The organism is Bradyrhizobium sp. 191, assembly GCF_023100985.1.
Lineage (GTDB): Bacteria > Pseudomonadota > Alphaproteobacteria > Rhizobiales > Xanthobacteraceae > Bradyrhizobium > Bradyrhizobium diversitatis.
The window spans coordinates 1,877,174-1,934,844 of record NZ_CP064692.1 but is presented as its reverse complement, the minus strand read 5'-3'; the positions used below and the strand labels follow the sequence as shown (position 1 = coordinate 1,934,844).

Below are 57,671 nucleotides of genomic sequence, written 5' to 3'. Positions count from 1 at the left end.
CCAGGTTGAGGAAGTTCGCATGGCTCAGCATCGCGCCCTTCGGCTTGCCTGTCGTGCCCGAGGTGTAGAGCTGGATCGCGATGTCCCTGGTGCCGATCGGCACCTTCGGGTCGTCGCCACTCTGCGCATCGCGCCAGGCCGCAAAATCCTGCCATTCCGGTGCGCCGCCTTCGGTGGTGATGACGGTGCGCACGCCGGGCAGCCGGTCCCTGATCTGGCGGACCTGTGTGATGAACTCCGGCCCGACGAACAGCACCGGCGCTTTGCAGTCTTCGACGATGAAGGCGACTTCGGGCCCCGCGAGCCGCCAGTTCACCGGCGCCATCACGACGCCGGCCTTCATTGCGCCCATCAGCAGCTCGAAATAGAGGTCGCTGTTCTTGCCGAGATAGGCGATGCGGTCGCCCTTCTTCACGCCCATCGCGATCAGGGCGTTGGCGACCTTGTTGGTCTTGATGTCGAACTCTGCAAAGCTGGTGCGGCGGCCCTCGAATTCATAGGCGATGGCGTTGCTGCGGCTCTTCGCGCGCTCGCGCACCATGTCGGCGAGATTCGCCAATGGCTGTGTGGACATGTTTCTCCCGTACGTCTTGTTCTTATGCCTGGGAGTGTGGCGACATCCGCGGGTGAAGACAATACGGGAGAGCCATGCTGCACGGGAGACCTCCGCTGTCGTCCCGGACAAGCGCGCCCTAAGCGCGCGCAGATCCGGGACCCATAACCACAGGGAGAGATTTTGCGAAGACTCGGAGTTACCTGTCTCGCACCACACTGCTCCCTGTGGTTATGGGTCCCTGCTTTCGCAGGGACGACAGGTGCGGGTGGGGGAGAAGTGTCAGCCCCTTACACGCCGCCGCTTTCGTGAAACACCATCACCCCCGCTTCGCCCGGTCCTTCTCGTTCTGCGCCATGATGCTCTCGCGCGCGGTCTTCCAGTCGTCGTCGCTCCAGTCGCGCAGCTGATAGAAATTGCCGCCCATGGCGAGGGCCTGCGCGCCGTCCATGGCGATGGTCTCGCCGTTGATCCAGTCGCAGCCGCCGGAGATCAGGAACACCGCGACGTTCTGCAGCTCCTCCATGGTGCCGACGCGGCCCATCGGGTTCATCGCCTCGGTGCGCGCGCCGGCCTCGTCACCGGGCTTGATGCGCTTGCTCATGCCCTCGGTCGGGATCTCGCCCGGGGCGATGGTGTTGAGGCGGATGCCGTGGCGGCCCCATTCGGTCGCCAGCGACATCGTCATGGCGTGGATCGCCGACTTGCTCATCGCCGACGGCACCACGTAAGGGGAGCCGTTGCGCACCCACGTCGTGGTGATCGAGACGACGTTGCCGGGCTGTTTCAAGGCGATCCAGCGCTTGCCGACCGCATGTGTCACGTAGAACGTGCCGTGCATGACGATGTTGGCGACGGCATCGAAGCCGCGCGGCGACAGCTCCTCGGTGCGCGAGATGAAGTTGCCGGCCGCATTGTTGATGAGGTCGGTGAGGGGACCATCGCGGAAGATGGTCTCGATCATCTCCTCGACCGCGAGCGCGTTGCGGATGTCGACGCCGTGGCTGGTGACGCGGCCGCCATACTCGGCCATCAGCTCGGTTGCGGTTTCGTCGCACACGATCTTGCGCCGGCCGCAGATGTGCACCTCGGCGCCGAGCTGGAGGAAGCGCGCCGCCATCGACTTGCCGAGACCGGTGCCGCCGCCGGTCACGAGAATGCGCCGGCCGGCCAGCAGATTTTCCTTGAACATGGCTGTTTCCCCCGTAGGGATTGTCAGTTAATTGGTCGATTGACTAAATCCGTCCGCCGGCGTCCTGTAAAGCGGTAACCGGTCAAGAACAGGGGAGAATTCGTCCATGGAAGAGCGCGTCTCGATCTCGATCTCGGAAGGCGTCGCCGACGTGCGGCTGGTGCGTGCGGACAAGATGAATGCGCTCGACCAGGCGATGTTCGAGGCCCTTGTCGCCGCAACCGAGCGGCTGTCCAGGGAGAAAGGCCTGCGCGCCGTCGTGCTCTCGGGCGAAGGCCGCGCCTTCTGCGCCGGCCTCGACATGGGGCGTTTTGCCGCCATGAAGGAGAAGGGCGGCAACGGAATTCCGGGTGGCGAAAATCGCGATCTCACCAAGCGCACGCACGGCCAGGCGAACTTTCCGCAAGCTGCGGTGTGGGGCTGGCGCCAGCTTCCGGTGCCTGTGATCGCCGCCGTGCACGGCGTCGCCTTCGGCGGCGGCTTCCAGCTCTCGCTCGGTGCCGACATGCGCTTTCTCTCAGCGGATGCGCGGATGTCGATCATGGAGATCAAATGGGGCCTCGTCCCTGACATGGCCGGCACGCCGATCCTGGCCAGCCTCGTGCGCGACGACATCCTGCGCGATCTCACCTACACCGGCCGCATCTTTTCCGCCCAGGAGGCGATGGCCTACGGCCTCGCCACGCGCATCTGCGACGACCCGCGTACTGCGGCGCTGGATGTCGCGCGCGAGATCGCAGGGAAGAGCCCCGATGCGATCCGCGCGGCAAAGCGCCTGCTCAACAATCTCGCGGTCGATCCCGGCCCGGCGCTGCTTGCCGAGTCCGTCGAGCAGCAGAAGCTGATCGGCAGCGCCAACCAAACCGAAGCGGTGCGCGCCAATCTGGAAAAGCGCGCGCCGAGATTCGCGGATTAGCAGCTCGCCGTCATTCCGGGGCGATACGAAGCATCGAGCCCGGAATCCATAACCACGATCGGGAGTATGGATTCCGGGCCTGCGCCTTTGGCGCATCCCGGAATGACGACGGTAGGTTTGGCCGCATTCTCGAACCCGACGAAAGATCGGAAAACAACAATGAGCGAAACGTCCCACTTCCTCGGCATCGTCTCCGGCGAGCGCCGTCGTGCCCATGCCGAGGTCGCAGACCGTAGCGACCGCATCGCCTCCGGCCTCGCCAAGCTCGGCGTCAAGCCAGGCGATTGCGTCTGCATGCTGATGCGTAACGACATCGCCTTCCTCGAAGCCGCCTATGCCACGATGCGCCTCGGTGCCTATGGCGTGCCGATCAACTGGCACTTCAAGCCGGAGGAGATCAACTATATCCTAGAGGACTCCCGCGCGTCGGTGCTGATCGGCCATGCCGACATGCTGCACGGCTTGCGCGATGCGATCCCTGAGGGAGTCACCGTGCTCAGCGTGCCGACGCCGCCAGAGATTCTGTCCAATTACAAGATCGATCCGGCTTATCTGACGACGTCTGACTTCGCGATCGACTTCGAAGCCTGGCTCGTGCAACACCCGCCCTATGACGGCCCGGTCGTGCCGCAGCCGATGAACATGATCTATACGTCAGGCACGACCGGCCATCCCAAGGGCGTCCGCCGCAACGCGCCGACGCCGGAGCAGCAGGCCGCCGGCGAGCGCATGCGCGCGATGATCTACGGGCTCAAGCCCGGCGCCCGCGCGCTGCTGCCGGGGCCGCTCTATCATTCCGCGCCGAACTCGTTCGGCATCCGTGCCGGCAAGCTCGGCGGGGTGCTGGTGCTGATGCCGCGCTTCGAGGCAGAGGAATTTCTGCAGGCGATCGAGCACTACAAGATCGACACCATCTTCATGGTGCCGACCATGTTCATCCGCCTGATGAAGCTGCCGGAGAAGGCGCGCAAGCAGTACGACGTCTCCTCGCTGCGCCACGTCATTCATGCCGCGGCGCCATGCCCGGCAGACGTCAAGCGCGCCATGATCGAATGGTGGGGACCGGTGATCTGCGAGTTCTATGGCTCGACCGAATCCAGCGCAGTGACCTTCGCGACCTCCGAGGATGCGCTGAAGAAGCCCGGCACCGTCGGCAGGATTTCGCCGGGCGCCGAGCTGCGCTTCATCGGCGAGGACGGCCGCGCGCTGGGCGTCGGCGAGATCGGCGAGATCTATTCCCGCATGGCCGAGATGGCCGATTTCACCTATCACAACAAGCCGGAGAAGCGCGCCGAGATCGACCGCGACGGCTTCATCACCTCTGGCGACGTCGGTTACATCGACGAGGACGGCTACGTCTTCATCTGCGACCGAAAGCGCGACATGGTGATCTCGGGCGGCGTCAACATCTACCCGGCCGAGATCGAGTCGGTACTGCATGCCGTGCCGGGCGTGCATGATTGCGCCGTGTTCGGCATCCCCGACGCTGAATTCGGTGAGGCGCTGATGGCGGTGGTCGAGCCGCAGGCCGGTGTCACGCTCGATGAAGCCGGACTCCGCGCCGCGCTGAAGGCGCATCTGGCCGACTACAAGGTGCCCAAGCACATCGAGATCCGCACCGGCCTGCCGCGCGAAGATTCCGGAAAAATCTTCAAGCGCCGCCTGCGCGATCCCTATTGGGAGCAGGCGGGCCGGAAGATCTGACGGTGCGTAGCCCGGGTGAGCGCAGCGATACCCGGGACGACCAGCAACCACTGTCCCGGATGTCGCTGCGCTCATCCGGGCTAAGAGACCGAGGGGCTTTCATGAGCGACACGACAGATGGGGACATCACAAGCGAAGTCCTCTACACGGTCGCCGACCATATCGCGACCATCATGCTGAACGCGCCGGAGCGCATGAACACGATCTCCGGGCCGATGCTGAACGATCTCGCCCGCCTGTTGACCGAGGCCAATGAGGACAGGAACGTCCGCGTCGTGATCCTCACCGGCAAGGGCAGGGCGTTCTGCGCCGGCCTCGACCTGCGCAAGGAGCGCGACGATAACGGCCTCAGCGCGGCGTCCTCCCCGACCACGATCAACCTCCGCAACACGCCGCCCACGGTCCTGCATGCGATGGACAAGCCCACCATCTGCGCGGTCAACGGCGGCGCGGCTGGTTACGGCATGGACACCGCGCTCGGCTGCGACATCCGCATCATGGTCGAGTCGGCAAAGCTCGCCGCAGCCTTCGTCAAGCGCGGCGTGGTGCCGGAGTCCGGCGGCACCTGGCTGTTGCCGCGCATGCTCGGCTGGGCCAAGGCGTCAGAGCTGATCTTCACGGGCCGTACGCTGAGTGCGCGCGAATGCCTGGAATGGGGCCTCGCCAACGAGGTCGTGCCGGACGCCGAACTGATGGGCCGCGCGATGGCCATCGCGCGCGAAATCGCCGCCAATGCGCCGCTGGCGGTGCAGGCCTCCAAGCGCATGATGCGGATGGGCCTCAACGAAAACTTCTCCGATCACGTCCACCACGTCTATCTGCAGCTCCTGCCGTTGTTCAGAACGGAGGACATGGCCGAGGGCATGAAGGCCTTCATGGAGAAGCGCGAGCCGAAATTCGAGGGACGGTAGCCGGTTGTCCGTAGCCCCAGAGCAATCGCGTGTGAGAGCGATTTCGCCTGCGGCCATCCTGCGAGACGCCCGCCGTCGGCGGGCCCTCAGGATGAGGACCTGGTGTGCGGCGCCACTTCCAGCGGGCGCCAATGCTGCTTAGCCTCATCCTGAGGAGACCGCGAAGCGGTCGTCTCGAAGGACGAGCGTGCGCTCAGCTCGCGCAAAATGCGATATTCGCGTCATCAGGGCTACGCTGTCTTAGCAGAGACAGATTTCGTGCCTATATGAGCGGCGTCACTGACTTCCGGATCATCCCATGGCTCCCGTTTCCATCCTGCTCAACCTGCTCTGGATCCTCTTCGGCGGCGCCTGGATGGCGTTCGGCTGGGTGATCGCCGCGGTCATCATGGCCATCACCATCATCGGCCTGCCCTGGGCGCGGGCGGCGTTCAACATCGCCGTCTACACGCTGCTGCCGTTCGGCTCGCGGGCGGTGCGCCGCGACGAGGTCACCGGCATGAGCGATATCGGCACCGGCCCGCTCGGGGTGATCGGCAACATCATCTGGTTCGTGCTCGCCGGCTGGTGGCTGGCGCTCGGCCATGTCCTGACCGCGCTGGTCCTCGCGATCACCATCATCGGCATCCCCTTCGCCTGGGCACACCTGAAGCTCGCGGGCATCGCGCTCTGGCCGATCGGCAAGGTGATCGTGCCGGCTTGAGGCGCGGACGCGTCAATGTCGGTCGCGGGGGCCGGTGCGCTCCGGCCGAGCAGACTTTGGAGCTTCGCGGCGATCGACGCTCCTGTGGGACTCTCGCATCATTAGGCTCGCGGCGAATTCTCTCGAAACTCGCGCGGCGTTATGCCCGCCATGCGGCGGAACGCACGGGCAAAGTGAGCCGGGTCGGTGTAACCCGTGGCAAAGGCAACATCGATTATCCTGGCGTCCGTCTTGCGCAGCAAGTCGGCACCTTTCTCGAACCTGACCTGATCGAGCAAGCGAGAGTAAGTCAGTCCTGCGCTTGCGAGGCCGCGCTGAAGGCTTCTCACGCTGGTCCCGGCGATCTCCGCCACCTCGGCGATGCCGGGGGGGCCCTTATCCAGGTACGATGGAAGCATCATCTTGAGCGATGTTATGGCATCGGTGCCGATGCGCTGAAACTCGCGCTCCGTTGGGCCTGATGCCGCGGGCTTCACCGGATTGGGCAAGCTCAGCATTGAAATGGGCACATCAATCCATGAAACCTTCTGACCCGACAGGAAGCGGGTGTGGGGCCACCGGGATTGGGTCTCGGGACCAGGCGTGTATCGAGCTTCAAAGGCGATGGTCGCCGGCGCCCAGTTCGGCCCTGCAAACTGGCGGATGGCGTACACCATCATCACGTTCTGCAGCCATTGCGTATGCTCGAGATGCAGAGTTCCGGCAGTTCCGGAGATGCTGTTGCAAACCCTCAAGAGGTCATCATGACGCTCGAGCCAATAGCGGACGAAGTTGTCTTCGATCTGGATAAGCTGACACCATTGCTCCAAGACGGAAAACAGGGTCGGCGCGTGGCGAACCGCAGCTTGAAGTTGGTCACTCATATGACCAAAGTGCATTCGTTGGACGGCCCGAAATCCAAGATCCGTAATCCCCTGCGATGATTGTGCAATCGTTGCGAACTGAAGTGCGGGAATGAGTGGGAAGTAGTCATTGGGCTTCTGTTCGGGATGTGCGGGCAGGCCGAACCTGCTCAGCATCCGTTCAGCCGGGGCCCCGACATCGTTCAAAACCTCAACGAAAGGGGCAAGCAAGGCGCAGCGCGCCACGACAATGGCCTTCATGGTCGTGCCCCGGGACGTCACGGCTTTCCGCTGTCCCGGCCTCCCAAGGTGATGCAACCGTGCGCCTTGCTCGTGATGCTACTTTAGACTGAGTTCAAGATCAACCTTGCCACGCTGCGCTGCGGCATCATGCCGGTGCTACCCTTCGCAACGGTCGGCGAGGTCGCATTTTGGCGCGCGATGGCCATACGTCATGGCGTCTTCTGCGTAAACATTGGCGAATATGTCGGAAGAGCGGAGGTTTTGCGCCGCATCATGAAGCGAGTCTCCACGCCGTCCCGATACGCTGTCCGAGCGGCCATCGCCGCGTCGCTGCGCCAGGACCGTGCGGTGCTCCCCCAAACGGCGCACCGGCTCGGCATCAGTACCCGCTCGCTGCAGCGCCGCCTTGCCGAGATGGGCACCACCTACGCTGAGCTCGTCGCGGAGGTTCGGCTCGACACCGCCTGCCATCTGCTCGCGGAATCGGACGAAAACATCGCCGACATCGCTGCGCGTTTGGGTTTCGCAGGTGCCAGCAGCTTCAGCCGCAACTTCGCGCGCTTGATGAAGATCCAACCCAACGTCTATCGGCGACAGCAGTCAAACCGGACGAATGGCGCGAAATGCGGTCCTTTTGCCCGAAAGCCGGCAGGTAAGCGCTTCTCGGGACCTCGAAATGACTAACTCGACCTCGGAATGATTGGCGCGAAATGGCAAGACGCGGCGACATCGAGAGATCATTCTGCACGCTGTGCGAGCGTGCCTCGATTGTCAGTGAACCGGGAAGCGCGTCATGCAGGCATTTGGAATACCTGCCGTTAACCATTGGGTTTTGGCAGGCAACAGCCGACGAAAAAGACGAGCGGCAAACAGGAGTGAACGTCACATGCGGATCGCTGGACTAGATCGGATTATCGCAATTCTCGCCCTGGCCATGACGTTTTGCAGCGCCAGTGCGTCGCTCGCCCAGAACGCGGCGGCACCGTCGTCCATGAAGACCATCGGCACGCCAGCAGCCTCAGCCAAACCCGAGATCGTGCCGTCGCTGTTCGTGCTCAACTCCCGCGGCGCCACGTTGCAAGGCGACACACTCACTTTGACCGGCGTATCGCCCAGCTCGATCATATTTGCCGACCGTCCAGTACGGTCCGCAGGCCACCAGGCGACCGCCGACGTGATCGCGGAGTGGGGATCGGGTGACGATAGTTTCACCAAAAATCCTCCGAACGCGACCGTTTCCGTGCTGGGCAAGGATGGTTCGGTCAAGGACGCCGTCGTGGTCCTCAAGAACCCGAAGCTCGAGGGCGACAAGCTCACCTTCCATGTCCAGACTCTGGAAGGCGATCTTGCCGGCGCCGACGGTGGCGCTGCCCTCTTCATCGACATCATCGGGCGGCCGTTCACGCCGATGTCGTTCGCCGGCGTTGCCCGGCGTAGCGCGTTCCGCGGCGCGATGTATGCAGGCGCCGCATATGGCGCGGCTGCGTACTATCACCCCTACGCGCGGCCGGCATGCGGCTATTACCCGTATCCGCCCTGCTATTGAGACGAGGGAAGCGGGTTTCCCCTTAGCTCGGTGAATTGAGCGACCAACGCATCGAAAGATTTCCAGTTCTTCATTTCAACGGAGTTCGTATCATGGATATCACCCGTCGCAACGTAACGATCGGCGGCATGAGCCTGCTCGCTAGTTCCTCGATAAGCACAATGGGCCACGCCGAGCTCGGCGAACTTCTCGGCATCGGCGAGGGACTCGAGGAGTTCGCACTTGCCACCGACGCCTATATCTTCGGCTATCCGCTCGTGACGATGGAGATGACGCGCCGTGTCATCACCAACGTTGCAACGCCGGTCGGCACGCGCGCGCCGATGGGCCAGATCATCAAGCTGCGCAAGTATCCAGATGCGTCCTTCCGCGACGTGACGGCACCAAATGCCGACACGCTTTACACCAGCGCGTTCTTCGACGTCGGCAAGGAACCGTGGGTGCTCAGCATCCCGGACATGAAGGGCCGTTACGCACTCTTCCCGATGCTGGACGGCTGGACGACGGTGTTCCAGGTGCCGGGCAAGCGGACGACCGGTACCGGCGCGCAGACCTACGCCATCACGGGCCCGGGATGGAAGGGCACGCTGCCGTCCGGCGTCAAGGAATACAAGTCGCCCACCAGCATCGTGTGGCTGCTCGGCCGCATCTATTGCACCGGCACGTCCGAGGACTACGCCGAGGTGCACAAGCTGCAGGACGAATGCAGGCTGGTCCCGCTGAGCTCCTATGGCAAGCCCTATACGCCGCCTGGAGGCAAGGTCGATGCTTCCATCGACATGAAGACTGCTGTTCGTGATCAGGTCAATCGCATGGATGCGACGGCCTATTTCACGTTGCTCTGCAAGCTCATGAAGGACAATCCGCCGGCGGCCGCCGACGCGCCGCAACTCGCCAAGTTCGCGAGGATCGGAATCGTGCCAGGGCAGGATTTCGACGCAAGCAAGCTCAAGGCCGACTTCGTCAAGCGCGTTCCGGAGATCGGATTCGATCGCATCATGCTTCAGTTCAAGATCAACAAGGACATGAAGGACGAGAACGGCTGGGGCTTCACCACCAAGACCGGCATCTACGGTACCGACTATCTGATGCGGGCGCTGGTTACCGCCATCGGGCTCGGCGCCAACCGGCCGCAGGACGCCGTATATCCGACATCGCTGAAAGACGCTGAGGGCCGCAAATACAACGGTGCCAACAAATACGTGCTGCGATTTGCCAAGGGGCAGCTGCCGCCGGCGCTCGGGTTCTGGTCGCTCACGATGTACGATTCGAACTATTTCTTCGTGAACAATCCACTCGACCGCTACTCGATCAGCGCGCGACAGAATTTGAAATCGAATCCTGACGGCTCCACCGATCTCTACATCCAGAAGGACTCGCCGGGGAAGGACAAGGAATCCAACTGGCTTCCCGCACCGTCAGGCGATTTTGTCCTGATGATGCGGCTGTATTGGCCGAACGAGAAGAACCCCTCGATCATCAATGGATCTTGGAAGATTCCGCCGGTCAAGCAGGTCACCTGAGCCGAAGGCATACGACGGCACAAACTCTCAAATACCTCGGCTGGTCCGGCCTGCGGCTATGACCTCATCCGCTCCGCCATCGACGCCAGCGCTTTGGCGCTGGCGTCCGCCGAATAAAAGAACAATGGTGACAAAGGAGAGCATCCCATGTTGACGAAACGCGATCTGCTTCGCTCCGCTGCAATGACCGCGCTCGCCGTCACAACGGCGAGGTCCACCCCGGCAATTGCGCAGAACAAAGCCGATTGGCCCAGGCTGTTAGAGGCCAAGGACATCGCCGAGGCAGGTTTCATCTACGGCCTGCCAATCGTGATGAACTATGCAATCATGTACGAATACGCGGTCGACCGCAATTCGGGGCAGTTCAAGGCACCGTTCAATCAGATCAAGAACGAGCCGAATGTCTACACCTACAAGGATACGGCGATCGTCACGCCCAATAGCGACACGCCCTATTCCTTCGTGTGGCTGGATTTGCGGGCGGAGCCGGTGGTGCTCTCGGTGCCGGCAATCGATCCGAAGCGCTACTACTCGGTCATGCTCTGCGACGGCAATACTTACAATTACGGGTATATCGGCACCCGAGCCACAGGGAGCGAGGCCGGCGACTACATGGTGGTCGGGCCCGACTGGAAGGGCGACACCCCGGCGGGCATCAAGCGAGTGTTTCGTTCGAGCACACAGTTATCCCTCGCGGGCTATCGCACCCAGCTTTTCGGCCCGGATGATCTCGACAACGTCAAGAAGGTGCAAGCTGGCTACAAGGTGCAGATGCTCTCGGCTTATCTGAAACAGACGCCGCCGCCGGCCGCGCCAGCCATCGACTTCCCCAAGATCGACAAGGAACTCGTGAAGACCAACTTCTTCGATTATCTCGACTTCGCGCTACAATTCGCGCCGGCACAGGATAATGAGAAGGAGATACGCTCCAAGCTGGCACGCATCGGGGTCGGGCCGGGCAAGACCCTCAACTTCAAGGACCTGCCACTGGAGCACAAGCTGGAGCTTGGCCTCGGCATGAAGGAGGGGCAGCGGAAGGTGGACGAGGCCGTCGCATCTGCCGGCAAAGCGATCAACGGCTGGCGCGTTAGCGGTCTTCCAGGCGATAGCGCCCACTACAATGGCGACTGGTTGAAGCGAGCCGTCGCCGCTCAGGCCGGCATTTACGGCAATGACCCGGCGGAAGCGACCTATCCGTTCACGCGTGTTGACAGCGACGGCCGGACGCTCGACGGCAGCAAGCACAATTACACACTGACCTTCCCCGCGGGACAACTGCCCCCGGTGAACTCCTTCTGGTCGGTGACGATGTATGACGGCAAGAGCCAACTCCTGGTCGAGAACCCGATCAGCCGCTACCTCATCAACTCGCCGATGTTGCCCGGCATGAAGAAGAATGAGGATGGCTCGCTCACCCTCTACATCCAGAAGGACAGCCCCGGCGCGGACAAGGAAGCAAATTGGCTGCCTGCGCCCAATGACACGATCTATCTTGTCATGCGCCTGTACTGGCCGAAGAGCGAAGCACCTTCGATCCTGCCGGCCGGCGAAGGGACCTGGCAGCCGCCTGGCATCAAGCGGGTTTGACAGTCGTCCGAATGCAGATCGGTTCGGCAAATGGTCCGGTCAGATCGTATGCCGCATACTTTTGGCGCGGACCGTGACCACCCGTTGCAGTTCAGCGACGGCCATTTTGGGTTCAGACACAATTGGTGTCGGGGGTAGAGAATGACGCCATCCAGGCAAGAATCTCGGGTTTGGTTCATCCGCTCGAGTCTCGGCGCGGCCATGGTGCTGCTCGGCTGCGTGCCCGAAGCGGCATATGCCGATGAGGGTGGGGTTTCGTACTGGCTTCCCGGCCGGTTCGGCAGCCTCGCGGCGGCCCCGGCGGTGCCGGGCTGGTCGATGGCGGCGGTGTATTATCACACGACCGTATCCGCATCCGGAGCCACAGCCGCGGCGAAGGAAATCCAGATCGGCAGGTTTCCCGCGACGGTGAACAGCAGCCTCAATCTGCATCTCAATGCGCAGGGCGACCTCGTTCTGCTCAACCCCACCTACACCTTCGCAACTCCGGTGCTCGGAGGACAATTGGCCATTGGCGTAACCGGCCTGTTCGGGCGGTCGAGCGCCGACCTGAGCGGGACGCTGACCACGGCACTTGGACCGCTGGTGATACGCGCAACGGCACCATCGCCGACTCCATCACATCGGTCGGCGACCTCTATCCGCAGGCGACATTGAAGTGGAACGCCGGGGTCCACAATTTCATGACCTATGTGACCGGGGACATTCCGGTCGGCGCCTATTCGCCAATCCGGCTTGCCAATCTCGGTATCGGCCATGCTGCTATCGACGGCGGCGGCGGCTACACCTACTTCAATCCGCAGACCGGCCACGAGTTTTCGGCTGTCGCGGGACTTACCTACAATTTCAAGAACAACGACACACAATATCAGAATGGCATCGACTTCCACTTCGACTGGGGCGCCTCCCAGTTTCTCTCCAAACAGCTTTTTGTCGGACTGGTGGGGTACGGCTATCAGCAGATCACCGACGACTTTGGACAACACCCGATCCTCGGTGGTTTCCGGTCGCGGGTCGTTGGGGTAGGTCCGCAGGTCGGATACCTGTTTCCGGTTGAAGACATGCAAGGTTATCTCAACCTGAAGGCATATGGCGAATTCGCGGCGGAGAACCGGCCGGCAGGATGGAATGCGTGGTTGACGTTCTCGATTTCGCCGATGGCTCCTGCCGGCACCGTGGCGCCGACCCGACGGATGGTGACGAAATAGGCCGTGGTGGCACACAATCCCTCGCGTTGCCCGGTCGGGCAAAGCACGCCACATGCAGGTCAAGGGGCCAGAACCGTCCTCAGATTTCGCAGCTGGTCAGATTCAATGCCTTGCGCAAGCCACCAAACGCCTTGAGCCGACAGGGCTCGGTATTGTCGGCGGCCTTTGAACGCTGGACATTGGCAGTTCGCTTGATAACGGCTGCCTTCGGTTTTGGCTTGGGACGTTCGGCGGTCGCGATCTTCTTCGGATGGTTCCGATGACGGGTGATCGCTTCCGGCTCGCGCGAACCGAGATGGATGTCTTCCGGCGGAGCAACGGGCGGTTCGACCAAAGCAGCCTGTGTCGGCATCTCGCTGCTCACAGCGACGACGTCAAGGCGATCGGCCTTCGCCAATGCGTCATGGGCAGCCGGGATGGCTGCGTTTTGCTCGGCAAGCGGCTGGACGATCGCGCGACGCGGTGGAGTTCTCAGCTCCATTGCCGAGAGCATTCCTACGCTCAACAGGATAAGGAGGCCCAACAACGCCATTCTCAGCATAATGCGCCTCTAACCAAGGTTAGTGCCGCTGAAAATTCTCCGCTGCAATAAGGCAACTTGTCGGCGGCTGCCGCCTCACGACGAATCATTTGCGCGACAGGGTTAACGTCGGTGATGCTCCTGCACGTGCCGAAAACGCCGCCGCTCACTAGCCTGTAGGATGGGTAGAGCGTAGCCGGCCGCAAGACCGCGAGACGATGTCCATTGGTGAGATTGCAGCAATCTCTCGTGCCCCGGACGCAGCGCAGCGCGCCGCGTCTTCGCGGCGTGATGCGCTGCAGAGCCGGGGCCCATGTTGCGGCAATGCGCTCTGTGGCTTCTGTTGGGGTGGACGGCCCCCGACGGCATCAGTGTGCCAGAATGAGGTCGGTCTAGAGTCCCGGCTCGGCGGAGCAACGCTTGCGGCGTTGCTGCTTGTCCGGGACACGTGATCATCACCCCAGCCCTGCCGCGCCGCCACCAAGTTCATCTTGCACTGCGGCGGAAAAATATCGCACACTCGCGCTTGCCGGGCATCCAAGCGAGCTCGAACCAAGGAGCGAGCCATGTCCCTCCAGACCGTACCATCCGACAGCACTGAACCCCGCGCCAACCGCCCTGATGACGTCCAGGCGCTCGAGGCCGACGCGCGCATGCGGGACGACATCCGCCTGCTCGGGCGCATCCTCGGCGACACCGTGCGCGACCAGGAGGGCGCCGAATTGTTCGACCTGGTCGAGCGCATCCGGCAGACCTCGATCCGGTTCCACCGCGACGAGGACCGGCTCGCCCGCCGCGAGCTCGAGCAGATCCTCGACAGCATGTCGACCTCCGAGACGGTGCGGATCGTCCGTGCCTTCAGCTATTTCTCGCACCTTGCCAACATCGCCGAGGACCAGAACAACATCCGCCAGATGCGCGCGCGTGCTGCCAAAAGCGGCGGCTCCGGCGTGCTGGCGGACACGCTGGCCCATGCCAAGGCGGCGGGCATTGGTCCCGATCAGCTCCGCAACTTCTTCAAGACCGCGCTGGTCAGCCCGGTGCTGACCGCGCATCCGACCGAAGTCCGCCGCAAGAGCACCATGGACCGCGAGATGGAGGTCGCCGGCCTGCTCGACCGCCGCGAGCGGGTCGCGTTGACCGCGGAGGAAGCGGCCGCCAGCGACGAGCAGCTTCGCCGCGAGGTGCTGACGCTGTGGCAGACCAATCTGTTGCGCCGGACCAAGCTGACCGTGCTCGACGAGGTCGCCAACGGCCTGTCCTTCTACGACTACACCTTCCTGCGCGAGGTGCCGCGGCTTGTAAACGCGCTCGAGGACCGGCTGGAGGAGGACGGCGCACAGGCTGCCGGCGAGCTCGCCTCGTTCCTGCGCATGGGCAGCTGGATCGGCGGCGATCGTGACGGCAACCCCTTCGTCACCGCCGACGTCATGCGCGGCACGCTGCGGCTGCAGTCGAGCCGGGTGATGCAGTTCTATCTGAACGAGCTGCACGTGCTCGGCGCCGAGCTGTCGATCGCGGCTCATCTTGCCGACGTCTCGGAGGAGCTGCGCAACCTGGCGGAGCGCTCGCCGGACACCTCGCCGCACCGAAGCGGCGAGCCTTATCGTCTCGCGGTGTCCGGCATCTATGCCCGGCTCGCCGCAACGGCCGAAATGCTGGAGGTCGAGATCACACGCCGGCCGGTCGGCAAAGCGGCGCCTTACGCCAGCGTCAAGGAGCTGCAGGCCGATCTCGACGTGCTGCACCGCTCGCTGATCTCCAACAACGCCCGCGTCATCGCCCGCGGCCGGCTGCGGCTGCTGCGCCGCGCAGTGGACTGCTTCGGCTTCCATCTCGCCCGGCTCGACATCCGCCAGAACTCGGCCGTGCACGAACGCACCATCGCCGAGCTGATGGACGCCGCCAATCCCGGCATGTCCTATCTCGCGCTCGGCGAGGATGCCCGCATCTCGCTGCTCACCAACGAATTGCGCTCGACGCGCGCGCTGGTCTCGCCCTTCGTCAAATACAGCGACGAGACCATGGGGGAGCTCAACGTCTTCCATGCCGCCGCGGAAGCGCATGCGAAGTTCGGCTCGGACGCCATCCCCCAATGCATCATCTCGATGTGCAAGGGCATGTCGGACATGCTGGAAGTGGCCGTGCTGCTCAAGGAGGTCGGCCTCGTCCATCCTTCCGGCCGCAGCGCCATCAACATCGTCCCGCTGTTCGAGACCATCGAGGATCTGCAGGCCTCATCCGGCATCATGGATCGCATGCTGTCGCTGCACGACTACCGCCGGCTGGTCGACAGCCGTGGCAGCGTGCAGGAGGTCATGCTCGGCTATTCCGACTCGAACAAGGACGGCGGCTTCGTCACCTCGGGCTGGGAGCTCTACAAGGCCGAGATCGGCCTCGTCGAGGTGTTCGAGCGCCACCACGTGCGGCTGCGCCTGTTCCACGGCCGTGGCGGTTCGGTCGGCCGCGGCGGTGGGCCGAGCTATGACGCCATCATCGCGCAGCCCGGCGGCGCCGTGAACGGCCAGATCCGCATCACCGAGCAGGGCGAGATCATCTCGTCGAAATATTCCAACGCCGAGGTCGGCCGCAACAATCTGGAGATCCTCGCCGCCGCGACGCTGGAGGCGAGTCTCCTGCATCCGCGCCAGAGCGCACCGCGCCGCGAATATCTGACCGCGATGGACGAGCTTTCCAATCTCGCCTTCAAGGCCTATCGCGGCCTGGTCTACGAGACCGACGGCTTCGTCGATTATTTCTGGGCTTCCACCGTCATCAACGAGATCGCGACGCTGAACATCGGCAGCCGTCCGGCCTCGCGCAAGAAGACCCGCGCGATCGAAGACCTTCGCGCCATCCCCTGGGTGTTCTCCTGGGCGCAATGCCGCCTGATGCTGCCGGGCTGGTACGGCTTCGGCAGCGCGGTCGAGCAATGGATCGCCGAGCATCCCGACAAGGGCATGCCGTTCCTGAAGGAGCTCTACCAGGAATGGCCGTTCTTCCGCATGCTGCTGTCGAACATGGACATGGTGCTGGCGAAAAGCTCGATCGCGATCGCCTCGCGCTACGCCGAGCTCGTGCCCGACGAAGCCTTGCGCGAGAAGATCTTCGGCCGTATCCGCCGCGAATGGCATTCCTGCATCGAGACGCTGCTCGACATCATGGGCCAGGACCGGCTGCTCCAGGGCAATCCGCTCCTGGAGCGCTCCGTACGCCACCGCTTCCCTTATCTCGACCCGCTCAACCACGTGCAGGTCGAACTCTTGAAAGAGCACCGCGCGCAGAACCCGGACGAGCAGGTGCTGCGCGGAATTCAGCTGACCATCAACGGCATTTCGGCGGGGTTGAGGAATACGGGGTAGGGGACGACGCTGTCGCCAAATCCTCAGCCGTCATGCCCGGGCTTGTCCCGGGCATCCACGTTCTTCGTGCCGCGCGTCAAGGCGTGGATGGCCGGGACAAGCCCGGCCATGACGCGTGGTGATGCAGTGCCCCTCAACAGAAATGCGCGCCCTGCGTTTCCACATAGACCGCATAGAGCGACTGGCTCGCGGTCATGAACAGGCGGTTGCGCTTCTTGCCGCCGAAGCAGACATTGGCGCAGGTCTCGGGCAGCAGGATCTGCCCGATCCGCGCGCCGTCGTTCGGTGCGAACACCTGCACGCCGTCATAGCCCGGGCCGACCCAGCCGGCGCCGACCCAGATATTGCCCTCGGTGTCGACGCGAAGGCCGTCCGGAAAGCCTGACTTGCCGTCGAGCTTCATGTCGATCAGCTTCTTCGGGTTCGACAGCTTTGGGCCGTCGACGTCATAGGACCACACCACGTTCTCCGCTTGCGGGTAATGTGTGATGCCGGTGTCGCAGACATAGAGCTTCCTGTAGTCGTGGCTGAAGGCGATGCCGTTCGGCTTGAACGGTTCGTCGGCGACCTTCGCGACTTGACCGGTCTGGGGGTCGAGACGATAGACCGCTTCCTTCTGGTGGGGCTGGAGCGAGCCCGTCTTGGCGAGCTTGCCTTCGTAGATGCTGATCGCGCCATAGCCGGGATCGGTGAACCAGATCGCCTTGTCGTTGGGATGGACCACCATGTCGTTGGGGCCGTTGAGCGGCTTGCCACCCGCCTGCTCGGCCAGGGTCGTGACCGAGCCGTCGTGCTCGTAGCGCACGAGGCGGGTGCGTTCGGCGCTGAGCTGGCGGCCCTCGGTGTCGAACGAGTTGCCGTTGGATTCGTTCGACGGCTTGTGGAACTGCTCGGAGATATGGCCGTCATCGTCGAGATAGCGAAGCTGGCGGTTGGCGGGGATGTCGCTCCAGACCAGATATTGCCCCTGCGCATTCCACGCCGGCCCTTCCGCCCAGAGGCAGCCGGTGTAGAGCCGCTTGATCGCGGTGTTGCCGACCTTGGCCTTGAAGCGTTTGGGATCGATCACGACGATGTCGGGGTCGGGATAGCGCTGCGGTTCGGCATTGGCGCCGAAGTCGCGGGCATTGGCCTGTGAGGCAAGGATGGTGGACGCCGCGAGAGCCGCGGTGCCTTTGAGGAGAGTGCGGCGTCCAAGGCCGCCGGTCGCAGTGGTGTAGTCGGTGTTGGTCAGTATTCTTGTCATGGTTTCCTCCCAAAGTTTGTTGGGAGGACACCATTCGCCCCCATTCGGGCGTAAAGCGGGGCGATCTCAGGCGGAGACAACCAGAGATCGCAGGGCAGGGATGCCGGAAATGCAGCTAGACCGGATCCCAGGTGAAGATGTCGGCGGAGCGGTCGAGCTTGTAGAACGAACCCTTGAGCGCCGGCATGCCATGTTCCGCGATCGATTGCGGCGTCCAGCCTTCGCTCCGCTGCACCGAGCGGATCGGCCGGTTCTGGCTGAACAGGAAGATCTCGTTCATGCGCACGCCGAAGATCTGGCCGGTGACGTCCTTGGCGGAATCGCCGAGCAGATAGCCGCAGAGCGGGGCGATCTTCTCCGGTCCCATCTGCTTGATCTTCTCGACGCGCGCTTTCTCGGCCTCGGTCTCGGTCGGGATGGTCCCGATCATGCGGGTCCAGGCGAACGGCGAGACGCAGTTGGAGCGCACGTTGAAGCGGCCCATGTCGAGCGCGATCGACTTCGACAGGCCGACGATGCCGAGCTTTGCGGCGGCGTAATTGGCCTGGCCGAAATTGCCGATCAGGCCCGATGTCGAGGTGAAGTGCACGAAGGAGCCCGACTCCTGCTCGCGGAAGACGCGGGCCGCGGCGTGGCTGACGTAGAATGAGCCCATCAGGTGCACCTTGATGACGGCCTCGAACGCTTCCACGCTCATCTTGTGGAAGATCATGTCGCGCAGGATGCCGGCATTGTTGACGACGCCGTCGAGCCGGCCGAAATGGTCGGTCGCGGTCTTCACGATCTTGCTGGCGGGGATCGCTTCCGCCACCGACTCGAAATTGGCAACCGCCGTGCCGCCGCGCTTCTTGATCTCCTCGACCACCTCCTCGGCCGGAGCAGCGTTCGCGCCGGCGCCGTCCGCGGCACTGCCGGGATCGTTGACGACGACCTTGGCGCCCTCTGCCGCGCACAGCAGCGCGATCTCGCGCCCGATGCCGCGGCCTGCGCCGGTGACGATGATGACCTTGTCCTGCAGTGATTTCGACATGTGGGTTCTCCTGTTGGTCCGTCATTCCGGGATGGTGCGACGCACCAGACCCGGAATCTCGAGATTCCGGGTTCGCGCCAAGAGGTGCGCCCCGGAATGACGGTTAGCTACCTCTCGTTCGTAAACACGATCGTGCCACTTGCGGCGAACATGCCGCCGACGCCGTGGCACACCGAAATCTTCGCGTTCGGCACCTGTGCCGGCGCGATGCCGCGCATCTGGCGGACGCTCTCCTGGAGCGCGTACATGCCGTACATGCCCGAATGCATGTAGGACAGGCCGCCGCCATTGGTGTTGAGCGGCAACTTGGCCCCAGGCCGCGTGTTGCCGTCCGCGATGAACCGGCCGGTTTCTTCGTACGGCATGAAGCCGAGATCGCCGAGGCCGAACAGGGGCAGATGCGCGAACGCATCGTAGATCATGAGATGATCGACGTCCTTGTGGGCGATGCCGGCCTCCTTGAACGCCAGCGGCCCTGCAGTCTTGAACGCGCGCGAGGAATTGAAGGTCTCCATCTGGCTGACCATCGGCGTCTCCACGCTCTCGCCGGTACCCCTGATGTAGACGGGCTTGCGCGGAAAGTCCCTGGCGCGGTCCGCCGAGGTCAGGATCAGCGCGCCGCCGCCGTCGGTGACGAGGCAGCACTGGAGCAGCCGGAACGGATAGGCGATCATGCGCGAGTTCAGCACGTCGGCGACCGTGATCGGGTCCTTCATCATCGCGCGCGGATTCTTGGCCGCCCATTCCCGCTGCACCACGGCCACCGAAGCGAGCTGCTCGTGGGTGATGCCATAGGTCTTCATGAAGCGCAGCACGGGGATCGGAAACATGCTGGGCGGACCGTAGACGCCATAGGGCGCCTCGAACTGGCCGTTGAGGCTGTCCGGCGGGGTTGAGCGCGGCAATTTGCCGATCATCGACTTGCCGCTCTCGGCGTGGGTGATCAGCACGGTCTTGCACAGGCCGGCCTCGATCGCCGCGGCGGCATGGCGGACGTGGAGCATGAACGAGCAGCCGCCGACCGAGGTGCCGTCCACCCAGGTCGGCTTGATGCCGAGATAGTGGCAGACCTGCTGCGGCGTCTCGACCGCGGTGGCAAAGCCGTCGATGTCGGACAGCTTCAGCCCGGCATCCGCAATGGCGTTGAGCGCGGCGTCCGCATGGAGCTGGAGCTGCGAGGCGTTGGGGATGATTCCGAGCTCGGTGGTCTCGGCCGCGCCGACGACGGCAACCTGGTTCTTGCGCATGGCTTATCCCTTCGCCGGCCGGAACACGGGGAGGGTGATCTTGTCGTCGAGCTCCTGGAACGCGACCTCGAGCTTCATGTCGAGCTCGAGCGCCTCCGGCGTCTGCGGGCAGTCGATGATGTTGCTCATCATTCGCGGGCCCTCGTCGAGCTCGACCACGGCGATGGCGTAAGGCGGCGTGAAGCCCGGCGCGGCGGGACGATGGTTGATCACGTAGCTGTAGAGAAAGCCCTTGCCGCTCGCCTTGAAGATGCTGACCTTGCGCGAGGCGCAGGAGGGGCAGAACGGGCGCGGCGGGAAGTAGACATGCGCGCAGGCGTCGCAGCGCTGCAGCCGCAGTTCGCCCGCTTTCGTGCCGTCCCAGAAATGCTGGGTCTCCGGCGTCGGTTTCGGTCGCGCGCGCTGCGGTTCGGCCATGTCAGGGGCTCCTCCCAAAAGACAGGCTTCGCGCCCGCCTGATCTTGATGCGACAATCGACTATGGTACGTCAACGGTCCAGCAATACGCATGCATGCCATCATGCGCACAATGCTTGTGTCGAACTGAGCCAGCGCTATAGATTGCGCGCGCCAATATTCCGTGAGACAGACATGCCCGATTTTCCGACACTGGCGAAGCTCGCCGAAGACCTCGAAAGCGGCCGCACCACCTCCCGCAAGCTGGTCGAAGCCTGCATGGCCAGGATCGCCGATCCCGCCGGAGAGGGCCAGCGCACCTTCCTCCATGTCGACAAGGACGCCGCACTCGCGGCGGCCGATGCGATGGACGCCTTGCGCAAGGCCAAGGCGGCGCCGTCGCGCTATGCCGGCATCCCGATCTCGATCAAGGATCTCTTCGACATCAAGGGCCAGGTGACGCGCGCCGGCTCGCGCGCGCTGGACGATTCGCCGCCGGCCGAGCAGGATGCCGCAACGGTGGCGCGGCTGCGCAGGGCGGGGTTCGTCGTGATCGGCCGAACCAACATGACCGAGTTCGCCTATTCCGGCATCGGCATCAATCCGCATTACGGCACCCCGAAGGGCGTCTGGAATCGGAGCGAGGGTCACGTGCCCGGCGGCTCCTCCTCGGGGGCGGCCGTTTCGGTGCTGGACGGCATGGCGCATGGTGCGCTCGGCACCGACACCGGCGGCTCCTGCCGGATTCCGGCCGCCTTCAACGGCATCGTCGGCTACAAGCCGACGCAGCGCCGCGTGCCGCTCGACGGCTCCGTGCCGCTCTCGTTCTCGCTCGACAGCATCGGCCCGCTGGCACGATCGGTCAGCTGCTGTGCCATACTCGATGCCGTGCTCGCGAACGAGCCGATCATCGCATTGAAGCCGCGGCCGATCCAGGGCATGCGGCTCGCGGTGCCCACCACGATCGCGCTCGACGACCTCGACGCAGAAGTGGCCAAGACCTTCGAGCGCGCGTTGAAGACGCTTGCGGATCACGGCGCTATCATCGAGCGTATCGAGATGGCGGAGTTCCACGATGTCGGCCCGATGAATGCCAAGGGCGGTTTTGCGGCCTCTGAAAGCTATGCCTGGCATCGTTATCTCATCACGTCCAAGGGCGACGTCTATGATCCCCGCGTGTCCGTGCGCATCATGCGCGGCGAGGCACAGAGCGCGGCCGACTATATCGATCTCCTCAACGAGCGCCGCTCGCTGATCGCCCGCGTCAATGCGCGCATTGCACCCTATGACGCGCTGGTGTTGCCGACCACCGCCAACACGCCGCCGAAGATCGCCGATCTCGCCGACGACAAGGCCTTCACCACCCAGAACCTGCGCGCGCTACGCAACTGCACCCTGATCAACATGATCGATGGCTGCGCGATCTCGATCCCTGCACATCGTGACGGCGACGTTCCCGTTGGCCTGATGCTGGCGGGGGCGGGCGGATGGGACCGTCGCATTTTCGAGCTTGCTGCCGGCATGGAGGCCGTCATTCGTGTTTGACCTGACTTTCACCGTCGATGCCCAGGACACCACCACGCCGCTGACACTGGCGATCGACCAGATGGTCATCGCCGGCTGGACCGGCCGCGATCCCGTCGCCCGCGACAAGCACATCGCCGAGCTGCAGGAGATGGGCATCGCTCCGCCGGCGTCGACCCCGATCTACTACCGCGCCTCGGCGCGGCGACTGACCCAGGAAGACCGCATCGAATGCACCGGCGGCGATTCCAGTGGCGAGGTCGAGTTCGTGCTGATCGGCTGGCAGGGCCGCATCTTCGTCGGCTGCGGCTCCGACCACACCGACCGCAAGGTCGAGGCCTACAACGTCACGGTGTCCAAGCAGATGTGCGACAAGCCCATCGCCTCCACTTTGTGGGAGCTCGAGGACATCATCGCCCATTGGGACAGGATGATCCTGCGCTCCTACGCCACCATCAAGGGCGAGCGCGTGCTGTACCAGGAAGGCACGCTCGACGCGATGCTGCCGGTCACCGAGCTCATCGCGCGCGGCTTTGACGGCGGCAAGTTCCCCGACGGCTGCGCCATGTTCGGCGGCACCTTCGCCGCCAAGGGCGGCATCCGCCCCGCCGACCGGTTCGACTTCGAGCTGGAGGATCCCGTGCTGAAGCGCACGATCAGGCATGGATACGATGTGCTGACGCTGCCGGTGCGGGGCTAGGTCTACCCCGCCGTCATTGCGAGCGAAGCGAAGCAATCCAGAATCCCTCCGCGGATCCAGTCTGGATTGCTTCGTCGCAAGGGCTCCTCGCAATGACGGGGGAGACGGTCATCGGAAATCGGGTGGCCGTAGCGCTCGCGCTTTGCCACACCCAAATCCGTCATTCCGGGGCGCGCCCACTTGGGCGCGAGCCCGGAATCCATCGTGCGGCATTGTCGGTGGATGAATGGATTCCGGGCTCGCGACTTCGTCGCGCCCCGGAATGACGAACTTGGACAGGATATCGCTATGGCCATTGCCAAACGGGTTGCCGCACCAGACTCTGAGGCCGACCTCCCCGCGCACGTCGACTCCCTCGACTGGTCGCAAATCACCGCCGAGCTCGACTCCCAGGGCGGCGCCGTCCTGAAGAACCTGCTCACGCCCGATCAATGCCCCGACATCGCCGCGCTCTATCCCGATGACGCGCACTTCCGCAGTCGCATCGTCATGGGCCGCCACGGCTTTGGCCGCGGCGAGTACAAGTACTTCTCCTATCCGCTGCCGGACCTGATCGCACAGCTCCGCCCGGCGCTTTATGCGCACCTGCAACCCGTCGCCAATCGCTGGAACGAGGCGATGGGGATCGACATCCGCTATCCCGAAAGCCATGCGGCCTTTCTGAAGCGCTGCTATGAGGCTGGACAGGCGCGGCCGACACCGCTGCTGCTGCAATATGAGGCCGGCGACTACAATTGCCTGCACCAGGACCTCTATGGCGAGTACGTGTTCCCGCTCCAGGTCGCGATCCTGCTCTCCGAGCCGGGCCGCGATTTCACCGGCGGCGAGTTCGTGCTGACCGAGCAGCGCCCGCGCATGCAATCCCGCGCCGAGGTCGTGCCGCTCGCGCAGGGCGATGCGGTCGCCTTCGCTGTGCATCACCGCCCGGTGCAGGGGACACGCGGCACCTACCGCGTTAATCTGCGCCATGGCGTCAGCCGGATCAGGTCCGGCCGGCGCCACACCCTGGGCGTGATCTTTCATGATGCCAAATGAGCGCTGCGATTGACGGGTGATCTGTTCGACAGTGTTGCCGAAGCACAGCCGTCGCGCGAGGAGATCGCCGACGGCGCCGTGCTGCTGCGCGGCTTCGTCAAGCCGATCGAGAGCGAGCTGATCGAGGCGGTGCGCGCCATCGTGGCACAATCTCCGTTCCGGCGGATGACCACGCCCGGCGGGCATCTGATGTCGGTGGCGATGACCAATTGCGGCGAGCGCGGCTGGATCACCGATCACACCGGCTATCGCTACGATCCGATCGATCCGCGCACCGGCGCGCCGTGGCCGGCGATGCCGCCTGTGTTCCGCGATCTCGCCCGCCGCGCTGCGGAGCAGGACGGTTTCGCCGGCTTCGCGCCCGATGCTTGCCTCGTCAACCGCTACGAGCCCGGCACCCGATTGTCGCTGCACCAGGACAAGGACGAACTGGACTATTCGGCGCCGATCGTCTCGGTCTCGCTCGGCCTGCCCGCGACCTTCCTGTTCGGCGGCATGGCGCGCGGCGACAAGCCGCGCCGCTTCCGGCTTGTCCATGGCGATGTCGTGGTCTGGGGCGGGCCGAGCAGGCTCGCCTATCACGGCGTGGCGCCGCTCGCCGATGGCGAGCATTCGCTGCTCGGACGGCGGCGCATCAACCTGACCTTTCGCAAGGTGCTCTGAGGCATTCCCAAGAGGCATCGCCGTCGTCTAAGCTGCTGCGAGGGGGCGGCGACATGACTACTGCACAGGTCTCGACTGGCGCGAGCACGAGCGCATCGCGCACGGGGCTCTATCTGGCCGTTCTGCAACTCGTGTTCACGCTGGGCTGGACGACCTATGTCGTCTACCTGCCGAAGCTCGCAGCGGATGTCGGCCTTGCGCCGGCGGCCGTGATCCTCATCCTGATGCTGGACCAGGCGATCTTCACCATCGCCGATACCGCGATGGGGATCGCGGCAGACAAGCTCGGACCCGTCGTCGGGCGGCTCGGCCTGTTCGTCGGCGTGCTGGCGGCGATCTCCTGCGCCGCCTTCGTTGCGCTGCCTTTCGTGGCCGGCATCGGCGCGGGCGCGCAGGTATGGTTGATCGCGCTGATCGTGGTCTGGTCGATCACGTCATCGGCCCTGCGCGCGCCGCCGCTGACCTTGCTCGGCAAGTACCGCGCCATGCCGCAGGTGCCGTTCCTCGCGGCGGTGGCCATGTTGGGCTATGGCGTCGCCGGCGCCGTCTCGCCCTATCTCGGCGTAGTGCTGCGCGAGCACGATGCGCGGCTGCCATTCGTGATATCGAGCGCGGTCCTGCTGCTGACGGCGCTGGGGCTGTCACGGATCGAGTACGACGTGGCGCGCGACACCGTGCGGCTGGCGCCGGCCGAGGCGGCCAAGCCGCTGGGCCTCGTCCCGATCGCCTTCATCGTCGCGATGGTGGCGCTGGCGCTCGGCTATCAGCTGCACTTTTCCATGAACAGCGCGCCGTTCTATCTGCGATTCGCCAAGCCGGATGATCTGCAATGGCTGATGCCGGTGTTCTGGATCGGTTTCAACATTGCGATGTTTCCGGCGAGCCTGGTCGTCAAGCACCGGGGCGGCCTGATCGTGCTGGGTGCCGCCGGCCTGTTCGGTGCGGTGGCCATTGCCGCCGCCGAATTTGCCGGCAGCCTCAATACGCTGATCGTCGCCCAGTTCCTCGCCGGAGCCGCGTGGGGCTGCATGCTGATGAGCGCAGTCTCGGCCGCGCTTGCGATCGGCTCGACCGGCGCGGAGGGAAAGGTCACGGGCCTCGTGTTCTCGGCGCTCGCGCTCGGCACCTTCGCGCGCATGGCGGCGGTCGCGGGCGGCCTGCAGAAGATGCCGGAATACGCGCCGCTGCTGCATTGGGCGCCGGTCGCCTGCTGGTCGGTCGCAGGCGCGGGCCTGCTGGTGATTGCGGCCGCGCGGCTCCAGGGCGGTGTTCAGCTCAAGGCTTCGGCGGGTGGATGAAGGCCCAGGGGCTCACTTCCGAATCCCTGGTCACCTCGACCGAGATCAGATACGGCCCGCCATGGGCCAATGCCTTCTCCAGCACGGCCCTGAACTGATCCGGCGCGGTGACGCGCGCGGCCGCCACGCCAAAGGACTCCGCGAGCTTGACGAAATCCGGATTGACGAGGTCCGATGCCACCACGCGGCCGTCGAAGCGTTCGCGCTGGTCGCGGCGGACGTTGCCATAGGCGTTGTTGTTGAACACCAGCGTCACCACGCCGATGTTGAACTGCACGGCGGTCGAAAGCTCCTGCACGCCGAACATGAAACCGCCGTCGCCGGTGATGGCGACCACCGGCTTGTCGGGGTTGGCGACCTTCGCCCCAAGCGCGGTCGGAAAGCCCGAGCCGAGCGTGCCCTGGTAGCCCGAGGTGATGAAGGTGCGTGGCTGGTAGACCGGGAAGCCGTACCAGGAAGCGAAGCCGACCTGCGACAATTCATCTGTGACGATCGCGTTCGCCGGCAGCACCTCGCGCAGGATGTCGAGATAGGCCATCTGCGGCTGGATGCGCTGGATCTCGGTCTGCGCGGTCGCGGTCGCCTCGCGGATCGCCTCCCGCCGGCCACGGGTGCGCGCATAGCCGGCTTTCTTCACGGCCGCGACGAGATCGGCCGTACCGGCCCTGGCGTCGGCGACGATGGCCGCATCGGAGGTGATCCGGTGCATCTCGACCGGGTCGATATCGATCCGAATGGATTTCAGCCCACTCGGTTGATAAGGCCAGCGAAAGCCCGAGGCCGGCAGCTCAGCGCGGGTGCCGATTGCAATCATCAGATCGGTTGTCGGCCAAAGCTTGTAGGCGGCGGCCATGGTCAGGCCGAGTTCGTGCGCGTTGGAGACGATGCCGCGGCCGCTGCGGAAGGCGACCACGGGCGCATCGATCATCCCGGCGAGTTCGAGGATCTCCTCGCCCGCCTCGATCGCGCCGCTGCCGACGAAGATCATCGGCGCCTTGCTGGTCTTGATGAGCGCGGCTGCCTGCCTGACCAGGTCGGGATCGGGCCGCGGCGCGGGCAGCGGCTCCAGCACTTGAGCAGCCGCCGTATCCGCGCGCTGGGTGAAGACGTCCCAGGGCATTTCCACCGAGGCGGGGCCGCGCCGCCCCGACATCATCTCCTGGAACGCGCGCGCCACGACCGTCGGTGCGTTGCCGGGATATTCGATCCGGTCGGCCCATTTCACATAGGTGCGCAAGGTCGCGAGCTGATCCGGCATCTCGTGCAGATGACCGCGGCCCTTGCCGAGGAACTGCGTCGGCACCTGGCCGGTGACGCACAGCACCGGCTCGTTGCAGCCGAACGCCGTGAGCAGTGCCGCGCTGGCATTGAGCACGCCGGGGCCGGGCACGACGCTGAACACGCCGGGCCTGCCGCTGGACCGCGCATAGCCGAATGCCATGTAGCCGCAGGCCTGCTCGTGCCGCGCGCCGATCACCTTGAGCTGGGCCTGGTGGAAGGCGTCGAACAGGCCGTAGACCTGCGCGCCGGGCAGGCCGAATACTGTGTCGACGCCATGGGCGACCAGGCCGCTTACGATCGCTTCGCCGCCGGTGAGGGTGGTCATCTGGTTATTCCACTTCGATGATTGTTCAGGCTTCGTCGACGACGCCGTTGCGCAAGTGGCCGATACCCTCGGCCTCGACCTCGACAACGTCGCCGGGCTTCAGGTACCTTGGCGGATCGAACCGTGCGCCCGCGCCGGTCGGCGTGCCCGTGACGATGATATCGCCGGGCACGAGGGTTGCGAAGGTCGAGATATAGTTCACGAGATAGCGGAACGGAAACATCAACCGGCTGGTGCGATCGTCCTGCCTGAGTTCGCCGTTGACATGCGTGGTGAGACGAATGTCCGCAATCTGCGATTCCGATGTGTAGGGCACGAGCCACGGGCCGAGGCTGCCGCTGGAGTCGAAGTTCTTGCCCTGGGTGACGTTGAACTTGGCGTGGCGCAGCCAGTCGCGCACCGAGCCCTCGTTACAGAGCGTCAGCGCGGCGATGTGATCGAGCGCGGCGCTCTCCGGAATGTGCCGGCCTTGCTTGCCGATCACCAGCACGATCTCGCCCTCATAGTCGAGCTGCGCGGACGCGCGCGGCCGCACCAGCGGCGTGTCGTGCCCGACGAAGGAGCGCGGCGAGCGCATGAACATGCTCGGATATTTCGGCGCGTCCTGGCCGTCTCTGTACTCGGCGTTGCGGTCGGGATAGTTGACGCCGATGCAGATGATTTTCTCCGGCGCGGGCACCGGCGGCAGCCAGCTGATCTCGCTGAGCGCGTGATCGGGTGCGCGGCCGGCAGCCTCTTCGGCGAGGTTCAAGAGCTTGCCTGCTGCGATCACCTCGCGCAGCGTCGGATGTTCTTTTGCGTAGCGCGCGGAGAGATCAACGATGCCGCCGTCAAGGACGGCGCCGTAGCGGGTGTCACCTTTGACGGAATAGGTGGCGAGGCGAGGGAGTTTCATAGGCAATCTATCTCTCTTGTCGTCCCGGCGAACGCCGGGACCCATACCGCGTGATCTATCGATAGCGCGCGATGGCAATCCCGAACGACCAAACTTCGCCAAACTCCTCCCTGTGGTTATGGGTCCCTGCTTTCGCAGGGACGACGGGGAGAGAGGCTGAGCCTGTCACCGGCATCAGTCCGCCACCAGCACGTCGGCCACGAATTTCGGCTCGCGCACGGCCTGGCCCGAAAACGGCGAGCCCTGCTCGAACCAGGAGCGCGGCGCGGGTGCGCCCCACAGCGTCTGGCGGCGCGGATCGCGCAGCGACCAGCGCAGCGGCTCGTGGTCGTGATCCCCCGTGAAGTAGTCGCTGGTGTAGAGCTCGAGGCGGTGTCCGTCGGGATCGCGCACATAGAGGAAGAACGCGTTCGAGATGCCGTGGCGTCCCGGTCCGCGCTCGATGTTCTTCACGAAACCTTGCGAAGCCATGACATCGCAGAGATGGATGATGTTCATCGCCGTCGGCGTCCAATAGGCGAAATGGTGCAGGCGCGGACCCTTGCCGTTGGTAATGGCGAAATCATGGACGTTGCCCTTGCGATGCATCCAGGCCGCGGCGATGCGCCCGTTCGGGCCGTCCTCCTCGGCATATTCAGTGAGGCGGAAGCCGAGCCGGGCGTAGAATTCCATCGTGTCCTGCACTTCGGCAGCGAAGACGTTGAAATGATCGAGCCGCTGCGGATGGCACCCCCTGTAGAGGTCGTAGCGGCGCAGCATATGAGGCCGCCGGTCCATCGAGGCGTAGAGCTCGATCTGGAAGCCGAAGGGATCGGTGAACTGCAATGTGCGGGCCTGGAACGGCTGATCGACGAAGGCGTAGGCCAGGCCGTTCTCCGAGAGAAACGCGGCGGCCTTGTCGAGATCCCCGTCGTTGCCGACCTTGAAGCCGAGCCGCGCGCAGGCCGGCGCTGCCGCCTTGCGCAGCACCAGCGAGTGATGCTGGTGCTCCTCGGCCGCGCGCAGGTAAACGACATCGTCGTCGGCATCCTCGGCATGTAGGCCGACGATGGTCTCGTAGAACTCCCGGCTCAGCTTCAGGTCGGTGACGTCGAGCACGACGTGGCTGGAGCGGATGATGTTGAACGGCGGCTCGAAGACGTGTTGCGGTACGGGCATTGGCGTTTCCCCTCGTTAGGCCCCGTCATCCGGGGCGGTCCGCAGGACCGAACTATGGTGCGCAATTGCGCACTTGAGAATCTCGAGGTTCCGGGTCCGATGCTTCGCATCGTCCCGGAACGACGGCGGTTCTACGTTCCCAATCTCTGAATCTTGTGCGTGCCCCGCGCCAGCGAGACGTGCTTGGTTTCCATGTAGAAGTCGAACGAGTAATCGCCGCCGTCGCGGCCGATGCCCGAGGCCTTCATGCCGCCGAACGGCGTCGGCAGATGGCGGACGTTCTCCGAGTTCAGCCAGATCATGCCGGCCTCCAGCGCATCGGCCACGCGCAGCGCCCGGCCCATGTCGTTGGTCCAGACATAGCCGGTGAGGCCATAGCGGATGTCGTTGGCGATCTCGATCGCGTCCGTCTCGCCCTTGAACGGCAGCACGGTGAGGAACGGCCCGAACACCTCCTCCTGCGCCACGCGCATCTTGCCGTGCGCGCCGGTCACCAGCGTCGGCTCGACGTAATGTCCGCCGCCGGGGCCGTCATAGGCCTTGCCGCCGACAGCGATCGTCGCGCCGTCCTGGCGCGCGACGTCGAAATAGGAGCAGACTTTTGCGAGGTGCCGCTCGTGGATCAGCGGCCCGATCTCGGTGGCGGGATCAAGGGGATGGCCGACCTTCAACGCCTTCACGCGCGCCGTCAGCTTCTCGACGAACTTTTCCGCGATGCTCTGCTGGATCAGCAGGCGGCTCGACGACGTGCAGCGCTCGCCGTTGAGCGAGTAGATCATGAACACGACGGCATCGAGCGCGCGGTCGAGATCGGCATCGTCGAACACGATGACGGGGTTCTTGCCGCCGAGCTCGAAATGCACGCGCTTCAGGGTAGGCGCACCCTGCATCATGATGGCCGAGCCCGTCGCGCTCTCGCCGACGAAGCCGATCGCCTTGATGGCGGGATGCTCGGTCAACGCCTTGCCGGCCTCTTCACCGAAGCCGTGCACGGTGTTGAGCACGCCGTCGGGCACGCCGGCTTCCTTCACGAGCTTCGCCAGGATGGAAGCCGTCACCGGCGACCATTCGGCCGGCTTGTGCACGACGGTGCAGCCCGCAGCGAGGGCAGGGGCGATCTTCCAGGTCGAGAGCATGAACGGCGTGTTCCACGGCGTGATCACGCCGACGGGGCCGATCGGCACGCGGGTGGAGACGTTCCAGTGCTCGTCGCTCGGCGTGTTGAGGCCGTCGCGCGCCTCCGCGCATTTGTCGGCGAAGAAGCGGAAATTCTCGGCGGCGCGGACCGCGGCCTTGGCCATGAAACGATAGGCCTGGCCGGTGTCGATGCATTCGAGCACCGCGATGTCCTCGGCATTGTCTTCGATCGCATCGGCCACCCGATGCAGCAGCTTGCGCCGCATCGCCGGTCCCATGTCGCGCCAGGACTTGAACGCAAGCGCAGCCGCGGTTGCCGCAGCGTCGATGTCCTCCGCATTGCCGCGGGCAACGCTTGCGAGCACGGCGCCATCGACCGGCGATTTCGTCTCGAACGTTTCGCCCGAGATCGAGGCGACGACCTTGCCGTCGATCATGTGGCCGATGCCGTTGGCCCGCAACGTCTTCAAGAGCGGTGCGACGCGGTCGCGATTGGCCTGGAACACATCGGCTTTCGGCGTGGGCTTATCCATGGGCGGCCTCCGCTTTCAGGGCGTCGTGGATGTTGTTGCGCTTCCAGCTGGTGTCCTTGTCGTTGATCTGCATGTCGAACGACAGGGCGAACCTGCTGGCGGCAAAGACGGGATCGAGATGTCTTGAGAGCGCCTGGAAGATTTGCTCGCCGGCCTTCTGGCGCGTTTCGAGATCGCGGCCCTCGCCAATGCGCAGCACCATGTCGAGAAAGCCGTAATCCTGGCGGGCGTCCGCGATCGCATAATGCTCGCACCTGACGGCGCGAACGCGGATGCCGCCGAGCGGGAAGATGCCGGTCTCGCTGGCTGCCTTGCGCACGACCTCACACACCGTGCCGATGTCGAGACGGCCGTCGAGATTGGCCGAATATTCGATCGTGAAGTGCGGCATCGCCGTTTCACTCCCTGTCTTGTTGTTCGCCTTAAGCGAAGTAGCAACTCACCGAGCCGTAGGCGCCATAATCGGCCTGAATTGTGTCGCCCTTGCGGGTCTCGATCGGACGGATAAAGGATCCCGCGAGCACGACCTGGCCGGTCTCCAGCGCAAGGCCGAGCGGCGCGATCTTGTTGGCGAGCCAGGCCACGGCCGTGGCGGGATGATTGAGCACGCCGGCGGCAAGGCCCGTCTCTTCCAGCTGGCCGTTCTTGAAGCACAGCGCACCGATCCAGCGCAGATCCGCGTCAAGCGGACGGATCGGCCGTCCTCCGAGCACGATGCCGGCATTCGCCGCATTGTCGGCGATGGTGTCGAAAATCTTCCGCGTCGCTTTCGTGGTCGGATCGACGCGTTCGATCCGCGTGTCCAGGATCTCCAGCGCCGGCACGACGAAATCGGTGGCGTTGAGGACATCGAACATCGTGCAATCGGGCCCAGAGAGCCGTTTGCTCATGACGAAGGCCAGCTCGGCCTCGACGCGCGTCGCGATGAAGCGCTCGGTCGGAACGATCCCGCCATCGGCGAAGAACATGTCGTCGAGCAGCACGCCGGAATCGGGCTCGTCGATATTGAGCGCGCTCTGCATCGCCTTCGAGGTGAGGCCGATCTTGTGGCCCTTGACGATGCGCCCTTCGGCGATCTTGACCTCGACCCAGGCCTTCTGAATCGCGTAGGCATCGGCGATGGTGATCTCGGGAAAATCCAGCGACAGCTGCCGGATCTGCGTGCGGGTCTTCTCCGCCTGGTGCAGACGCCTCGCGCAAGCTCGGATATCGTCGTCGGAAAGCGCCATCTCTAGTCTGACAAATCGCGGTGCCCGGAGATACTTAACATGTTAAATGAATGCGTCAAACACAATTCGGGCTTGCTGCACTGCAAACATTCTGCGGATTGAAGGGATGTCATGACGAAGAAATCCGCCGATCCCGCCAACGGAGGCGCGCCTGCCGCAGGACCTGCCGCAAGACAGGTGCCGATGCGCGACTTCTCGCGCTCGCTGCCGATGTCGCTGCTGCGGGCCCGCGAGGCGGTGATGCGGCAGTTTCGTCCCTCACTGCGCGAGCACGGCTTGACCGAGCAGCAATGGCGCATCCTGCGGGCGCTCGCTTCCATCGAGGCGGTCGAGGTCACGGAACTCGCGCGCACGGCGTTCCTGCTGGGGCCGAGTCTGTCGCGCATCCTGCGCGATCTCGAAGCGCGCAATCTGATCGAGCGCAAGACCGCCAAGGCGGATCAACGCCGCAGCGTGGTCTCGATCTCGAAGGACGGCGTGAAGCTGATGGCCTCGGTTGCGCCGACGTCGGAAGCGATCTACGCGGAGATCACGCGCCGCTTTGGCGCACGCAAGCTTGCCGAATTGCAGGAGATGCTCGGCGAGCTCGAACGGAGTCTCGCCGGGCTCGGCGCCAGCGAGGAAGCAAGTCCCGAGGAGTGAGAGCAGATATGCGCTCCCATGCGGCAGCGGCCATGGACATGGTCGCGTTTTTTCGCTCAAGTGCCGCCCAAGCTGATCGCTGCAAAGTCGGCGCCGGGGAGACAGACAGGCCGTCATGGTCACCATTCAGGTCCAGAAGCTGATCGACTTCGTCACCGAAGTCTTCGCGCATGCGCAGTCCTCGCCGGAGGAGGCCAAGCGTATCGCCACCTATCTGACCACCGCGAACCTGACCGGCCATGACAGCCACGGCGTGATCCGCGTTCCCGTCTATATCCGCTGGCAGAAGACCGGATCGGTCGTCCCAAATCAGAACGCGGAGGTCGTGCTCGACACGCCTTCGCTTGCGGTGATCGACGGCAAGTTCGGCTACGGCCAGACCGTGACGCCGCAGGCGGTCCAGATCGGCATCGAGAAGTGCAGGAAGGCCGGGCTCGCCGCGGTCGCGCTGCGCAACGCCGGCCATATCGGCCGTGTCGGCGACTGGGCCGAGATGGCCGCGGCCGAAGGTCTCGTCTCCGTGCATTTCGTCAATGCCGCAGGCTCGCTGCTGGTCGCCCCGTTCGGCGGCGTCGAGAAGCGGCTGTCGACTGCGCCGTATTGCGTCGGCATCCCGCGTGAGGGCCAGGACCCGATCGTGCTGGATTTTGCGACTTCGGTCGTCGCCGAGGGCAAGGTGCTGGTCGCGAGCCGCGGCGGCAAGAAGCTGCCGAAGGGCGCACTGGTCGATTCCGACGGCACCTTGAGCGAGGATCCGGCCGTGCTCTACGGACCCTACACGCCGGACGGGCCGCGCGATCACACCAAGGGAACGGGCGCAATCCGTGCCTTCGGCGAGCACAAGGGATCGGGCCTCGCCTTCATGTGCGAGCTCCTGGGCGGCGCGCTCACCGGAACCGGCGCCACCTCGGGCGGGCGGCGCTTTGCCAACGGCATGCTGGCGTTCTATGTCGATCCGAAAGTCGTCGACACCTCCAGCCTTTTCGACGCCGAAGTGTCGCGCTATGTCGATTTCATCCGCGCCACCAAGCCGATGGCCGGGGTCGATCAGGTGCTGATTCCGGGCGATCCGGAGCGAAAGACCCGCGCTGAGCGGACCCGGAACGGCATCCCCTTGCCGGATGACACCTGGGCGGCAATAGTGAACACCGCCCGCGAGGTCGGCGTCAGCGAAGTCAGCATCCAGAGGGCGACGGCTTAGACGTGTTTCGTCATTGCGAGGCGCGCCAGTGACGGAGCAATCCAGAGTGTCATGGCGGAGAAATTCTGGACTGCTTCGCGGCGCCCCCGTCATCGGGCCGCGTTTCGCGCGGGCCCGGTGGCCTGCAACGACAGTGAGTGAGATCAACCAAAGAAGGAAGGCAACGTGGCGAATAAAGTCAAAGAGATCTGGAAGTCGGGCAAGGCGGTCGTCAACGCGTGGCTTGCCATACCCTCCGGCTTCTCGGCCGAGATGATCGCGCAATGCGGCTTCGACAGCGTCACCGTCGACATGCAGCATGGCGTCCAGGATTATCTGTCGATGGTGCAGTGCTTCCAGGCCATGGACAAGCATCCGATCACGCCGATGGTCCGCGTGCCCTGGAACGAGCCCGGCATCATCGGCAAGGTGCTCGATGGCGGCGCCTATGGCGTGATCTGCCCGATGGTCAACACGCCGCAGGAAGCCCGGAACCTCGTCTCCTACTCCAAATATCCGCCGAAGGGCGTCCGCTCCAACGGCCCAATCCGCGCCGGCATGTACGGCACCGCCGGCTCCTACCAGAAGACGGCCAACGACGAGATCGTGCTGCTGCCGATGATGGAGACCAGGACCGCAGTCGAGAACATGGAAGCGATCCTCGACGTCGAGGGCATCGACGGCGTCTATATCGGCCCGTCCGATCTCGGCTTCTCCTACGGCCTCGAGCCCAAGCTCGACCGCAGCGAGCCCGAGATTCTCGCGATCTATGAGAAGATCATCAAGGAGTGCGGCAAGCGCGGTCTGAACCCGGGCATCCACTGCAGCGGTGCGGAGGGCGCGGCGCGCGCCATCAACATGGGCTTCAAGCTGGTGACGCTCTCCAACGAGGTCGGCTTGATGACGACCTACGCCAAGATGCAGGTGAACGCCACGCGCAAGGATTCAGGCGGCAAGGCCTGAGGTCTCTCGCGAATGGCGAATGGGGAGTAGCGAATAGGGCTACTCCCTTTTTCCATTCGCTACCCACCATTCGCTACTCGCCTCCGAAGGAGACTCCCATGACCATCAGCCCCGTCATCCGCCTGCATCCCGATGATGGCGTGGTCATCGCCCGCGCGAGCCTGCCGCCGGGCACCGTGGTGGCTGACGGCGTGACCACGGTCGATCGCATTCCCTCCGGCCACAAGGTCGCAATCAAGCCGATCGCGGTAGGAGAGCCGATCAAGCGCTACGGCCAGATCATCGGCTTTGCCACGGTGCCGATCGCACCGGGCCAGCACGTGCACACCCAGAACTGCGGCATGGGCGATTTCGCCAAGGACTATGCCTATTGCGCCGACGTCAAGCCGACGCCGAATTTCGACCTGCCGGCGACCTTCGAAGGCATCCGTCGTCCGGACGGCCGCGTCGCCACGCGCAACTATATCGGCATCCTCACCTCGGTGAATTGCAGCGCGCATGTGGCGAGCCTCGTCGCCGACGTCTTCAAGAAGAATCCCTTCACCGGCGACAATCCGCTGGCCGATTTCCCCAACGTCGACGGCGTGGTCGCACTGACTCACAAGACCGGCTGCGGCATGACGCAGAACGAGCCGCTGGCGTTGCTCCGCCGTACCCTTGGCGGCTATGCGCGGCACGTCAATTTCTCCCATGTCATCGTGCTCGGCCTCGGCTGCGAGGTGAACCAGATCGGCGGCCTGATGGAAGAGCAGAAGCTCGCCGGTCGCCTCCGCGCGATGGACATCCAGGAGGTCGGCGGCACCCGCAAGACGGTGGAGGCGGGCATCGCCTTCGTGCGCGAGGCGCTGGCTGACGCCGACAAGGTCAGGCGGGAAACGGTGCCGGCCAGCGAGCTCACCGTGGCCCTGCAATGCGGCGGCTCGGACGGCTATTCCGGCGTATCCGCCAATCCCGCGCTCGGCGCGGCCAGCGACCTCGTCGTGCGCCATGGCGGCACCGTGATCCTGTCGGAGACGCCGGAGACCTACGGCGCCGAGCACCTGCTCACGCGCCGCGCCGTCAGCCGCGAGGTCGGCGAGAAGCTGGTCGATCTCATGCGCTGGTGGGACGAGTACACGACGCGCGAAGGCGCCGAGATGAACGCCAATCCCAGTCCCGGCAACAAGGCCGGCGGTCTCACTACCATCCTGGAAAAGTCGCTCGGCGCGATGGCCAAGGCCGGCACCACCAACCTCGTCGAGGTTCTGCGCTATGCCGAGCCCGTCACCAAGAAGGGGTTCGTGTTCATGGACACGCCCGGCTACGACCCCGTGGCCGCGACTGGGCAGGTCGCCGGCGGCGCCAATCTGGTCTGCTTCACCACGGGCCGCGGCAGCGTGTTCGGCTGCAAGCCGGCACCCTCGATCAAGCTCGCCACCAACACGCCGATGTACAAGCGCATGGAAGAGGACATGGATGTCAATTGCGGCACGATCCTCGAAGGCGAGGAGAGCGTCGCGCAGTGCGGCCAGCGCATCTTCGATCTGATCCTGAAGACGGCTTCGGGAAAGCCCACCAAGAGCGAGAGTTTCGATTTCGGCGGCGCCGAGTTCGCGCCCTGGGTGCTCGGCGCGACGATGTAGTCGCACCGGGACCGCGGTGTAATCGCAACGCAGTCGCAATTGAGATAATTGATGACAGCGACGCGTGTAGTTGCAACCGGTGCAACGATCCCTCGCTAAGTATTGGTACGGAGGCGCCGATATCGCCTGCCGGTTCCCGAACTTACATCTGGTTAACACTGTTGCCGTAGACAGGAGGTGATGCGGCTCCACATCGTGGTGGGGCCGGCCGGCTTTGTTCGAGGATCAGACATGCAAGCGATACGTCCCACTGGGGTGGAAAATCTCCTCGGTGAGGAGGAGCTGATCGTATCGAAGACCGACCTCAAAGGCCGCATCACCTACGCCAACGACGTCTTCATCCGGATGGCGAAGTACTCGTGGAAGGAGCTGATGGGCGCCCCCCACAGCCCTATCCGCCATCCCGACATGCCGCGCGCCGTCTTCAAGCTGCTGTGGGACACGCTCCAGTCAAAGCAGGAGATCTTCGCCTACGTCGTCAACCTGGCGAAGGACGGCAGTCATTACTGGGTGTTCGCCCACGTCACGCCGACATTCGACGAGCGCGGCAATATCGTCGGCTATCACTCCAACCGCCGCAAGCCCGACCCTGCGCAGATCGAGCGCATCAAGCCGATCTACAAGACGCTGTGCGCGGAAGAGGCGCGGCATGCCAACGCCAAGGACGGCATGCATGCGAGCTTCGAGGCGATGGTCGGGCTGCTCAAGCAACAGGGTGTCGGTTACGATGAATTTGTGCTCTCTCTCTAAGGCGCAGGGAGCGACCGCGCTCGCGTGTGTTCTTGCCGTCGTTGCGTTCGTTCTCTCGCTTCTCGGTGCAACCGGAATCAGCAGTGCTGCCTTGCTCGGCGCGACGGTCGCGTTACTCGGCTACGCCGTCTGGTGCCAGCATCGCACGGCGGTGGCTGTCGATGAGGTGGCCGATGTGTGCCGCAAGGCGGCGCATGGCGATCTCGAAGCGCGCATCATGAGTGAGCGGCAGGCCGGGCGGATCGGCGCGATCCAGAAATCCGTCAACGACATGCTCGACATCACCGACGCCTTCGTCCGCGAGGCCTCGGCGTCGATGGACTATGCCAGCCGCGGCAAGTATTTCCGCAAGATTCTCGCGCGGGGTCTGCCCGGCTCGTTCCGTCGCTCGGCGGTCGTCATCAACGCCGGCACCGACGGCCTCGGCCGCCGCGTCGTCGAGATCGCGGAGCTCGCCAAGCAGTTCGGCACCCACCTCGATGAGGTCGCAGGCGGCCTGATGAGCGCCGCGGCCGATCTCGAATCCGACGCCGGCCAGATGGCCGCGGCGGCCGAGACGACGAACCGTCAGACCTCCGGCGTGCGCAGCGCGTCCGATCAAGCCTCCAGCAACGTCGCGACGGTGGCGAGCGCGGCAGAAGAACTGGCGTCATCGATCGCCGAGATCGGCCGCCAGGTGGCCGGCTCGACCGCGAGCACGGGACGGGCGGTGAACGAGGCCAATCGCGCCGGCAGCGAGATCCGCTCGCTCGCCGATGCGGCGCTGCGGATCGGCGACGTCGTCAGGCTGATCAGCGAGATCGCCGAGCAGACCAACCTCCTGGCGCTCAACGCCACCATCGAGGCGGCGCGGGCAGGGGAGGCCGGCCGCGGCTTCGCGGTGGTGGCCTCCGAGGTCAAGAGCCTCGCCAACCAGACCGCGAAGGCGACCGAGGAGATCAGCGCCAAGGTCGGCGAGATGCAGCAGTCGACGACCAACTCGGTCGCGGCGGTCGAGGCGATCGCGCAGACCATCGCCGAGATCGACGGGATCACCGCCGCGATCGCAACCTCCATCGAGCAGCAGGGTCTCGCCACCCGCGAGATCGCCCGCAATGTCCAGGAGGCCTCGGCCAGCACCACGCAGGTGTCCTCCAACGTCACCGGCATCAGCGAAGCCGCCGCCGACACCGGCCGTGTGGCAAGCCGCGTCAACAGCGCCTCCGAACGCGTCCACGGCGAGGTCGAGACGCTCCGGCGCGAGGTGACGCAGTTCCTGCAGCGGCTGACGTCGGCCGCGTAGGGCTGCGCGACCCACCGCCGTCGTCCCGGACAAGCGCGCCCCAAGGCGCGCGCCGATCCGGGATCCATAACCACAGGCAGTGGTTGGGTGCGAGCTGATAATTACCAGCCTTCGTCAAACGACTTCCTGTGGTTATGGGTCCCGGATCAGCGCTCCGCTCCGGGCAACGCTGCGCGTTGGCCGGAGCTCTGCTTGTCCGGGACGACGTGTGTAGGAAGAGCGCGGCGTAGCCACAATCTCCGTCGTCGCCCGGCAAAACCGGAACGACGGGGATACTTCCTAGGCACCCCGTGCCCGTTGTTAGTGCTTGATCGCACCCCCCTCAGGTGTTCTGCTCAAAAAAGCTGCTGGAGCATCGCATCCCGTGTCGATCTACGTCGCATTACACCACGTCACGCACTACAAATACGACCGCCCGATCGACCTTGGCCCGCAGACCATCCGCCTGCGGCCGGCGCCGCATACGCGCACGCCGATCCTGAGCTATTCGCTCAAGGTCACGCCCTCCAATCATTTCGTGAACTGGCAGCAGGATCCGCAAGGCAACTGGCTCGCGCGCTACGTCTTCCCGGAAAAGACCACCGAGCTGAAATTCGAGGTCGACTTCACGGCGCAGATGACCGTGGTCAACCCGTTCGACTTCTTCGTCGAGCCCTATGCCGACAGTTTTCCGTTCGAGTACCCGAAGGATCTCAAGACGGAGCTGGCGCCGTATCTCGAGACCGTCAAGCCCGATCGTCTGTTCGCGCAATATCTCGACTCGATCCCGACTGAGGCCCCGAACACCGTCAACTTCCTGGTCGATCTCAATCGCGAGCTCCAGAAGAAGATCCGCTACATCATCCGGATGGAGCCGGGGGTGCAGACGCCGGAGGAGACGCTTGCTTCCTGCGCGGGCTCATGCCGCGATTCCGCCTGGCTCCTGATCCAGACGTTTCGTCATCTCGGCCTCGCCGCGCGTTTCGTGTCCGGCTATCTCATCCAGATCCGTCCCGACATCGATCCGATCGAGGGACCGCCCGAAGTCGAGAACGACTTTACCGATCTGCACGCCTGGGCCGAGGTCTATCTGCCGGGCGCGGGCTGGATCGGATTCGATGCGACCTCCGGCATGCTCGCGGGTGAGGGGCACATTCCGGTCGCCGCCACGCCGCATTATCGCTCCGCGGCGCCGATCTCGGGCGGTGCGGGCTTTGCCGAGGTCGAATTCGCGTTCGATATGAGCGTGCGGCGCATCCGCGAGGCGCCGCGCATCACGAAGCCCTTCTCCGATGAGGCCTGGGCGCGGCTCAACGATCTCGGCGAGCAGGTCGACGGCGATCTCGCCGCGCAGGATGTTCGGCTCACGATGGGCGGCGAGCCGACTTTCGTCTCGGTCGACGATCTCGAGGCGGCGGAATGGAACACAGACGCCGTCGGCCCGACCAAGCGCGCGCTCGGTGACGATCTGATCCGCCGCTTGCGCACGCGCTTCGCGCCGGGCGGCCTTTTGCATTACGGCCAGGGCAAATGGTATCCGGGCGAGAGTCTGCCGCGTTGGGCCTTCGGCCTTTACTGGCGCAAGGACGGCGTGCCGATCTGGAAGAATGCCGACCTCATTGCCAAGATCGAAAATCCGCGCCGCGCCGAGGTGAAGGACGCCGAGGCCTTCATGGAAGGCACGGCGGCCCGGCTCGGCCTCGATGCCGGCTACATCATGCCGGCTTACGAGGACACCGCGTACTGGCTCCAGAAGGAGGCCGAGCTTCCCGTCAACGTCGATCCCTCCGATTCCAAATTGTCGGATCCGGAAGCCCGCGCGCGGATGGCGCGCGTGTTCAACGAGGGCCTCAACACACCGCGCGGCTTCGTGCTGCCGGTGCAGCGCTGGAATGCGCCGCCGCGCTGGCGCAGCGAGCGATGGCAACTCCGGCGCAATCATCTGTTCCTGATGCCAGGCGATTCGCCTCTCGGTTTGCGCCTGCCGATCGGCTCGCTCGGTTACGTCCCGCCCGACCAATATCCCTACATCGTCGAGCAGGACCCGATGGAGGTCAGGGACAAGCTCCCGGTGTTCACGCTCGCCGCGCGTCCGGAATCCCCGCCGCGGGCGGCGCCCGAGCAGCTCAACACCTCCGTCCCGGTGCGCACCGCGATGTCGGTCGAACTCCGCGACGGCGTGCTTTGCGCCTTCATGCCGCCGGTCGAGCGCATCGAGGACTATCTCGAACTGGTCGCTGCGCTCGAAGCTACCGCGGAGGAGATGCAGCTGCAGGTCCATGTCGAGGGCTATCCGCCGCCGTTCGATCCGCGCATCGAGGTCATCAAGGTGACGCCCGACCCTGGCGTCATCGAGATCAACGTCCAGCCGGCGAAGAGCTGGCGCGACGCGGTGGAGATCACCTCCGGACTGTACGAGGACGCGGCGAAGGTGCGGCTCGGCGCCAACCGCTTCCTGGTCGATGGCCGTCACACCGGCACCGGCGGCGGCAATCACGTCGTGGTCGGCGGTTCGAGCCCGCAGGACTCCCCGTTCCTTCGCCGCCCCGATCTCCTGAAGAGCCTCGTGCTGTACTGGCAGCGGCATCCGTCGCTGTCCTATTTCTTCTCCGGCCTCTTCATCGGCCCGACCAGCCAGGCGCCGCGCATCGACGAGGCCCGGCACGACAGCATCTATGAGCTCGATATCGCGCTCTCGCACGTGCCGCCGCCGGGCACCCAGGCGCCGCTGTGGCTGGTCGACCGCCTGTTCCGGCATCTGCTGGTCGACATCACCGGCAACACCCACCGTGCCGAGATCTGCATCGACAAGCTCTATTCGCCGGAGGGGCCGACCGGGCGGCTCGGCCTCGTCGAATTCCGCGCGCTCGAAATGCCGCCCGATCCGCGCATGTCGCTGGCGCAACAGCTCCTGATCCGGGCGCTGATCGCAAGATTCTGGCGCGAGCCGCAGGCCGGCAAGTTCGTGCGCTGGGGCACCGCGCTGCACGACCGCTTCATGCTGCCGCACTTCATCTGGGACGATTTTCTGGACGTGCTCACCGAGCTGAAGCAGTTCGGCTACCCGTTCGAGCCGGAATGGTATCTGGCCCAGCTCGAATTCCGCTTCCCCGCCTTCGGCCGCGTCCATCATGGCGGCGTGACGCTGGAGCTGCGCCAGGCGCTGGAGCCCTGGCACGTGTTGGGTGAGGAGGGCTCGGCCGGCGGCACCGTGCGCTATGTCGACTCATCGGTCGAGCGGCTTCAGGTCAAGGCGGAGGGCTTCGTCGAGGGCCGCCACATCGTCACCTGCAACGGCCGCCGCCTGCCGATGACCCCCACGGGCCGGTCGACTGAAGCCGTGGCCGGCGTCCGCTTCAAGGCCTGGCAGCCGGCCTCCGGCCTGCACCCGACCATCCCCGTTCACGCGCCCCTGACGTTTGATCTGATCGATACCTGGAATGGCCGCTCGCTCGGCGGCTGCGTCTATCACGTCGCCCATCCCGGCGGGCGCAGCTACGACACCAAGCCGGTCAACACCTACGAGGCCGAGGCGCGCCGGCTGGCGCGCTTCCAGGATCACGGCCACACCCCGGGTCCGATGCAACCGCCGCCCGAGGAACGCACAAATGAGTTTCCGTTGACCCTCGACTTGCGGACCCCGCTCCTGCAATGAGTATGATTTGGGGGCAGGGAGACGCGCATGGGCGAGGGCGCAGCCGAACAGGATGACAAGGCGGAGAAGGCGCAGGGCCAGCGTGAAGGCCAGCGCCGCCTCGCGCAATGGGTCCGCGACTATAGCCGGCTGCCCGGCATCCCCGACGAGTTCTTAGGGCCAGACGGCGCCCCGCGCGCGGTCTGGAGCCGCTTCTTCGACGCCTTCGGCGCGCTGGCGCCCGACGAGATCGAGCGGCGCTTCGGCATGGCCGACCGCCATCTCCGCGAGGCCGGCGTCACCTACCGCGCGCCCGGCGACAGCGCCGACCGCCCGTGGTCGATCAGCCATCTGCCGCTTCTGATCGACGAGGCCGACTGGCGGCAGCTTTGCGCCGGCATCACCCAGCGCGCCGAGCTGCTGGAACGCGTGCTGCGCGACATCTATGGCGAGGGCCGGCTCGTGGCCGAAGGCGCGCTGCCGGCGGCCGCGATCGCCGGCAGCCCCGAATATCTCCGTCCCGTCTGCGGCGTGCCGCCCCCCGGCGGGCGCTATCTCTCGCTCTATGCCGCCGATGTCGGCCGCGGGCCCGACGGCCGCTGGTGGGTGCTCGGCGACCGCACCCAGGCGCCGTCGGGCGCGGGCTATGCGCTGGAGAATCGCCTGGTGCTGTCGCGCGCCTTCTCCGACCTCTACAAGTCGATGAACGTGCCGCGCGTGGCGCCGTTCTTCGAGGCGTTCCGCGACTCACTGCGCGCGCGCGCCGACCGCGACGAGCCTAGGATCGGCGTGCTCACCCCCGGCAGCTTCAGCGAGACCTATTTCGAGCATGCGACGCTGGCGCGCTATCTCGGCTTCCTGCTGGTCGAGGGCGACGACCTCGCGGTCAGCGACAACCGCGTCCACATCCGCACCGTGGCCGGCCTGAAGCGGCTCGACGTGCTGTTGCGCCGGGTCGATTCCAACTCGCTCGATCCGCTCGAGCTCGATGCCTCCTCGCGGCTCGGGGTCCCCGGCCTGATCGACGTGCTGCGCAAGGACGGCGTCGTCGTCGCCAACATGCCGGGCTCGGGCGTCCTGGAGGCGCGGGCGCTGCTCGGCTTCCTGCCGGCGCTCAGCCGCCGCCTGCTCGGGGAAGACCTGAAGATGCCGCACATCGCGACCTGGTGGTGCGGCCAGCGCGCGGCGCGCGACGAGGTGCTGGCGCGGCTCGACGAGGTCGCGATCGAAGGCGCCTACCGGCGCGGTGTGCCCGATTTCGACTCGAGCGGTCCGGTGCTCGCGAGCGAGCTGGACGCCGCCGACCGCCGGCGCCTGGTCGACGCCATTACTGCGCGCGGCATGGACTATGTCGGCCAGGAAGTGGTGCGGCTCTCGACCATGCCGGTGTGGGAGCAGGGCCAGCTCACGCCGCGTCCCTTCGTGCTGCGCGTGTTCGCGGCCGCCACGCCCGACGGTTGGGCCATCATGCCCGGCGGATTCTGCCGGATCGCCGAGCAGCCGGACGCGCGCGCTGTGTCGATGGGCGACGGCGCGCGCGCCGCCGACGTCTGGGTGGTCTCCGACAAGCAGGTCCCGACCGCGACGCTGTTGCCTGCGACCGACAAGGTGCGCATCCGCCGCATCGCCGGCGTGTTGCCGAGCCGTGCCGCCGACAATCTGTTCTGGCTCGGCCGCTACCTCGAGCGCGCCGAGGCGACGCTGCGGCTGGTGCGCGCCTTGGGCTCGCCGAGCGGGCCCAACAAGGGGACTGCGGCCTCGCTGCAATCGGCCGAACGCATCCAGCGCCTGCTGGTGGCCTGGGGCGCGATCTCGCAGACGTCGCGGGCGGCGCCCGGGCGCATCACGGCCGAAGCGTTGCAGAGCGCGGAGCGTTTCGGCTCGGCACTGTCGCTGGTGCGCGCGGCACAGCGCACCGCGACCTCCTTGCGCGAGCGGCTGTCGCCCGATGCCTGGCAGGTGATCACCGAGATGGCCGAGCGCCTCGCCATCGAGGTCGAGGACGACGACAGCGTGCTGAGCGCCGCGGAGCTGACCTTGCAGGAGCTTGCGAGCTTCGCGGGCCTCGCGCAGGAGAACATGAACCGCGCCGCCGGCTGGCGCTTCCTCGACATCGGCCGCCGCATCGAGCGCGCCATCAACACCACGCGCTTCACGCGCCAGTTCGCCTATGACGAGGCCGGCGACGAGGATCTCGACATCCTGCTGACGCTGGTCGATTGCCAGATCACCTACCGCTCGCGTTACCTGCTGGCGCCGATCCTGGCGCCGGTGCGCGACCTCGCGGTGCTCGACGGCTACAATCCGCGGTCGGTGGCGTTCCAGGTGACGACGCTGAACGAGCACATTGCCGCGCTGCCGAGCTTGAAGGAACACGGCCTGATCGAGAAGCCGCAGCGGCTCGCGGTGGCGATGCAGGCGATGCTCGCGACCGCGGAGGCCGAGAAGCTCGAGGTCAAGACCCTGTTCGCGCTGGAGCAGGATCTGCTCAGCCTCGGCGAGGCGATCGGGCAGCACTACTTCCCGCACGGTCCCAATGCCAGCCGGCCGGAAAAGCTGACGGGGCTGGCGTGATCTACGACATCCGTCACGTCACCACCTACGAATACGAGAATCCCGTCAGCTTCGCCCGCTGCACGCTGCGGCTGCAGCCCAGAAGCGGCGGCGGCCAGGAGCTGATTTCGCACAATGTCGAGATTCATCCGCGCCCGGCCGAGCGCAATGTGCGGCGCGATTTCTTCGGCACGCTCACCGAGAGCGTGGTGATCGAAGCCGCGCACCGCAATCTGCGCATCGACTCGCGCTCGCGCGTGTCGGTGTCGCGCCGGCCGCCGCCACGTGATGCGTCGAGCCCGTCCTGGGAGAGCATTCGCGACCTTGCCTTCGAGGCGACGAGCCTCGGGCCGGCTTCGCCCGTCGGCTATGTCTTTGCCAGCCCCCTGGTGCCGGTGCTGCGCCCGGTCAGCGCCTATGCCGGGATAAGCTTTGCGCCCGGCGCGGGCATCCTCGAAGGCGCGGTCGATCTGATGCATCGCATCCGCAACCAGTTCCGCTACGACCCCAAGGCCACGGTGATCTCGACGCCGCTCGACGAGGTCTTCGACAAGCGTCACGGCGTCTGCCAGGACTTTGCCCATGTGATGATTGCAGGGCTGCGCGGGCTCGGCCTGCCGGCGGCCTATGTCAGCGGTTATCTACGCACCATGCCGCCGCCGGGCCAGCCGCGGCTGCAAGGCGCCGACGCCACCCATGCCTGGGTCTCGCTCTGGTGCGGGGCGGAGCTTGGCTGGATCGATCTCGATCCGACCAACGATGTCCTGATCGGCAACGACCATATCGTGCTCGGCGTGGGACGCGACTTTTCCGACGTCTCGCCGGTCGACGGCATCATCGTCGGCTCGCCCAAGCAGAAGCTCAGTGTTGCCGTCGACGTGCTGCAGGTGGAGTAGGGCGGGTACTCATCAGCGTCGCATTACCGACGCAAAGCGGAGGGCTGCCATCTGGAATTTGATCGGCAGTTTGTGACCCCAAAGCGGACGTTAGTCGAACCGTGCGGCCGACGTGCCAAGGGCTTTTGGATGAATCGGACTTGGTCGCGGAAGCCGGTTTCGCTGTCTTCGCCGTGTTGGATGGGGCACTGGATCAAGATCGTGTGGAGGAAGGGTGTTAGGGCACTGTTGACCGCTCGCGCCGCCTCCGCGGCGTCATCGACTCTCAGGCGCTGGTGTACTACGGGGGCAGCCGGCCGGTCAGTTTTCCGTGACACCGGCCCGCAACCTTCAGAATACGAAAGCTCGTGGCAAGGAAGCCGGTTCTGGTTTATCAGAAGGCCCCGCATGGCGGCAGCGGCGGAATAGTCAGAGCCAGCGGCGAACCTCGGCTTTGTAGCGGCGGTAGTCGTCGCCGAACTTCGCTTCGAGATAGCGCTCCTCGCGGGCGATCACTTGCGTCTGGATCGCGATCAGCACCAACGGGAGCAAGGCAAAGGCGATCGGCCCGTCAAAGCCGATCGCAAGGCCGGCATAGATAAGCGTCATGCCGAGATACATGGGATTGCGGGTCCATCGATAAGGACCGGTCGTTGCGATGAGGGTCGTTGGCTGCGACGGCGGAACGTTGGTGCCCAGCCGCCGGAACAGCCCCGCCGCCGCAAGCATCATCGCCGCGCCGGCAACGAACAGCAGCGCGCCCGTCGCGACCAGCAACCGCCAGTCGATGCCGAAAGAGCGCAGGGTGACGAACCGCTCCGCCGCCAGCCCCAACAGCAGCGCTCCCAGATAGACGAAGGGCGGAGGGAAGCGCACACCCGCGCTGTCCGGTTCGACGGCCATGCTCATCCCTCCAATCTGTGCTGTAAAACCAGCCGGAGTCAGGCAGTGCAAAAGCCGGGGACGGCGACCTTCTGGAACAGGTGCGGCCTGGCTACCACGGATGAAGGATATGCTGGAAGTTTCCCGACGAATTGGGGATGGGCGAAGGCGGCGCGGACGGTCTCGGTGGATTCCCATACCACATAGTTCAGATAAGTCGGGCTTTCGCCGAGCGCTCGGTGCAGTTGCATGGAAATGAAGCCCGGTTGCTTCGTTATGATCTCGGCAGCCGCCTTGAAAGCGTCCAGAAATCCCGCTTCGTCGGCGGGATCGATCGTGAAGAGGTTGATGAGCACGACAGGCGCGGCCGCGATACTGAGTTGGCGGTCAAACGGAAATTTCTGGTCTAGGGGCTTGAATGGTTTGATGGCGGCCATGGTGGCGCTCCTGTCTATTGTGAAATTGAAACTGGCGTGATCGATGCTGCTTGCTCTCAAACCACCATCGACTGCTGGGCGAAGATACCCGCCATCGCGCCCTGCGATGATGCCTGGGTGACCGAGGGCAAGAAGGGCGTGGCGAGGTCGCCGGCGGCGTAGATGCCCGGCATGCTGGTTTGGCGGCGCTCGTCGACCTTGAGGACGATGCCGACGGGCGTAGGCACGGTGGCAAGGCCCAGTGATTCATGCAGGCTTGCGGACGGCTTGGTGCGCGGATTGGCGAACAGGATGTCGACCGCGACATTGCGGCCGGTATCGAGATTGACGGTGGCGATATGGCCCTTGTGATGGGAGATCTCGACGATCCGGCCATTGACGACAGGTATGTTGCGGCGCGCCAGATCGGCCTGGATATCGGGCGGAATGTCGTGACCATCGGCGAAGAGCGTCAACTTGTCGGTCCAATCGTGGAACAGCCGGGCCTGATTGTGCGACTGCGGGCTGGACCAGACGAGGCCCCAATGCTGGCCGGCGACTTCAAAGCCGTCGCAATAGGGGCAGGGCACGATGGACGTGCCCCAGCTTTCGGCGTAGCCCGGAACATCAGGCATCTGGTCGGCGACGCCATAGCTCAGGATCAAGCGACGCGCCCGAGAGCTTTCGCCCTCGGAAGTGAGGACGGTGAAATCGTCGATGGCGCCCGAGACGCTTTCGGCCCGGGCACCGACCAGCTTGATCGTGGGATAACGCGCCAGTTGCTGCCGCGCCTCGGCCAGGATGTCCAGCGGCGGCTTGTGATCGTGGCCAAGCAGGCCATGCGAATGGCTGGCGAAGAGGTTGCGTGGCAGGCCAGTATCGAGAACGGTGACCTTGCGGCGGGCACGGCCGAGCTGCAGGGCGGCGGCGAGGCCGGCAAAGCTGCCGCCGATGATGATGACGTCATTCATTGTGGTGAACTCCGTGTTGCGGATGGAAGAGGATGGGCCGGACTGGGCGGTGGCCGGGGCGCGGGCGATGCCGATGGCGGAAAGCGCCGCGGCCAGCTTCAGCAGGGTTCGTCGCTGCATGGATCTCTCGTATTTCAGGCCGTCGATCGTCCGACAAATGCGCTTGCGCATTTCGGATACTAAATGGTATCGTAATATGAGAGATACGATACTGTCAAGGACTGGAATTGTCGTGACCAAAAACAGCCAGGGCCGGCGCGGCCGGCCAGCCAACGAGGCGCTTGGCCAAACGATCGTCGACACCGCGGGCGAACTTTTTGCGGAACTGGGTTTTCAAGCGACGACATTGGACAAGGTCGCCCAGCGAGCGAAGATATCCAAGCTCAGCATCTATCGGCACTTCGAGAACAAGGAGGCGCTGTTTGGCGCGGCGTTTGCGGCCCGCTGCCATCAGTTAATACCACAGGCCCTTTTTGAAGGCGTCGACGGTTCGGCCGAAGATCAGCTCATGGCGGTGGGATCATCACTGCTTCGCACGCTGTTGCGCCCGGACGTCCGCAATGTCGAAGCCATGGTCTTGGCCGACATGACGAGTCAAAAGTCGTTGAGCAAGCTCCATTACGAAGCCGGCCCCGCCCATATCATCGCCCAAATCGAGGCCCTGTTGCGTCAGTTGCACGCGAAGGCGGTTCTGAACGTGCCCGATCCTCTCCGGTCCGCCCGCTTGTTTGCCGCGCTTTTCAAAGGCTCCGATCTCCTGATGATCGCACGCTTCGATCAGGCGAGAGCAGAGGACGACAACGAAATCGAATCCTATTGCCGGTCGGCCGTCGCCATGTTCATCGCCGCGCACGGTGGCAACGAGCACGCGGGCGGATAGCCTAGCGGTGAAATACCCATGGTATTCGATGCGCCAGATAGCGGCTTGGATCGGTAAGCCAAGTCTGGTTGGAATTGGCCCATCTCCGACCTAGTGTGAGGGACGCCAACGCGCCGCTTTAGAGGTGGAGCGGACTCTCCAAGAAGTGCAGCGTCTGTCAGCATACGCCCTGGAAACGGTCGGCGCTCGCCCGTCACCGGACCATGGTCGCGCGATCCCAGGCCTTGTAGTCGGGCGAACCTTGGGTGCGGATCGGACCGTCGTAACCGTATTCCACCATGTGCACGGTCACGTAATCCTCGCCGAAAAACGCGACGCCGTAGGATTGCGGCAGGTCGGACGCGCTCAGCAGCGCTGTCTCGGAGAACAGCGGAAAGCTCGCATGGTTGGTGCCGCGCAGCGATGAGACCGGGACGCCGGCAATCGAGCCGGCAAGAGGCAAGTGACAATGGCCGAAGAAGACGTGGCGGATCTTCGCCCGATGGCGGCTGACGACATGGCGGAATGGAGCTTCGTCGAGCAGGCGGATCTGGTCGAACGGGACGAGATGCACCGGCATGGGATTATGGTGCATGAAGAGCAGGAATGGCCCGTCATGCTCGGCCAGCCGTGCCTCGAGCCAGCCAAGACGATCCTCGCAATAGCGGCCGGCGTGCGTTTCCGGATGGGCGGTGTCGAGAAACAGGCAGCGGCCGGCGGCGGTATCCTGGATGCCCTGGACGAAGGCGTTGTCGTCGGCGAGGTCGGGGAACACGCTCAGGAACGCGGCGCGCCGGTCGTGGTTGCCGATGCACAGCCGGATCGGCAGCGGATATTCGTCGATGCGCTGCTTGAGCCATTGATAATCGGCGAGATCGCCCCAATCCGAGAGATCGCCGGTGATCACCATCAACTCGGCGTCGTGATGATCGTTCAGCGCATGCGCGAGCGGCCGCTCGAAATTGGCGCGCGGATCGCGGCCGCCGATGGTCGCGCCGGGCGCCGTCAGGTGAATGTCGCTCAAATGCAGCAGTTTCATCGCCATCTCCAGTCATTGGTGCGGCACGGGGCGCCGATGGCGTCCCGCGCCGGCGGTTGTCAGGACCCTCAGCGCGCCGCGCCGGTCGTCTTCGGCAGCAGCTTCTGCACGTCCGCGGTCATGTCGGCGAGGACGGCCTCGGGCTCCCTGGCGCGGGCGCCGGAGATGATCGAGTTGAGATGATCCTTGATCACGTCAGTGATCTTCAGGCCGTTGTCGCCGGGGAAGGCGTACCATTTGGTGAGCAGCGCGAGCTGGCTGACCGCGGTGAAGTTGTTGGGGTTCTTGACGTAGAAGTCCTTCAGATAGACCTCGTTGGCGACCTTGTTCGGCGGCATGTAGCCGGTGGTCTCCGCCATGATCGCGGCGCCCTTGGGGCCGGTCCAGAACTTCACCGCTTCCCAGGCGGCGTCGCGCTTGGCCTTGTCCTTGGCGAGGATCAGTACGACATTGCCGCCGGCCGGCAGCCTGCCGTTCGGAGAGGCGACGTCCGGGAACGGGATCGTCTTCAGCGCGAACTTGCCGCCGGTCATCTGCGTGACCTTGTTGAGGTCAGAGGTCGAGGTGATGTGGAAGCCGGTCTTGCCGGCCGCGAACGCCGCGCGCATCGACGGCTGGTCGAGGTTGGGCATGCCGCCCTCGTTGACGAGCCGCGCAATCGTGTTGATGGCGAACTTGCCTTCCGCCCCGTCGAACGCGACCTTGGTCTCGTCGGCATTGAGCATGGTGCCGCCGCGCGCGAACACCGGCGCCTGCCACAGCCAGTTGCCGGTGATGTCCCAGGCATAGGTGACGCCGTTGGTGTCGTTGCCGAGCGCCTTGACCTTCCTGGCGAGCGCGATCAGCTCGTCCCAGGTCTTCGGCAAATTGTTCACGTCGCCGCCGGCCTGCTTCACCAGGTCGAGATTGACGTAGACGATCGGCAGGGAGATCGCGAAGGGCAGGGCGTAGACCTTGCCGCCGGCGGTGCCGATGTCGTACATCGCCTGGTGGAAGCCCTGCTTGTCGAAATCCTTCTCGGCCGCGATGTAGCCGCCGAGCTCGGCCGGGATGTTCTTGTCGACCAGGACGCGGATGCGGTTCAGGCCCTGGAAGGACACGTCGGGCATCTGGTTGGTGACGGCTTCGCGCAGCACCTTCTGGGTGGCGTCTTCGTAGGACTCGTAAGGCGCGCGCATGGTGACCTTGATCTCCGGGTGCACCTTGGCGAACTCCTCGGCGATGCGCTTGTGCGTCTCGGTGAACAGCTCCGGATAGGGATACTGCATCACGATCTCGGTCTTTGTCTGCGCGAGCGCAGATCCGGCCACGAGCGACAGAGCCGCCGCGGCGATGATGGACTTCAGCATGGATAGACTCCTGTTTGAGGTGACGCGGTTACTTGATGCCGGTGAGGGTGATGCCCTCGATGAAACGGCGCTGGGCAAAGAGAAAGGCGATGACGAGCGGCGCGATGATCACCATCGCCGCGGCCATCAGCGGGCCGTAGCTGGTGCCGGCCTCGTTGTTGCGGAAATGCGCGACCGCAAGCGGCGGCGTGCGCAGATGCTCGCTGTTGAGCACGATCAGCGGCCAGAAATAGTCGTTCCAATGCGCGACCACGGAGAAGATGCCGAAGGCGGTGACGGCCGGGATCGCGGCCGGCAGCATCACCCGCCAGACGATGCCGAACTCGGAGATGCCGTCCATGCGTGCGGCGTCGACGAGATCGTCCGGCACCGTCTTGAAGAACTGGCGCATCAGGAAGATGCCGAACACCGAGATCGTGAAGGGCAGGACCAGCGCGGCATAGCTGTCGAGCAGGCCGGCCTTGTGCAGCATCAGGAAGACGGGGATCGCGGTCGCCTGCGGCGGGATCAGGATCCCGAACAGGACCAACGCGAACAGCGCCTCGCGGCCGCGGAAGCGAAGCTTTGCCAGCGCGTAGGCCGCCGGCAGCGCCACCATGACCTGCAGCACGAAGATCGAGACCGTGACGATGACGCCGTTGAGCAGGAAGCGCAGCAGATTGGCCTTGGCGAAGGCCTCGCGCAGGTTCTCCACCAGCGCGAACTCGTGCGGGATCAGGTGCAGCTCGCTGGAAAAGATCTCGGTCTGCGGCTTGGATGCGGTCGAGATCATCCAGATGAAGGGTGCCAGCATGAGCGCGGCGCCCGCGATCAGCAGCACGTGGCGGAGGATCGCCCGGAACGGGATGGGATGCGCGTAGCTCATGTGTAGTGCACGCCGCGATCGGCGAGCCTCGATTTGATCAGGGTGAGCAGGAGAACGAAGACCAGGAAAACGACGGTGATCGCCGCGGCATAGCCCGAACGGAAGAACTCGAAGCCTTCCGTGTACATGGTGTGGATCAGGACCTCGGTGGATTTCGACGGGCCGCCCTTGGTCAAGACGTGCACGGTGTCGAACACCTGGAACGAGCGGATGCCGGAGATCACGACGACGAAGGTCGTGACCGGCCCCAGCATCGGCCAGGTCACGAGACGGAAGCGGGCCCAGCCGCTCGAGGCGCCGTCGATCTCGGCCGCCTCGTAAAGTTGCTTCGGGATCGAGACGAGGCCGGCGAGGAACAGCACCATGTTGAAGCCGACCGCCTGCCAGATGCCGATGGCGCACAGGGCATAGAGGGCGGTGCTGCGGTCCTGCAGCCAGGCGAAGGCCGGCAGGCCGGCGCCGCGCAGCAGCCCGTTCACCAGGCCGAATTGCGGATGCAGCATGAATTCCCACACCACCGCCATCGCGATCAGGGTCGCCATGACGGGCAGGAAATAGATCGTCCGGTAGAGGCTGCGCAGGCTGGTGCCGCTCTGAATCAGGAGCGCGATGGCAAGGCCTGCGATCACGGCGCCGGGCACCACGATCACGACGTAAGCCAGCGTGTTGCGCAGCGCGGTCCAGAACACCTTGTCGGCGAACAGGTCCTGGTAATTGGAAAGGCCGATCCAGGAGAAATGCGGCGCGCCGAGCTGATAATCGGTGAAGGAGAGGGCGATCACGCCGGCGAGCGGACCAAGCAGCATCGTCAGCATCAGCACTGCTGCCGGCGTCACCAGGGCGTAAGCGGAGTATGTCCGCCGGCTGCCATGGGCCTGCACCGTGCGCTTCGTCGCGCCTGCCGGAGCGATGGCCGCGCCAATGGTCATGGAGCCGTCAGACATGGGCGGGCTCACGGACGCGCTCGGGCTGCTCCAGTCTGATCTCGATCCGTTTCCCGGCCGGATCGAAAATCCGCACCGCGTCGGGCGCGAAACCGAAGGTGATTGAGCTGGCCATCGCAGGCAATTGCCTGACGTCCGCGAGCCGTGCGATCAGGCGCAATCCGGCGCCTTCGATCGCAAGGTGCACGAAAGCTTCCGCACCGAGATTCTCCAGATGGACCACGGTTCCGGAGAACGGCCCCGCGCCGAGGTCGATCCGCTCCGGGCGGACGCCGACGCGGCATTCGCCGGCCGCCGCTTGGCACGAAAGCTTCAGGGCAGTCCCGAGCACGTCGACGCCGCCGTCCTTGCGGATCCGGCCGGGGAGGACGTTGATCTTGGGGCTGCCGATGAATTCGGCGACACGGATGTCGCCGGGGTTGTTGTAGATCTCCGCAGGCGTCCCGGCCTGAATCAATTCACCGCCCATCATGACGGCGATCCGGCTCGACATCGTCATCGCCTCGGCCTGGTCGTGCGTGACGTAGACGAACGTCGCCTTGAGACGGCGATGCAGCTCGGCGAGTTCTGCGCGCATATGGACACGCAGCTTTGCGTCGAGATTGGAGAGCGGCTCATCGAACAGGAAAGCCAGCGGCTCGCGCACCATGGCGCGTCCGACCGCGACGCGCTGCCGCTGACCGCCGGACAACTGCCCGGGCTTGCGCCGCAGCAATGGAGATATGTCGAGCTGCTCGGCGATCCCTTCGACGTCGGCCCGGATGTGCCGTTCCTTGGCGCGCCGGCCCGGCAGCAGCTTGCCGAGCAGCGGCAGCCGTTCGATCGCCGAGAGGCGCCGCATCCTGAGCGGCACTGCAATGTTGTCGAAGGTACTCAGATGCGGATAGAGCGCGTAGGATTGGAAGACCATCGCGAGGTTGCGTGCGCTCGGGCGAATGGCGTCCACGGGGCGGCCGTCGATGTGGACTTGGCCGGAATTCTGCGGCTCGAGGCCGGCAATGATGCGGAGCAGGGTCGACTTGCCGCAGCCGGAAGGCCCGACCAGCGAGATGAACTCGCCGTCCTCAACTCGGAAATCAATGCCCTTCAGGACGTCCGTGCCGTCGAAGGACTTGCGGATTGCGGAAAGCTCGATCTGCGCCATGCGCGCTGGTCCCCTGCTGGCCTTGTTGCGGCGCATGAGGAGTAGGGAGCGCATCTGACATTCACATAACGGTCAATGGCCGTCCTTATGGTCATCCCAGGTTTTGCCTTTGCCGGGTTCGGAGATCGATTTGGGGTTGTTGTCGTGGCGTTGACGTCCTCGCGCGTGCGGGCGGTCAATGCGGTGTTCGAGACCGGCAGCTTTGCCGCCGCAGCAAGGCGGCTTGGGGTGTCCCAGCCGTCAGTTGCGCAGCTCGTGCGCGATCTGGAGGCCGAGTTCGCGGTTGCGCTGTTCGACCGGCACGGCCAGACTCTGATCGCGACGCCGCTGTGCCGCCGGCTCTACGCAGCGACGAGCCGCATGCAGGCGATCGAGGCGGACGCACTGGCCATCCTGCAGCAGCGCGATGAGCTCACGGGAGGTGAGCTTCGCATCGGGCTTGGCAACGCCATGCCGGGCATGGCGCTGATCGCGGCGTTCCGCAATCTGTATCCGAAGATCCAGATCAACATCGAGATCGGCAGCTGGTCGGCGATCATGGCCGCCGTGGTCGATCAGCGCGTCGACGTTGCCGTCTTGCCGGAGGTGCCGCAGGACAACCGCTTCCGGCGCGAGCCCTGCGTGCAGCAGCGCGTCGTGGCGATCTGTCATCCCGTTCACGAGCTCAGTCGTGAATCGCGCGTGTCCATCGCCGGCCTCGTGCAATATCCGCTGGTCTTTCGGACCCGGGATTCCGCGACCCAGCGCGCCGTCGACAGGGCTCTTCGCGCCGTCAACCTGCGCGCCACTCCCGCGATCATCGTCAACACACGCGAGGGGATGCTGGAGGCGGTTGCCAATCGGCTTGGTGTCGGTTTTGTCTGGGAGCACGGCTCGAGCCGCATCGACCGGATCGCGAAGGTGGCGATCGCGGAAATCGAGACAGAGTCGCCCGAATACATCTTCTCGCTGGCCGGCAAGCGCGGCAAGCTGGTCGAGCTGTTCTATCTGGCCAGAAGTCTTTCGCGCTCGGCCGAAGGTGCCGCCATGCTGGCCGCGTCCTGATGCGGCAGTCGGGCCCGGAGTCGACCCCGGCCCTCCGGCACCTTTGGTTGCGGTATACTGTGGCGTCAACCGTGATGTTGCGCGGCGGGACGGCAAGATATTTACGTATTTTTGCTTCGGAGTTTGGTGACCCGGCCGAAGATGGGCTATGCTCCCCGCTGCGTCGAGGAGAAGAATGACGTCGGGAGAGAGCATGGGACACCAGCGGCGGACGAGGCTGCATCCATGATGACGTTACCGAGACTGGCTGCCGAAACCCTGGAGAAGATGCTGGGTCGGTTCATGCGTCGCCGGTACGACGAACCTTCCGCCCGGGTGCTGGAGGGATCGACGCGCACCGCGATGGAGTGTATCGGCAACAGCGACGCGCTCTACCACAACATCGAGCATACCATGCTCGTGACTTTGGCCGCTCAGGCGATCCTCTCGGGACGCAATCTCCATGCGCATCTTGCGGCGGAGGACTACCTCCACATCCTGATCGCCTGCCTGGCGCACGACATCGGCTATGTCCGCGGCCTGTTCCCGGAGGATGACGAAGACGGTTTCATCATCGACGAGGCCGGGACCAAGGTGTCGCTGCCGCGCGGTGCATCGGATGCCAGTCTGATGATGTATCACGTCGATCGCTCGAAACTGTTCGTGCTGCGGCGGCTGCCTCCGATCCGCGGTCTCGACCCGGAGCGCATTGCGCGCGCCATCGAAGGGACGCGCTTTCCCGCCCGTGAAGGCCAGGAATATGACCACGAAGCCTCGATCCTGCGTGCGGCCGACTTCATCGGCCAGCTCGGCGATCCCAACTATCTGCGCAAGGCCAACGCGCTGTATTACGAGTTCGAGGAGGTCGGCATCAACCGTCAGCTCGGCTACGATTCGCCCGCCGACATCGTGAATCGCTACCCGCAATTCTATTGGAACAGCGTCGCACCGCACATCCAGACCGAAATCGGCTATCTCAACAAGACCGAGATCGGCCGGCAATGGATCGCCAACCTCTACAGCAACGTGTTCCGCGCCGAACGCGACATCTCGCTGTCCGGTCCGCAGAGATAGGCCGGGCTACGATCGCGGTCACTCCGCGAGACATGCATGCAACAGAAAAACATCGCCACTGACGTCCTCGACATCGCCTACCGCGAATACGGCGCGCCGGAGGGCTGGCCCTGCATCATGGGTCATGGCTTTCCCTACGATGTGAACGCCTACGCCGAGACCGCGCCGATCATTGCACGAGCCGGCGCACGGGTGCTGGTGCCCTGGCTGCGCGGCTATGGCCCGACGCGGTTTCGATTCCCGGAGACGCTGCGGTCCGGCGAGCAGGCGGCGCTTGGCGCCGATCTCCTCGCCTTCATGGATGCGCTCGGCATCGAGCGCGCGGTCGTCGGCGGCTATGATTGGGGCGGGCGTGCGGCTTGCGTGGTCTCGGCGCTCCATCCGGAACGCGTGATCGGGCTCGTCTCCGGCAATTCCTACAACATCCAGAACATCGCCCGCGCCATGGAGCCGGCCTCGCCGCCGGAGGAGGCGGCACTCTGGTATCAATATCTCTTCCACAACGAACGCGGCCGCCGCGCGCTGGAGCGCAACCGCCGCGGCTTTGCCCGTCAGCTCTGGGCGATGTGGTCGCCGAAATGGGCGTTCGACGACGCGACGTTCGAAACAAGCGCTGTGTCCTTCGACAATCCTGATTTCGTCGATGTCGTGATCCACTCCTACCGCCACCGCTACGCGCTGGTGGCGGGCGACCCCGCCTATGCCGCGATCGAGGCGAAGCTCGCCGCCCAGCCGCCGATCCGCGTTCCGACGATTGCGATCGACGGCGACAGCGACGGCGTCAATCCCGGCACGGCCCACCACGCGCGCAAGTTCGAGGGGGTTTTCGAGCGGCGCGTCTTCACCGATGCCGGCCACAACCTGCCGCAGGAGCGGCCCGCCGAATGGGCCCAGGCCGTGCTCGACATTCGCAACGCAGCCGAGCGCGCCTGATCATTGCAGCACAGACGCATTCGCCGCATTCGATCTTGATTTGCGTCAATGTTGCTGCCCATGAGGGGTGTTCTGCTGGCTGTCGTCCCGGTCCGGTTCGTGCTATCTTGAATTGTGCCTCCGGGCTTTGCACAGGAGTGGCGGCCATGACGAGTGCTTCGGATACATCTCATCAAGCGAGCCTCG

At 64.8% G+C, this 57,671-nt stretch carries 50 protein-coding genes and 1 pseudogene (2 of these 51 running past the window's edge); 29 read left to right on the top strand and 22 right to left on the bottom strand.

Features of this window, described 5'->3' with window-relative positions; all coding sequences use genetic code 11:
• Both IVB23_RS08880 and IVB23_RS08875 read right to left on the bottom strand, forming a co-directional pair.
• On the bottom strand, positions 1–574 hold the 5' end (the start) of the coding sequence (locus tag IVB23_RS08880) for a fatty acid--CoA ligase (RefSeq protein WP_247803253.1). It extends 1,004 nt beyond the left edge of the window; 574 of the gene's 1,578 nt are visible here — the first part of the coding sequence; the start codon lies at positions 572–574; its stop codon lies off the left edge, out of view.
• Between the two features lie 298 nt (positions 575–872).
• Complete coding sequence (locus IVB23_RS08875) at positions 873–1,745, bottom strand: SDR family oxidoreductase (protein WP_247803252.1); 873 nt, start codon at positions 1,743–1,745, stop codon at positions 873–875.
• A 106-nt stretch (positions 1,746–1,851) separates the two neighbouring features.
• Here IVB23_RS08875 and IVB23_RS08870 point away from each other — a divergent pair, with 106 nt between their 5' ends.
• From IVB23_RS08870 to IVB23_RS08855, 4 genes are all read left to right on the top strand, one after another.
• Positions 1,852–2,661, top strand: a complete 810-nt coding sequence (locus IVB23_RS08870; RefSeq protein WP_247803251.1) for a crotonase/enoyl-CoA hydratase family protein — start codon at positions 1,852–1,854, stop codon at positions 2,659–2,661.
• A gap of 159 nt (positions 2,662–2,820) precedes the next feature.
• On the top strand, positions 2,821–4,365 hold the full coding sequence (locus IVB23_RS08865) for an acyl-CoA synthetase (protein ID WP_247803250.1): 1,545 nt from the start codon (positions 2,821–2,823) through the stop codon (positions 4,363–4,365).
• 101 nt (positions 4,366–4,466) lie between these two features.
• Positions 4,467–5,276 (top strand): enoyl-CoA hydratase-related protein, encoded by an 810-nt coding sequence (locus IVB23_RS08860; protein ID WP_247803249.1) that lies wholly within the window; start codon positions 4,467–4,469, stop codon positions 5,274–5,276.
• 298 nt (positions 5,277–5,574) lie between these two features.
• Entirely contained in the window at positions 5,575–5,979 is a 405-nt protein-coding gene (locus IVB23_RS08855; RefSeq protein ID WP_197967115.1) for a YccF domain-containing protein, read from the top strand.
• A gap of 101 nt (positions 5,980–6,080) precedes the next feature.
• Here the strand turns inward: IVB23_RS08855 and IVB23_RS08850 are convergent, their stop codons facing one another.
• Positions 6,081–7,082, bottom strand: coding sequence for a helix-turn-helix transcriptional regulator (locus tag IVB23_RS08850; RefSeq protein WP_197967116.1), 1,002 nt, complete (start codon positions 7,080–7,082; stop codon positions 6,081–6,083).
• 129 nt (positions 7,083–7,211) lie between these two features.
• Here IVB23_RS08850 and IVB23_RS08845 point away from each other — a divergent pair, with 129 nt between their 5' ends.
• The 5 genes and pseudogenes from IVB23_RS08845 (at position 7,212) to IVB23_RS08825 (ending at position 12,928) form a co-directional block, all read left to right on the top strand.
• Entirely contained in the window at positions 7,212–7,748 is a 537-nt protein-coding gene (locus tag IVB23_RS08845) for a helix-turn-helix transcriptional regulator (RefSeq protein WP_247803248.1), read from the top strand.
• Between the two features lie 250 nt (positions 7,749–7,998).
• Positions 7,999–8,610, top strand: coding sequence for a hypothetical protein (locus tag IVB23_RS08840; RefSeq protein WP_197488673.1), 612 nt, complete (start codon positions 7,999–8,001; stop codon positions 8,608–8,610).
• Between the two features lie 92 nt (positions 8,611–8,702).
• Entirely contained in the window at positions 8,703–10,133 is a 1,431-nt protein-coding gene (locus IVB23_RS08835) for a DUF1254 domain-containing protein (RefSeq protein ID WP_197967118.1), read from the top strand.
• Positions 10,134–10,280: 147 nt separating this feature from the next.
• On the top strand, positions 10,281–11,720 hold the full coding sequence (locus tag IVB23_RS08830) for a DUF1254 domain-containing protein (protein ID WP_247803247.1): 1,440 nt from the start codon (positions 10,281–10,283) through the stop codon (positions 11,718–11,720).
• 201 nt (positions 11,721–11,921) lie between these two features.
• Positions 11,922–12,928 (top strand): annotated as a pseudogene (locus IVB23_RS08825) (transporter).
• A gap of 79 nt (positions 12,929–13,007) precedes the next feature.
• Here IVB23_RS08825 and IVB23_RS08820 read toward each other — a convergent pair.
• Positions 13,008–13,469 (bottom strand): hypothetical protein, encoded by a 462-nt coding sequence (locus IVB23_RS08820; RefSeq protein ID WP_247803246.1) that lies wholly within the window; start codon positions 13,467–13,469, stop codon positions 13,008–13,010.
• Positions 13,470–14,014: 545 nt separating this feature from the next.
• Here IVB23_RS08820 and ppc point away from each other — a divergent pair.
• Positions 14,015–16,810: a phosphoenolpyruvate carboxylase gene (gene ppc / locus IVB23_RS08815; protein WP_197967121.1), complete on the top strand. Its 2,796-nt coding sequence runs from the start codon at positions 14,015–14,017 to the stop codon at positions 16,808–16,810.
• 133 nt (positions 16,811–16,943) lie between these two features.
• Here the strand turns inward: ppc and IVB23_RS08810 are convergent, their stop codons facing one another.
• The 4 genes from IVB23_RS08810 to IVB23_RS08795 form a co-directional block, all read right to left on the bottom strand.
• Positions 16,944–18,056, bottom strand: a complete 1,113-nt coding sequence (locus IVB23_RS08810; RefSeq protein WP_197967122.1) for an SMP-30/gluconolactonase/LRE family protein — start codon at positions 18,054–18,056, stop codon at positions 16,944–16,946.
• Between the two features lie 115 nt (positions 18,057–18,171).
• On the bottom strand, positions 18,172–19,086 hold the full coding sequence (locus tag IVB23_RS08805; protein WP_061878117.1) for an SDR family oxidoreductase: 915 nt from the start codon (positions 19,084–19,086) through the stop codon (positions 18,172–18,174).
• A gap of 107 nt (positions 19,087–19,193) precedes the next feature.
• On the bottom strand, positions 19,194–20,333 hold the full coding sequence (locus IVB23_RS08800; protein ID WP_247803245.1) for a thiolase: 1,140 nt from the start codon (positions 20,331–20,333) through the stop codon (positions 19,194–19,196).
• A 3-nt stretch (positions 20,334–20,336) separates the two neighbouring features.
• Positions 20,337–20,750 (bottom strand): Zn-ribbon domain-containing OB-fold protein, encoded by a 414-nt coding sequence (locus tag IVB23_RS08795; protein ID WP_027558650.1) that lies wholly within the window; start codon positions 20,748–20,750, stop codon positions 20,337–20,339.
• 173 nt (positions 20,751–20,923) lie between these two features.
• Here IVB23_RS08795 and IVB23_RS08790 point away from each other — a divergent pair, with 173 nt between their 5' ends.
• The 5 genes from IVB23_RS08790 (at position 20,924) to IVB23_RS08770 (ending at position 25,948) form a co-directional block, all read left to right on the top strand.
• Entirely contained in the window at positions 20,924–22,273 is a 1,350-nt protein-coding gene (locus IVB23_RS08790; RefSeq protein ID WP_247803244.1) for an amidase, read from the top strand.
• A complete protein-coding gene (locus IVB23_RS08785; protein WP_061878114.1) occupies positions 22,266–22,952 on the top strand; it encodes a DUF2848 domain-containing protein in 687 nt (228 codons plus the stop codon). The genes IVB23_RS08790 and IVB23_RS08785 overlap by 8 nt, the downstream gene beginning before the upstream one ends.
• A 288-nt stretch (positions 22,953–23,240) precedes the next feature.
• Entirely contained in the window at positions 23,241–23,987 is a 747-nt protein-coding gene (locus IVB23_RS08780; RefSeq protein WP_247803243.1) for a 2OG-Fe(II) oxygenase, read from the top strand.
• 9 nt (positions 23,988–23,996) lie between these two features.
• A complete protein-coding gene (alkB, locus tag IVB23_RS08775) occupies positions 23,997–24,650 on the top strand; it encodes a DNA oxidative demethylase AlkB (RefSeq protein ID WP_247803242.1) in 654 nt (217 codons plus the stop codon).
• Positions 24,651–24,703: 53 nt separating this feature from the next.
• Positions 24,704–25,948: an MFS transporter gene (locus IVB23_RS08770; protein ID WP_247803241.1), complete on the top strand. Its 1,245-nt coding sequence runs from the start codon at positions 24,704–24,706 to the stop codon at positions 25,946–25,948.
• Here the strand turns inward: IVB23_RS08770 and IVB23_RS08765 are convergent.
• From IVB23_RS08765 to hpaH, 6 genes are all read right to left on the bottom strand, one after another.
• Complete coding sequence (locus tag IVB23_RS08765; protein ID WP_247803240.1) at positions 25,926–27,554, bottom strand: thiamine pyrophosphate-dependent enzyme; 1,629 nt, start codon at positions 27,552–27,554, stop codon at positions 25,926–25,928. The genes IVB23_RS08770 and IVB23_RS08765 overlap by 23 nt on opposite strands.
• A gap of 25 nt (positions 27,555–27,579) precedes the next feature.
• The gene (locus IVB23_RS08760) at positions 27,580–28,449 is read right to left on the bottom strand and encodes a fumarylacetoacetate hydrolase family protein (protein ID WP_247803239.1); all 870 of its coding nucleotides are present in this window, start codon (positions 28,447–28,449) and stop codon (positions 27,580–27,582) included.
• Between the two features lie 174 nt (positions 28,450–28,623).
• Positions 28,624–29,607: a 3,4-dihydroxyphenylacetate 2,3-dioxygenase gene (gene hpaD / locus IVB23_RS08755; RefSeq protein ID WP_197967133.1), complete on the bottom strand. Its 984-nt coding sequence runs from the start codon at positions 29,605–29,607 to the stop codon at positions 28,624–28,626.
• 131 nt (positions 29,608–29,738) lie between these two features.
• Positions 29,739–31,277, bottom strand: a complete 1,539-nt coding sequence (gene hpaE / locus IVB23_RS08750) for a 5-carboxymethyl-2-hydroxymuconate semialdehyde dehydrogenase (RefSeq protein ID WP_061878107.1) — start codon at positions 31,275–31,277, stop codon at positions 29,739–29,741.
• Positions 31,270–31,668, bottom strand: a complete 399-nt coding sequence (locus IVB23_RS08745) for a 5-carboxymethyl-2-hydroxymuconate Delta-isomerase (protein ID WP_061878106.1) — start codon at positions 31,666–31,668, stop codon at positions 31,270–31,272. The genes hpaE and IVB23_RS08745 overlap by 8 nt, the downstream gene beginning before the upstream one ends.
• A gap of 31 nt (positions 31,669–31,699) precedes the next feature.
• Positions 31,700–32,506, bottom strand: coding sequence for a 2-oxo-hept-4-ene-1,7-dioate hydratase (gene hpaH, locus IVB23_RS08740; RefSeq protein WP_247803238.1), 807 nt, complete (start codon positions 32,504–32,506; stop codon positions 31,700–31,702).
• Between the two features lie 111 nt (positions 32,507–32,617).
• Here hpaH and hpaR point away from each other — a divergent pair, with 111 nt between their 5' ends.
• The 9 genes from hpaR (at position 32,618) to IVB23_RS08695 (ending at position 46,007) form a co-directional block, all read left to right on the top strand.
• Positions 32,618–33,148 carry a homoprotocatechuate degradation operon regulator HpaR gene (gene hpaR / locus IVB23_RS08735; RefSeq protein WP_061878104.1) on the top strand — a complete coding sequence of 177 codons (531 nt, stop codon included), beginning with the start codon at positions 32,618–32,620 and terminating at the stop codon, positions 33,146–33,148.
• 115 nt (positions 33,149–33,263) lie between these two features.
• Positions 33,264–34,349: a malate/lactate/ureidoglycolate dehydrogenase gene (locus IVB23_RS08730; RefSeq protein WP_247803237.1), complete on the top strand. Its 1,086-nt coding sequence runs from the start codon at positions 33,264–33,266 to the stop codon at positions 34,347–34,349.
• Positions 34,350–34,514: 165 nt separating this feature from the next.
• A complete protein-coding gene (locus tag IVB23_RS08725) occupies positions 34,515–35,291 on the top strand; it encodes an aldolase/citrate lyase family protein (RefSeq protein WP_061020197.1) in 777 nt (258 codons plus the stop codon).
• A 98-nt stretch (positions 35,292–35,389) separates the two neighbouring features.
• Positions 35,390–36,913 (top strand): altronate dehydratase family protein, encoded by a 1,524-nt coding sequence (locus IVB23_RS08720; protein WP_061878102.1) that lies wholly within the window; start codon positions 35,390–35,392, stop codon positions 36,911–36,913.
• Between the two features lie 231 nt (positions 36,914–37,144).
• Complete coding sequence (locus IVB23_RS08715) at positions 37,145–37,663, top strand: PAS domain-containing protein (protein WP_247803236.1); 519 nt, start codon at positions 37,145–37,147, stop codon at positions 37,661–37,663.
• Positions 37,641–38,945, top strand: coding sequence for a methyl-accepting chemotaxis protein (locus tag IVB23_RS08710; protein WP_247803235.1), 1,305 nt, complete (start codon positions 37,641–37,643; stop codon positions 38,943–38,945). The genes IVB23_RS08715 and IVB23_RS08710 overlap by 23 nt, the downstream gene beginning before the upstream one ends.
• A gap of 364 nt (positions 38,946–39,309) precedes the next feature.
• Positions 39,310–42,579, top strand: coding sequence for a transglutaminase family protein (locus IVB23_RS08705; protein ID WP_247803234.1), 3,270 nt, complete (start codon positions 39,310–39,312; stop codon positions 42,577–42,579).
• A 27-nt stretch (positions 42,580–42,606) separates the two neighbouring features.
• Positions 42,607–45,132 (top strand): circularly permuted type 2 ATP-grasp protein, encoded by a 2,526-nt coding sequence (locus tag IVB23_RS08700; protein ID WP_247803233.1) that lies wholly within the window; start codon positions 42,607–42,609, stop codon positions 45,130–45,132.
• Complete coding sequence (locus IVB23_RS08695; protein WP_197967142.1) at positions 45,129–46,007, top strand: transglutaminase family protein; 879 nt, start codon at positions 45,129–45,131, stop codon at positions 46,005–46,007. The genes IVB23_RS08700 and IVB23_RS08695 overlap by 4 nt, the downstream gene beginning before the upstream one ends.
• Positions 46,008–46,415: 408 nt before the next feature.
• On the opposite strand, the gene IVB23_RS08690 is transcribed toward IVB23_RS08695, so the two are convergent.
• Genes IVB23_RS08690 through IVB23_RS08680 form a run of 3 tightly spaced genes read right to left on the bottom strand, consistent with a single transcriptional unit; the run spans position 46,416 to position 48,255 of the window.
• Positions 46,416–46,889 carry an isoprenylcysteine carboxylmethyltransferase family protein gene (locus IVB23_RS08690; protein WP_061878650.1) on the bottom strand — a complete coding sequence of 158 codons (474 nt, stop codon included), beginning with the start codon at positions 46,887–46,889 and terminating at the stop codon, positions 46,416–46,418.
• Positions 46,890–46,927: 38 nt separating this feature from the next.
• On the bottom strand, positions 46,928–47,305 hold the full coding sequence (locus tag IVB23_RS08685; protein WP_197969353.1) for an antibiotic biosynthesis monooxygenase family protein: 378 nt from the start codon (positions 47,303–47,305) through the stop codon (positions 46,928–46,930).
• A gap of 56 nt (positions 47,306–47,361) precedes the next feature.
• Positions 47,362–48,255, bottom strand: coding sequence for an NAD(P)/FAD-dependent oxidoreductase (locus IVB23_RS08680; protein WP_061878649.1), 894 nt, complete (start codon positions 48,253–48,255; stop codon positions 47,362–47,364).
• A gap of 232 nt (positions 48,256–48,487) precedes the next feature.
• On the opposite strand from IVB23_RS08680, the gene IVB23_RS08675 reads away from it, so the two are divergent.
• Positions 48,488–49,135, top strand: coding sequence for a TetR/AcrR family transcriptional regulator (locus IVB23_RS08675; protein WP_197969352.1), 648 nt, complete (start codon positions 48,488–48,490; stop codon positions 49,133–49,135).
• A gap of 193 nt (positions 49,136–49,328) precedes the next feature.
• On the opposite strand, the gene IVB23_RS08670 is transcribed toward IVB23_RS08675, so the two are convergent.
• From IVB23_RS08670 to IVB23_RS08650, 5 genes are all read right to left on the bottom strand, one after another.
• Positions 49,329–50,153 carry a phosphodiesterase gene (locus IVB23_RS08670; protein ID WP_247803232.1) on the bottom strand — a complete coding sequence of 275 codons (825 nt, stop codon included), beginning with the start codon at positions 50,151–50,153 and terminating at the stop codon, positions 49,329–49,331.
• Positions 50,154–50,221: 68 nt separating this feature from the next.
• Entirely contained in the window at positions 50,222–51,502 is a 1,281-nt protein-coding gene (locus IVB23_RS08665; protein ID WP_247803231.1) for an ABC transporter substrate-binding protein, read from the bottom strand.
• 28 nt (positions 51,503–51,530) lie between these two features.
• On the bottom strand, positions 51,531–52,367 hold the full coding sequence (locus IVB23_RS08660) for a carbohydrate ABC transporter permease (protein WP_247803230.1): 837 nt from the start codon (positions 52,365–52,367) through the stop codon (positions 51,531–51,533).
• Positions 52,364–53,311 (bottom strand): sugar ABC transporter permease, encoded by a 948-nt coding sequence (locus tag IVB23_RS08655; RefSeq protein ID WP_247803229.1) that lies wholly within the window; start codon positions 53,309–53,311, stop codon positions 52,364–52,366. The genes IVB23_RS08660 and IVB23_RS08655 overlap by 4 nt, the downstream gene beginning before the upstream one ends.
• Positions 53,304–54,455 (bottom strand): ABC transporter ATP-binding protein, encoded by a 1,152-nt coding sequence (locus tag IVB23_RS08650; protein ID WP_247804802.1) that lies wholly within the window; start codon positions 54,453–54,455, stop codon positions 53,304–53,306. The genes IVB23_RS08655 and IVB23_RS08650 overlap by 8 nt, the downstream gene beginning before the upstream one ends.
• 144 nt (positions 54,456–54,599) lie before the next feature.
• Here IVB23_RS08650 and IVB23_RS08645 point away from each other — a divergent pair, with 144 nt between their 5' ends.
• The 4 genes from IVB23_RS08645 to IVB23_RS08630 form a co-directional block, all read left to right on the top strand.
• Positions 54,600–55,499 carry a LysR family transcriptional regulator gene (locus tag IVB23_RS08645; protein ID WP_247803228.1) on the top strand — a complete coding sequence of 300 codons (900 nt, stop codon included), beginning with the start codon at positions 54,600–54,602 and terminating at the stop codon, positions 55,497–55,499.
• Positions 55,500–55,724: 225 nt separating this feature from the next.
• On the top strand, positions 55,725–56,552 hold the full coding sequence (locus IVB23_RS08640; RefSeq protein WP_061878646.1) for an HD domain-containing protein: 828 nt from the start codon (positions 55,725–55,727) through the stop codon (positions 56,550–56,552).
• A gap of 36 nt (positions 56,553–56,588) precedes the next feature.
• Positions 56,589–57,485: an alpha/beta hydrolase gene (locus tag IVB23_RS08635; RefSeq protein WP_247803227.1), complete on the top strand. Its 897-nt coding sequence runs from the start codon at positions 56,589–56,591 to the stop codon at positions 57,483–57,485.
• Between the two features lie 146 nt (positions 57,486–57,631).
• Positions 57,632–57,671: the 5' end (the start) of an HdeD family acid-resistance protein gene (locus IVB23_RS08630; RefSeq protein WP_061878090.1), read on the top strand. It continues 536 nt past the right edge of the window; 40 of the gene's 576 nt are visible here — the first part of the coding sequence; it begins with the start codon at positions 57,632–57,634; its stop codon lies beyond the right edge, outside the window.

Coding starts and splice junctions, on each gene's coding strand:
- IVB23_RS08835 (WP_197967118.1), top strand. CDS start 8,703: ATGGATATCACCCGTCGCAACGTAACGATCGGCGGCATGAGCCTGCTC.
- IVB23_RS08795 (WP_027558650.1), bottom strand. CDS start 20,750: ATGGCCGAACCGCAGCGCGCGCGACCGAAACCGACGCCGGAGACCCAG.
- IVB23_RS08845 (WP_247803248.1), top strand. CDS start 7,212: ATGCCGGTGCTACCCTTCGCAACGGTCGGCGAGGTCGCATTTTGGCGC.
- IVB23_RS08820 (WP_247803246.1), bottom strand. CDS start 13,469: ATGCTGAGAATGGCGTTGTTGGGCCTCCTTATCCTGTTGAGCGTAGGA.
- IVB23_RS08805 (WP_061878117.1), bottom strand. CDS start 19,086: ATGTCGAAATCACTGCAGGACAAGGTCATCATCGTCACCGGCGCAGGC.
- hpaD (WP_197967133.1), bottom strand. CDS start 29,607: ATGCCCGTACCGCAACACGTCTTCGAGCCGCCGTTCAACATCATCCGC.
- IVB23_RS08860 (WP_247803249.1), top strand. CDS start 4,467: ATGAGCGACACGACAGATGGGGACATCACAAGCGAAGTCCTCTACACG.
- IVB23_RS08685 (WP_197969353.1), bottom strand. CDS start 47,305: ATGGCCGCCATCAAACCATTCAAGCCCCTAGACCAGAAATTTCCGTTT.
- IVB23_RS08770 (WP_247803241.1), top strand. CDS start 24,704: ATGACTACTGCACAGGTCTCGACTGGCGCGAGCACGAGCGCATCGCGC.
- IVB23_RS08690 (WP_061878650.1), bottom strand. CDS start 46,889: ATGGCCGTCGAACCGGACAGCGCGGGTGTGCGCTTCCCTCCGCCCTTC.
- IVB23_RS08850 (WP_197967116.1), bottom strand. CDS start 7,082: ATGAAGGCCATTGTCGTGGCGCGCTGCGCCTTGCTTGCCCCTTTCGTT.
- hpaE (WP_061878107.1), bottom strand. CDS start 31,277: ATGGATAAGCCCACGCCGAAAGCCGATGTGTTCCAGGCCAATCGCGAC.
- IVB23_RS08730 (WP_247803237.1), top strand. CDS start 33,264: ATGGTCACCATTCAGGTCCAGAAGCTGATCGACTTCGTCACCGAAGTC.
- IVB23_RS08640 (WP_061878646.1), top strand. CDS start 55,725: ATGATGACGTTACCGAGACTGGCTGCCGAAACCCTGGAGAAGATGCTG.
- IVB23_RS08680 (WP_061878649.1), bottom strand. CDS start 48,255: ATGAATGACGTCATCATCATCGGCGGCAGCTTTGCCGGCCTCGCCGCC.
- IVB23_RS08830 (WP_247803247.1), top strand. CDS start 10,281: ATGTTGACGAAACGCGATCTGCTTCGCTCCGCTGCAATGACCGCGCTC.
- IVB23_RS08855 (WP_197967115.1), top strand. CDS start 5,575: ATGGCTCCCGTTTCCATCCTGCTCAACCTGCTCTGGATCCTCTTCGGC.
- IVB23_RS08670 (WP_247803232.1), bottom strand. CDS start 50,153: ATGAAACTGCTGCATTTGAGCGACATTCACCTGACGGCGCCCGGCGCG.
- IVB23_RS08870 (WP_247803251.1), top strand. CDS start 1,852: ATGGAAGAGCGCGTCTCGATCTCGATCTCGGAAGGCGTCGCCGACGTG.
- IVB23_RS08800 (WP_247803245.1), bottom strand. CDS start 20,333: ATGCGCAAGAACCAGGTTGCCGTCGTCGGCGCGGCCGAGACCACCGAG.
- IVB23_RS08655 (WP_247803229.1), bottom strand. CDS start 53,311: ATGTCTGACGGCTCCATGACCATTGGCGCGGCCATCGCTCCGGCAGGC.
- IVB23_RS08875 (WP_247803252.1), bottom strand. CDS start 1,745: ATGTTCAAGGAAAATCTGCTGGCCGGCCGGCGCATTCTCGTGACCGGC.
- IVB23_RS08635 (WP_247803227.1), top strand. CDS start 56,589: ATGCAACAGAAAAACATCGCCACTGACGTCCTCGACATCGCCTACCGC.
- IVB23_RS08810 (WP_197967122.1), bottom strand. CDS start 18,056: ATGACAAGAATACTGACCAACACCGACTACACCACTGCGACCGGCGGC.
- hpaR (WP_061878104.1), top strand. CDS start 32,618: ATGACGAAGAAATCCGCCGATCCCGCCAACGGAGGCGCGCCTGCCGCA.
- IVB23_RS08765 (WP_247803240.1), bottom strand. CDS start 27,554: ATGACCACCCTCACCGGCGGCGAAGCGATCGTAAGCGGCCTGGTCGCC.
- IVB23_RS08780 (WP_247803243.1), top strand. CDS start 23,241: ATGGCCATTGCCAAACGGGTTGCCGCACCAGACTCTGAGGCCGACCTC.
- IVB23_RS08840 (WP_197488673.1), top strand. CDS start 7,999: ATGACGTTTTGCAGCGCCAGTGCGTCGCTCGCCCAGAACGCGGCGGCA.
- IVB23_RS08720 (WP_061878102.1), top strand. CDS start 35,390: ATGACCATCAGCCCCGTCATCCGCCTGCATCCCGATGATGGCGTGGTC.
- IVB23_RS08700 (WP_247803233.1), top strand. CDS start 42,607: ATGGGCGAGGGCGCAGCCGAACAGGATGACAAGGCGGAGAAGGCGCAG.
- IVB23_RS08665 (WP_247803231.1), bottom strand. CDS start 51,502: ATGCTGAAGTCCATCATCGCCGCGGCGGCTCTGTCGCTCGTGGCCGGA.
- IVB23_RS08745 (WP_061878106.1), bottom strand. CDS start 31,668: ATGCCGCACTTCACGATCGAATATTCGGCCAATCTCGACGGCCGTCTC.
- ppc (WP_197967121.1), top strand. CDS start 14,015: ATGTCCCTCCAGACCGTACCATCCGACAGCACTGAACCCCGCGCCAAC.
- IVB23_RS08710 (WP_247803235.1), top strand. CDS start 37,641: ATGAATTTGTGCTCTCTCTCTAAGGCGCAGGGAGCGACCGCGCTCGCG.
- IVB23_RS08660 (WP_247803230.1), bottom strand. CDS start 52,367: ATGAGCTACGCGCATCCCATCCCGTTCCGGGCGATCCTCCGCCACGTG.
- IVB23_RS08760 (WP_247803239.1), bottom strand. CDS start 28,449: ATGAAACTCCCTCGCCTCGCCACCTATTCCGTCAAAGGTGACACCCGC.
- hpaH (WP_247803238.1), bottom strand. CDS start 32,506: ATGGCGCTTTCCGACGACGATATCCGAGCTTGCGCGAGGCGTCTGCAC.
- IVB23_RS08650 (WP_247804802.1), bottom strand. CDS start 54,455: ATGGCGCAGATCGAGCTTTCCGCAATCCGCAAGTCCTTCGACGGCACG.
- IVB23_RS08715 (WP_247803236.1), top strand. CDS start 37,145: ATGCAAGCGATACGTCCCACTGGGGTGGAAAATCTCCTCGGTGAGGAG.
- IVB23_RS08865 (WP_247803250.1), top strand. CDS start 2,821: ATGAGCGAAACGTCCCACTTCCTCGGCATCGTCTCCGGCGAGCGCCGT.
- IVB23_RS08790 (WP_247803244.1), top strand. CDS start 20,924: ATGCCCGATTTTCCGACACTGGCGAAGCTCGCCGAAGACCTCGAAAGC.